42 protein-coding genes and 1 pseudogene (2 of these 43 cut by a window edge) are annotated in these 57671 nt (G+C 58.2%); 29 read left to right on the top strand and 14 right to left on the bottom strand.

The window, feature by feature from the left end:
- Nucleotides 1-1148 carry the 5' portion of a TolC family protein gene (locus AB4Y89_RS12425; protein ID WP_442301248.1) on the bottom strand. The gene continues 349 nt to the left of window position 1, outside the view, so the window shows 1148 of its 1497 coding nt (coding positions 1-1148); its start codon is at nt 1146-1148; the stop codon falls past the left edge of the window.
- Nucleotides 1149-1363: 215 nt separating this feature from the next.
- Between AB4Y89_RS12425 and AB4Y89_RS12420 the strand changes: the two genes are divergently transcribed.
- The 5 genes from AB4Y89_RS12420 to AB4Y89_RS12400 all read left to right on the top strand — a co-directional run bounded on the left by AB4Y89_RS12420 (nt 1364) and on the right by AB4Y89_RS12400 (nt 9215).
- Complete coding sequence (locus tag AB4Y89_RS12420; protein WP_442301247.1) at nt 1364-2449, top strand: Gfo/Idh/MocA family protein; 1086 nt, start codon at nt 1364-1366, stop codon at nt 2447-2449.
- 13 nt (nt 2450-2462) lie between these two features.
- A complete protein-coding gene (argJ, locus tag AB4Y89_RS12415) occupies nt 2463-3680 on the top strand; it encodes a bifunctional glutamate N-acetyltransferase/amino-acid acetyltransferase ArgJ (protein ID WP_442301246.1) in 1218 nt (405 codons plus the stop codon).
- Between the two features lie 184 nt (nt 3681-3864).
- Nucleotides 3865-6543, top strand: a complete 2679-nt coding sequence (aceE, locus tag AB4Y89_RS12410) for a pyruvate dehydrogenase (acetyl-transferring), homodimeric type (protein ID WP_442301245.1) — start codon at nt 3865-3867, stop codon at nt 6541-6543.
- Nucleotides 6544-6655: 112 nt separating this feature from the next.
- Nucleotides 6656-7282: a hypothetical protein gene (locus AB4Y89_RS12405; protein ID WP_442301244.1), complete on the top strand. Its 627-nt coding sequence runs from the start codon at nt 6656-6658 to the stop codon at nt 7280-7282.
- A gap of 22 nt (nt 7283-7304) precedes the next feature.
- Nucleotides 7305-9215 (top strand): capsule assembly Wzi family protein, encoded by a 1911-nt coding sequence (locus AB4Y89_RS12400; protein WP_442301243.1) that lies wholly within the window; start codon nt 7305-7307, stop codon nt 9213-9215.
- A gap of 177 nt (nt 9216-9392) precedes the next feature.
- On the opposite strand, the gene AB4Y89_RS12395 is transcribed toward AB4Y89_RS12400, so the two are convergent.
- Together AB4Y89_RS12395 and AB4Y89_RS12390 are read right to left on the bottom strand one after the other, a co-directional pair.
- Nucleotides 9393-10355: a UDP-glucuronic acid decarboxylase family protein gene (locus tag AB4Y89_RS12395; protein WP_442301242.1), complete on the bottom strand. Its 963-nt coding sequence runs from the start codon at nt 10353-10355 to the stop codon at nt 9393-9395.
- Nucleotides 10356-10393: 38 nt separating this feature from the next.
- On the bottom strand, nt 10394-11782 hold the full coding sequence (locus tag AB4Y89_RS12390; RefSeq protein WP_442301241.1) for a UDP-glucose dehydrogenase family protein: 1389 nt from the start codon (nt 11780-11782) through the stop codon (nt 10394-10396).
- Between the two features lie 131 nt (nt 11783-11913).
- Here AB4Y89_RS12390 and AB4Y89_RS12385 point away from each other — a divergent pair, with 131 nt between their 5' ends.
- Genes AB4Y89_RS12385 through AB4Y89_RS12360 form a run of 6 tightly spaced genes read left to right on the top strand, consistent with a single transcriptional unit; the run spans nt 11914 to nt 19105 of the window.
- Complete coding sequence (locus AB4Y89_RS12385) at nt 11914-14157, top strand: GumC family protein (RefSeq protein WP_442301240.1); 2244 nt, start codon at nt 11914-11916, stop codon at nt 14155-14157.
- A gap of 8 nt (nt 14158-14165) precedes the next feature.
- Nucleotides 14166-15161: a polysaccharide biosynthesis/export family protein gene (locus AB4Y89_RS12380; RefSeq protein ID WP_442301239.1), complete on the top strand. Its 996-nt coding sequence runs from the start codon at nt 14166-14168 to the stop codon at nt 15159-15161.
- 43 nt (nt 15162-15204) lie between these two features.
- Complete coding sequence (locus tag AB4Y89_RS12375) at nt 15205-16431, top strand: glycosyltransferase family 4 protein (RefSeq protein ID WP_442301238.1); 1227 nt, start codon at nt 15205-15207, stop codon at nt 16429-16431.
- 42 nt (nt 16432-16473) lie between these two features.
- The gene (locus AB4Y89_RS12370) at nt 16474-17649 is read left to right on the top strand and encodes a glycosyltransferase (protein ID WP_442301237.1); all 1176 of its coding nucleotides are present in this window, start codon (nt 16474-16476) and stop codon (nt 17647-17649) included.
- 2 nt (nt 17650-17651) lie between these two features.
- The gene (locus AB4Y89_RS12365; RefSeq protein WP_442301236.1) at nt 17652-18275 is read left to right on the top strand and encodes a putative colanic acid biosynthesis acetyltransferase; all 624 of its coding nucleotides are present in this window, start codon (nt 17652-17654) and stop codon (nt 18273-18275) included.
- Nucleotides 18272-19105 (top strand): glycosyltransferase family 2 protein, encoded by an 834-nt coding sequence (locus AB4Y89_RS12360; RefSeq protein WP_442301235.1) that lies wholly within the window; start codon nt 18272-18274, stop codon nt 19103-19105. The genes AB4Y89_RS12365 and AB4Y89_RS12360 overlap by 4 nt, the downstream gene beginning before the upstream one ends.
- Nucleotides 19106-19388: 283 nt before the next feature.
- On the opposite strand, the gene AB4Y89_RS12355 is transcribed toward AB4Y89_RS12360, so the two are convergent.
- Nucleotides 19389-19769 carry a response regulator gene (locus tag AB4Y89_RS12355; RefSeq protein ID WP_147648730.1) on the bottom strand — a complete coding sequence of 127 codons (381 nt, stop codon included), beginning with the start codon at nt 19767-19769 and terminating at the stop codon, nt 19389-19391.
- 188 nt (nt 19770-19957) lie between these two features.
- Between AB4Y89_RS12355 and AB4Y89_RS12350 the strand changes: the two genes are divergently transcribed.
- Both AB4Y89_RS12350 and AB4Y89_RS12345 read left to right on the top strand, forming a co-directional pair.
- Nucleotides 19958-21340: an ABC transporter ATP-binding protein gene (locus AB4Y89_RS12350; RefSeq protein WP_442301234.1), complete on the top strand. Its 1383-nt coding sequence runs from the start codon at nt 19958-19960 to the stop codon at nt 21338-21340.
- On the top strand, nt 21337-23097 hold the full coding sequence (locus AB4Y89_RS12345) for an ABC transporter permease (protein ID WP_442301233.1): 1761 nt from the start codon (nt 21337-21339) through the stop codon (nt 23095-23097). Before AB4Y89_RS12350 ends, AB4Y89_RS12345 begins: the two co-directional genes overlap by 4 nt.
- Nucleotides 23098-23303: 206 nt before the next feature.
- Here AB4Y89_RS12345 and AB4Y89_RS12340 read toward each other — a convergent pair whose 3' ends face one another.
- Nucleotides 23304-23909: a redoxin domain-containing protein gene (locus AB4Y89_RS12340; RefSeq protein WP_442301232.1), complete on the bottom strand. Its 606-nt coding sequence runs from the start codon at nt 23907-23909 to the stop codon at nt 23304-23306.
- Between the two features lie 88 nt (nt 23910-23997).
- Between AB4Y89_RS12340 and AB4Y89_RS12335 the strand changes: the two genes are divergently transcribed.
- Nucleotides 23998-24252, top strand: a complete 255-nt coding sequence (locus tag AB4Y89_RS12335) for a glutaredoxin family protein (protein ID WP_263418531.1) — start codon at nt 23998-24000, stop codon at nt 24250-24252.
- A 109-nt stretch (nt 24253-24361) separates the two neighbouring features.
- Here AB4Y89_RS12335 and AB4Y89_RS12330 read toward each other — a convergent pair whose 3' ends face one another.
- Together AB4Y89_RS12330 and AB4Y89_RS12325 are read right to left on the bottom strand one after the other, a co-directional pair.
- Nucleotides 24362-24793, bottom strand: a complete 432-nt coding sequence (locus AB4Y89_RS12330; protein WP_442301231.1) for a putative signal transducing protein — start codon at nt 24791-24793, stop codon at nt 24362-24364.
- A gap of 57 nt (nt 24794-24850) precedes the next feature.
- Nucleotides 24851-25243, bottom strand: coding sequence for a MarR family winged helix-turn-helix transcriptional regulator (locus AB4Y89_RS12325; protein ID WP_442301230.1), 393 nt, complete (start codon nt 25241-25243; stop codon nt 24851-24853).
- Nucleotides 25244-25419: 176 nt separating this feature from the next.
- Between AB4Y89_RS12325 and purB the strand changes: the two genes are divergently transcribed.
- From purB to AB4Y89_RS12295, 6 genes are all read left to right on the top strand, one after another.
- Nucleotides 25420-26730: an adenylosuccinate lyase gene (gene purB, locus AB4Y89_RS12320; RefSeq protein WP_442301229.1), complete on the top strand. Its 1311-nt coding sequence runs from the start codon at nt 25420-25422 to the stop codon at nt 26728-26730.
- A gap of 105 nt (nt 26731-26835) precedes the next feature.
- The gene (locus tag AB4Y89_RS12315) at nt 26836-28206 is read left to right on the top strand and encodes a phospholipase D-like domain-containing protein (protein WP_442301228.1); all 1371 of its coding nucleotides are present in this window, start codon (nt 26836-26838) and stop codon (nt 28204-28206) included.
- Between the two features lie 188 nt (nt 28207-28394).
- Nucleotides 28395-29654, top strand: coding sequence for a glycoside hydrolase family 28 protein (locus AB4Y89_RS12310; protein WP_442301227.1), 1260 nt, complete (start codon nt 28395-28397; stop codon nt 29652-29654).
- Nucleotides 29655-29726: 72 nt separating this feature from the next.
- A complete protein-coding gene (locus tag AB4Y89_RS12305; RefSeq protein WP_442301226.1) occupies nt 29727-30296 on the top strand; it encodes a YkgJ family cysteine cluster protein in 570 nt (189 codons plus the stop codon).
- 253 nt (nt 30297-30549) lie between these two features.
- Nucleotides 30550-33189: a PD-(D/E)XK nuclease family protein gene (locus AB4Y89_RS12300; RefSeq protein ID WP_442301225.1), complete on the top strand. Its 2640-nt coding sequence runs from the start codon at nt 30550-30552 to the stop codon at nt 33187-33189.
- Nucleotides 33182-36598 carry a UvrD-helicase domain-containing protein gene (locus AB4Y89_RS12295; RefSeq protein ID WP_442301224.1) on the top strand — a complete coding sequence of 1139 codons (3417 nt, stop codon included), beginning with the start codon at nt 33182-33184 and terminating at the stop codon, nt 36596-36598. The genes AB4Y89_RS12300 and AB4Y89_RS12295 overlap by 8 nt, the downstream gene beginning before the upstream one ends.
- A 31-nt stretch (nt 36599-36629) precedes the next feature.
- Here AB4Y89_RS12295 and AB4Y89_RS12290 read toward each other — a convergent pair whose 3' ends face one another.
- Nucleotides 36630-36809: a hypothetical protein gene (locus AB4Y89_RS12290; RefSeq protein WP_442301223.1), complete on the bottom strand. Its 180-nt coding sequence runs from the start codon at nt 36807-36809 to the stop codon at nt 36630-36632.
- A gap of 480 nt (nt 36810-37289) precedes the next feature.
- Between AB4Y89_RS12290 and AB4Y89_RS12285 the strand changes: the two genes are divergently transcribed.
- The 3 genes from AB4Y89_RS12285 to AB4Y89_RS12275 all read left to right on the top strand — a co-directional run bounded on the left by AB4Y89_RS12285 (nt 37290) and on the right by AB4Y89_RS12275 (nt 43267).
- Nucleotides 37290-40685, top strand: a complete 3396-nt coding sequence (locus AB4Y89_RS12285) for a DUF5107 domain-containing protein (RefSeq protein WP_442301222.1) — start codon at nt 37290-37292, stop codon at nt 40683-40685.
- Nucleotides 40670-42100, top strand: a complete 1431-nt coding sequence (locus AB4Y89_RS12280; RefSeq protein ID WP_442301221.1) for a sugar porter family MFS transporter — start codon at nt 40670-40672, stop codon at nt 42098-42100. Before AB4Y89_RS12285 ends, AB4Y89_RS12280 begins: the two co-directional genes overlap by 16 nt.
- A gap of 69 nt (nt 42101-42169) precedes the next feature.
- Entirely contained in the window at nt 42170-43267 is a 1098-nt protein-coding gene (locus AB4Y89_RS12275; protein ID WP_442301220.1) for a LacI family DNA-binding transcriptional regulator, read from the top strand.
- 8 nt (nt 43268-43275) lie between these two features.
- On the opposite strand, the gene AB4Y89_RS12270 is transcribed toward AB4Y89_RS12275, so the two are convergent.
- Nucleotides 43276-44229, bottom strand: a complete 954-nt coding sequence (locus AB4Y89_RS12270) for an aldose epimerase family protein (protein WP_442301219.1) — start codon at nt 44227-44229, stop codon at nt 43276-43278.
- Between the two features lie 596 nt (nt 44230-44825).
- Here AB4Y89_RS12270 and AB4Y89_RS12265 point away from each other — a divergent pair.
- From AB4Y89_RS12265 to AB4Y89_RS12245, 5 genes are all read left to right on the top strand, one after another.
- Nucleotides 44826-45242, top strand: a complete 417-nt coding sequence (locus AB4Y89_RS12265; protein ID WP_442301218.1) for a BlaI/MecI/CopY family transcriptional regulator — start codon at nt 44826-44828, stop codon at nt 45240-45242.
- The gene (locus AB4Y89_RS12260; RefSeq protein ID WP_442301217.1) at nt 45239-46546 is read left to right on the top strand and encodes a M56 family metallopeptidase; all 1308 of its coding nucleotides are present in this window, start codon (nt 45239-45241) and stop codon (nt 46544-46546) included. Before AB4Y89_RS12265 ends, AB4Y89_RS12260 begins: the two co-directional genes overlap by 4 nt.
- A gap of 30 nt (nt 46547-46576) precedes the next feature.
- The gene (locus tag AB4Y89_RS12255; RefSeq protein ID WP_442301216.1) at nt 46577-48139 is read left to right on the top strand and encodes a trypsin-like peptidase domain-containing protein; all 1563 of its coding nucleotides are present in this window, start codon (nt 46577-46579) and stop codon (nt 48137-48139) included.
- A 250-nt stretch (nt 48140-48389) separates the two neighbouring features.
- Nucleotides 48390-48929, top strand: coding sequence for a c-type cytochrome (locus tag AB4Y89_RS12250; protein ID WP_442301215.1), 540 nt, complete (start codon nt 48390-48392; stop codon nt 48927-48929).
- Between the two features lie 740 nt (nt 48930-49669).
- Nucleotides 49670-50776 carry an ATP-dependent DNA ligase gene (locus AB4Y89_RS12245; protein WP_442301214.1) on the top strand — a complete coding sequence of 369 codons (1107 nt, stop codon included), beginning with the start codon at nt 49670-49672 and terminating at the stop codon, nt 50774-50776.
- A gap of 1 nt (nt 50777) precedes the next feature.
- Here AB4Y89_RS12245 and AB4Y89_RS12240 read toward each other — a convergent pair.
- Nucleotides 50778-51916, bottom strand: a pseudogene (locus AB4Y89_RS12240) (DNA polymerase domain-containing protein).
- Nucleotides 51917-52169: 253 nt separating this feature from the next.
- Between AB4Y89_RS12240 and AB4Y89_RS12235 the strand changes: the two are divergent.
- Entirely contained in the window at nt 52170-53867 is a 1698-nt protein-coding gene (locus AB4Y89_RS12235; protein WP_442301213.1) for a multicopper oxidase family protein, read from the top strand.
- Nucleotides 53868-53880: 13 nt separating this feature from the next.
- Here AB4Y89_RS12235 and AB4Y89_RS12230 read toward each other — a convergent pair whose 3' ends face one another.
- From AB4Y89_RS12230 to AB4Y89_RS12215, 4 genes are all read right to left on the bottom strand, one after another.
- A complete protein-coding gene (locus tag AB4Y89_RS12230; protein ID WP_442301212.1) occupies nt 53881-55173 on the bottom strand; it encodes a cation:proton antiporter in 1293 nt (430 codons plus the stop codon).
- Between the two features lie 16 nt (nt 55174-55189).
- The gene (locus tag AB4Y89_RS12225) at nt 55190-56179 is read right to left on the bottom strand and encodes a hypothetical protein (protein ID WP_442301211.1); all 990 of its coding nucleotides are present in this window, start codon (nt 56177-56179) and stop codon (nt 55190-55192) included.
- A gap of 90 nt (nt 56180-56269) precedes the next feature.
- Nucleotides 56270-57064 (bottom strand): energy transducer TonB, encoded by a 795-nt coding sequence (locus tag AB4Y89_RS12220; protein ID WP_442301210.1) that lies wholly within the window; start codon nt 57062-57064, stop codon nt 56270-56272.
- A gap of 451 nt (nt 57065-57515) precedes the next feature.
- Nucleotides 57516-57671: the 3' portion of a dolichyl-phosphate beta-glucosyltransferase gene (locus AB4Y89_RS12215; RefSeq protein ID WP_442301209.1), read on the bottom strand. Its footprint extends 663 nt past the window's final position; the window shows 156 of its 819 coding nt (coding positions 664-819); its start codon lies beyond the right edge, outside the window — the gene reads right to left on this strand; its stop codon occupies nt 57516-57518.

Here is a 57671-nt window from a genome sequence, read left to right as displayed (position 1 = left end):
TCTTCATCGCCATGCGTCTTCGCAATCTGCAGTAGCGGAGCCTTGACATTGCCGCTTGCCGTATAGGTTCCGTGCGAGTGGCCAGGCGTGGGTCCGATATCGCCGTAATCACCGCTCACAGTCACAGCCGGAAGCTGCTGCGCCCATGCCGCCGTCTTCTGGGCATCCGCGCCTTTCAGCGTTTCCTCAGCAGCGGCCAGATCCTTCCGGTTCTTCAGCGCCTGCTGGAAGGCTGCGTCGGCATTCAGCTCCTCCAACGGAGCGAACGGAGCCGTATCTGTCAGGCGGAACTCCTGCTCCAGAGGAAGGCCGATCGTGCGTGCAAGAGCGAGTTTGTCCTTTGCCAGGTCGTTCTTCGCCGAGATCAGTTGCTGCTGCTGGTTCTGATAGTCCACCTGGGCCCTCAGAACATCGAGCTTCGGGCTCGTGCCGGCATCGTGGGCGGCTGTCGCCTGATCCAGGCTCACCTTCGACGAGTCCACCTGGGCCTGCACGCTCTCCACGCGCGAGGCATCCGCGATGCATAGCAGGTACGCATTGCCTACTGTCAGCGTGACCATGTCACGGGCATCTTCCGCGTTCAGCTTCGATGCCGCGAAGTTATGTTTCGCCGCGATGTAGTTCTCCAGCGACTGCACATTGACCACAGACTGTGACAGGTATCCACGGAAATCGAAGACCTGGAACGGTCCGACGATGGGGCTTACTCCGGGGAAACTCAGACCAAATGCCGCAAGGTTAACCTGCTGCACGTTATAGGTAACCTCACCACGTGCTGTCGGCAACAAAGCCTGCAACTCCTGCAGCCGCTTGCCCCCGGATTCTTTCACCGAAGAGGTTTCCAAAATCAGTCCGAGGTTGGTCTTCAGTCCACGTCGGATGGCATCACCGAGACTCAAATCGAGAACTCCGTCCGTGGCTTTCCCCTCCACGACAGAGCCCTTGAAGTTGTCTTGCCCACTCGTCCCTGTCGTGCTCCGCGACTGCTGTTGCAGCACACCTTGTGCTGCCTGCACCGCCGCGGCGCCAGAACCCGGCGAAGTATTACCCGCGCCCGAAGGCGCCACACCGCTGCGCGACTGCTGCTGCGCACCGAGGGCTCCAGCCAGGAGCATTGCCGGTAAAACCAAGATCTTTCTCTGCGCCATTGTCCTCATGCTAATCGCAACCGCACATCACACTTCGCCGGTCTTGATCCGCCGGCCCTTTTCATACGACTGGAGCGGTTGTTCTTCCTTTGGATGCAGGCCCCTGCGCCGAACGCTTCAAAAAAGTTGCATTTCATCTTCCATTTCGCCAAATCCCTCTGACATACCACCCTGGCATCTTGCATACAGAGCTCTTTCACCTGCACCCTATACCCATGATTCGCACCGGACTCATCGGCTTTGGCCTCGGCGGCCGTGTTTTTCACGCGCCCTTTATCTCCGTTACCCCCGGCATGGAATTAACCGCGGTGGTGCAGCGTGGCCCGTGGAAGCAACCCTTCCCCTCGGCCTCAGAACAGTACCCCGGCGTCCGCATCGTCGGCTCTGTCGAAGAACTCCTGGCCATCGAGGAGCTCGACCTTATCGTTATCTCCACGCCGAACGAGTCTCACTTCTCTCTATGCCACGCCGCACTTTCCGCCGGGAAGCACGTCGTCATCGACAAGCCCATCACGACCTCATCCGAGGAAGCCCGTCAGCTCATCGATCTTGCCGAGTCAAAGAACCTCATCTTCGCGCCCTTCCAGAACCGGCGTTTTGACGCGGATTTCCGCACAGTCGAACGCATTCTGGACTCGGGCCGTCTGGGCCGCCTGGTCACCTTCCGCGCTCACTTCGATCGCTTCCGCCCCGGCATTCGTCCGAATACCTGGAAAGAGAGTGGCGCCCCGGTCAACGGCCTGCTCTTCGATCTCGGTCCGCACCTCGCCGACCAGCCGCTTGCACTCTTTGGTAAACCGGACTTCGTCACCGGCTCAGTCCGCACAGACCGCGACAATTCTGCGATCGAAGATGCCTTCGACATTCGCCTCGACTATCCACGCCTGACGGTTCACCTCTCGTCGAGCATGATCGCCGCCTCGGCTTCGCCGCGTTTTCTGCTGCACGGCACGAACGGCAGCTTCGTGAAATACGGTCTTGACCCGCAGGAGCCTGCCCTGCTCGCCGGTCAGCGGCCCACAGTGGACGGAGAATGGCTCTGCGAACCGGAATCGGCCTGGGGCACCCTGATCCTTGCCGACCCTGCATCCGGCGGTACCCATTCAGAAACTGTTCCATCTGAGACCGGTGACTACCGTCTGTTCTTCGCGAATGTGCGCGACGCTATCACCGGTAAGGCTCCGCTGATGATTCCGGCCATTCACGGCCTACGTATTACCCGCACCCTCGAACTGGCCCGTCAGAGCAGCGCGGAAAAACGCTCCATCCCGTTTACCGAAGCTGAATGGAATTACAGGTAAACTCAACCGAGTAATGAACGAATCACAGCCTTCCTCACTTCCTGCCGGCTTTCTGTGGTCTGCCACGAAAGCCGGTATTAAGGCCTCCGGGAATCCCGATCTGGCCCTGGCTCTGGCGCCCGAAGGCGCCACCGCAGCCGCAGCTTTTACCAGCAATCAAATGGTCGCCGCTCCCATCGTCATTGGGCGGCAGCATATCGCCGCCTCCGATGGCCGCGTTACAGCGCTGCTGATCAACGCCGGCAATGCCAACTGCGCTACCGGACAGCATGGGCTGGATGCCTGCGTAACCTCCTGTGATGCTTTGGCGGCTCTGGCCAACTGCGGCCGGGAGAATATCTTCCCTTCCTCCACCGGCATCATCGGAGTTCCCCTTCCGGTCGAGAAGATTACCACCGCTCTCCCCACGGCCTTCGCCGCCCTCGCTGGTACAGAAGAGGCGGCGGACAGCTTCCGCCGCGCCATTATGACGACGGACACCAAACCGAAGTCGGCACGCGCCACTGTCATCTACAAGGGCAGGTCAGCCTCGATTTTCGGTGTTTGCAAGGGAGCAGGCATGATCGGCCCTCAGCTTGGGCCGCCGCACGCCACCATGCTGGTGTATCTGTTTACGGATATCGCGGCTACTCCTGCCCAGCTTCGCGAGGCCCTCGGCCCGACAGTAGAGGCCAGCTTCAACTCCATCTCGATCGACGGCGATACCTCTACGAACGACACGGTGCTCCTGCTTGCCTCCGGAGCCAGTGGTCTGACGCTGGATGCCGATACAGCGGACGCCTTCCGGAGCGCTCTGAACCGGGTTACCCAGGATCTGGCTCACCAGATTGTCGACGACGGCGAAGGCGTCACGCATGTGGTCACGCTGCACGTCACCGGAGCTGCCTCGGTTGCAGACGCCCAGACAATCGCCCGCACGATTGCCAATTCCCCGCTCTGCAAGACCGCCTGGTCCTCCGGCGATCCGAACTGGGGACGTCTTATCGCGGCGGCGGGCCGTTCGGGGGTCGTGTTCGACCCCGCCCTTGCGTCCATCCATATCGGCGATCAGCCAGTCTTTGAAGCAGGTACCCGCTCTCCTCATTTTGATGAGGCGGCGGCGCATACGGTCATGCTGCAACGCGAGTACACCATCCTGTTGAATCTCAACGCCGGCCAGGCCGAGACCCGCTTCCTGACCTGCGATCTCACACACGAGTACGTCACCATCAACGCCGACTACTCCACCTAGCACTTCCGACCTGCTCCTGGGAAACCAGGAGCGGGCCCTTTCTGATTCCCCAGCAAGCCCCCGAAACTTCGCACATCCGTGCGGTGATCGCACGGAAACGGTGACGCGCGTATGGGTAACGGTTTATCGTGGTAGGCGGCAGGCTGATATCCGCCCAAACTTCTACTTATAGGGGTGCCCCGCAATGTCCACGAAGCTCGATAACCCTCCGGCGACCGCCAACCCGGATTTCCTGGCTGAAGTCTCCGAGTGGATTGAAGCATTTGACGAGCTGGTCGTCGCCGAAGGCCATGAGCCCGCCGCTGAGCTGCTGTCCGCGCTGAAGCAGCGCGCTGCCGAAGCCGGCGTGGCCGCTACCGGCGAACTGACGACCCCATATCGCAACACCATCCATGCCCATGACGAGGTGCCCTATCCCGGCGATCGCAATCAGGAGCGGCGTGTCGAGGCCCTGATCCGCTGGAACGCCATGGCCATGGTGCACGGCCAGAACAAGAAGGATGCCGGCATCGGCGGTCATATTTCGACCTACTCGTCGCTGTGCACCCTGCTTGAAGTTGGTTACAACCACTTCTTCCGCGGCAAGTACGGCGACCAGCCCGGCGATTTCATCTACTTCCAGGGCCATGCCTCGCCCGGTGTCTACGCCCGCGCCTTCCTTGAAGGCCGCCTGAGCGAAGACCACCTGAAGAACTTCCGTCACGAGCTCCGCGATAAGCCCGGCCTATCGTCCTATCCCCACCCGTGGCTGATGCCGGAGTTCTGGAACTTCCCCACCGTTTCCATGGGCATTGGCCCGCTGAACGCCATTTACCAGGCACGTTTCATGCGTTACCTGGAGAACCGTAACCTGATCCAGAAGACGGGCCGCAAGGTCTGGGCCTTCGTCGGCGACGGCGAGTCGGACGAAGTGGATACCCTGGGCGCGATCGGTCTCGCTTCCCGCGAGAAGCTCGACAACCTGATCTTCGTCGTCAACTGCAACCTGCAGCGCCTAGATGGTCCGGTCCGCGGCAACAAGCGCATTATCGACGAGCTGGAAGGCGTCTTCCGTGGCGCCGGCTGGAATGTCATCAAAGTGGTCTGGGGCGCAGACTGGGATGAGCTCTTTGCCCGGGACTACAAGGGCCTGTTGCTCAAACGCATGGAAGAGTGTGTCGACGGCGACTTCCAGACCTTCAAGGCCAAAGGCGGCGCCTATCTCCGTCAGCACTTCTTCGGTAAATATCCGGAGCTGCTGGAGATGGTTGCCGACAAGACCGATGAGCAGCTAGCCCGGCTGCACCGCGGCGGCCATGACCCCGCCAAGATCTTCAACGCCTACAAGCGTGCAACTGAGTACACCGGCGGCCCGACCGTCATCCTGGCCAAGACGGTCAAGGGTTATGGCCTGGGAACGACGGAAGCTCGCAACGCCAGCCATCAGGAGAAGAAGCTTACCGACGATGGCCTGGCGGCTTTCGTCAAGCGTTTCGACATTCCCGTATCGGAGCAGACCGCCAAGGACGCCGGTCTGTATCACCCTGGACAGGATGCCCCGGAGATCCAGTATCTGCAGGCCCGCCGTAAGGAACTTGGCGGCTACCTCCCGGTTCGCGAAGTCCCCGCACTGAACTTCAAGGCGCCGGCGCCCGACTTCTTCAAGGAGTGGATGGCCGGCAGCAAGGGTCGCGAAGTCTCCACCACCATGGGCTTCGTCTCCATGCTCCGCTCCCTGCTCAAGGAGCCGAACTTCGGCAAGTACGTTGTCCCCATCGTTCCTGACGAAGGCCGTACCTTCGGCCTTGAATCTGTGATCAAACAGGTTGGCATCTATGCCTGTGAAGGTCAGAAGTACACGCCGCACGATGCCGACATGCTTCTGAGCTATCGCGAAGAGAAGGATGGCCAGATCCTCGAGGAAGGCATCACCGAGGCGGGCTCGATGGCCAGCTTCACCGCCGCGGGAACGGCCTACTCCAACTACGGCATTCCTTCGATCCCGTTCTACATGTACTACTCGATGTTCGGCTTCCAGCGCGTCGGAGACATGGCATGGGCATTTGCGGACTCTCGCGGAAAAGGCTTCCTCATGGGCGGGACAGCTGGACGCACCACCATGCTGGGTGAAGGTCTGCAGCACCAGGACGGCCACTCGCCCGTACTGGCAAGCACCGTTCCAACCTGCCTGAGCTACGATCCTGCCTTCCTCTTCGAAATGGCAGTCGTCATTCAGGATGGCCTGAAGCGGATGTACGAACAGGGTGAGAACGTCTTCTACTACATCACCATGTACAACGAGGACTACGTTCAACCTGAGGCGCCTGCAAATCTGGACGTCAACGGTATCCTCAAGGGCCTGTACCTTTACAAGCCTGCTGCCGGCGAAGCGACGGTACAGCTCTTCGGCTCGGGCACCATCCTGAACGAGGTGGTCAAGGCACAGCAGATTCTGGCCGACGAGTACAAGATCCAGGCAAACGTATGGTCCGTCCCCAGCTACACCGAGCTCCGCCGCGACGCACTTGCGATTGAGCGGTGGAATCGCCTGCACCCCGCAGAGCCGGAGAGGAAGCCGTATCTGCTGGAGGCTCTCGGCAACGCCCAGGGGCCAGTCATCGCGGCCTCGGACTACATGAAGGTCATGCCGGATGCTCTGGCTCCGTGGCTTGGCCAGCGTCTGGTCACGCTCGGTACAGACGGCTTTGGCCGCTCTGACAATCGTGAGTATCTGCGTGCGCACTTCGAGATCGGCGCCAAGGATATCGTCGCAGCCGCGCTCTCCAAGCTGGTTCGCGATGGTAAGGTGAAAGCCAAAACCGCGCTCAAGGCATTTGCCGATCTCGGCATCAACACCGAGAAGAAGGACGCCGCTCGCGCCTGAAGTCCACTATCATCCGTAAAAGCCCGGCTGTCGCCGGGCTTTTGCTTGCCAAGCACAAGCACCATCTTGCTCTTTTGCCGGTGTGTGCTACCTTGCAGAGAAACAGGTCGAAATGTCTGCCGCTACTTTTGAAAACCCACTGATTCCTAATCAGCGTCTCAAACAGCTCTACAACGCCATGCGCGATCTGCGCTCCGGCAGCAAACGTACACGCGGTCTGGAGGCCGGTATCGCGGCTACAGCGAACCACCTGCGGCCGCAGGACACGATCGCTGCCTCCGCCGCCCTGGCGCCGGCTGTCGGCATCGTACAACAAAGCAGCGGTAACCTTTTGCCCGGCACACTGGATGCTGCGCAGCAATTCGCCGCTGTACATGGCGCTGCCTTTGCGAACATGCACTTCACTCCTGGCTTTGTGGCTGTGCTCTATCTGGATAGTGCACTTCCTGCCGGATGTGAAAGGTTCATTGAAATGACTGCGAAGCGCGAGTTACCCGTGCTGTATCTCCAGCTTCCCGGACATACTCCTCATCCCTCCGCCGCTAAACATAAGATCCCGGTCATTCCTGTCGATGTACACGATGCTGTTGCGTGTTATCGCGTGGCACAGGAGGCGTTTACGCGGGCTCGTACGCTCCATCTCCCCACGTGGATCAGCTTCCAGCAGATTGGTGATGAAGACTCTCTCGATGCAATGCGAGGGTATCTTAAGGCCAAGGGACTGCTGGCGCGTTCGTGAGCAAAGGTAAACTGAGAGCAGCATGCGCCGCTTCCCTATAGCACTCTCCCTCGCTTTCGGTTTCGTCGTTTTATATTCCGCCAGTGCGCAGCAGAACGATCCGGCGCAGCAGAACCTTCCTGCGCAACAACCCGGTTATAACCAGCAACAGCAGACCAATCCTCCGGCTCTTCCTCCTTACAATCCGGACCAGAAGCAACCTCCGGCCCTTCCGCCGCCGCAGCCCGTCCCTCCTCCGGTCGTTGCACCCCAGCCGACAGAGCAACATCCATTCACGGCGCGTAACCAGTACGGGCCGCCAGCGACGATCCGCAAAATCGACTTTCTGGGTTCGGTGTACATCCCCGTCGATAGCTGGATCTATCCAGCCATGCTGCGTCTGCACGCCTACGGATATCTCAATACGGCTTTCATCAGCATTCGGCCCTGGACCAGGCGTAGCGCCATCAATATGCTGGTCGACTCAGAGCAGGACATTCGAGCCGGCGATAACGAAGAAGCGAAGGCTATTCTTGATTCGCTGCTTCATGAGTTCGATGCGGAACTAGCTGCGAACTTTGATGGCGTTGGAGCAGTGAACGGCCTTTATTCGGCGTACACCCGCCTCGGTTATATCTCCGGGCCGGTGCTCCGCGATAGTTTTCACCTGGGGCAGACCGTCAGCAACGACTATGGGCGTCCGTATCAGAGCGGCTTCAATAACATCACAGGGTTCTCTACCGTCAATGAGATCGGCCGGCTCTCACTGTCGGTTCGTGGTGAGTACCAGCACGCGCCTTCGGCCGATGGGTACAGTTACGCGCTGGCGCAGCAGCTCGCAGCCGTCGACAGGGTTCCCTACGACGGGTTCAATCGTCACCAAAGCACGATTCCTGAAGGTCCCATTGCAGCAACCAACACCTTTCGGATCCAGGAAGCGAATCTCTCGTTTCACCTTGCCAAGCATGAGTTCTCACTCGGAAAGTCCGATGCCTGGAACGGGCCGGGCCTGGGGGGTGCATTTTCCTGGACCAACAATGCGGAGAATATCTATTCGTTCCGCATCAACCGCGTCGAACCGATGTATATCCCGTTCATCCGCAATGTCCTGGGGCCTCTTCGCTATGACATCTTTGTCGGCAGCCTGAAGGGACACACGTATCCGAATTCTCCGTGGGTACATTCCACTACATTCAGCTTCGCACCCACGAAGAACTTCCAGTTTGGATTTTCCCGTACCGCAATCTGGGGAGGTAAGGGGCATACCCCGATCACCATCCACACGTTCCTTAAGAGCTTCTTCCACTTCCAGGATACGAATGGGACTGAAAAATTCTCCCGCTCCGATCCAGGAGCTCGTTTCAGCATGTTTACGGCGTCGTGGCGCCTTCCCATTCCGAAGCACCTCGCGACCTTCTATCTGGATTCGATGGTGCACGACGATGTCACGCCCATAAGCGCTCCGCATCGTGCCTCGTTTCGTCCGGGGCTTTATCTGGCGCAGCTTCCCTATCTCCCTAAGCTTGACCTCCGTCTCGAAGGCGTCAGCACCGATCCTCCGGTCCCAAACAGCGGAAGGGGCGAGTTCATGTACTACGAAACCGTTCAACGTCAGGGTTACACCAACAAAGGCTTCATCATGGGAGACGCCATCGGCCGCGAAGCCAAAGGGGGCCAGGCATGGCTTACCTGGCACTTCTCTGGCAACGAATCGGTGCAACTGCAGTACCTGAACAAGAAAACCCCTAAGGACTTTGTCCCCGGCGGCACTACGCAGAATCAGTTCTCCGTCAATCTCGTCAAGCGCTTTGCCAAAGAGGTGGAACTCAATGCGACTTTGCAGCATGAGATCTGGAAGGCGCCGGTCTACAAACAAGGCCAGCAGAACAATACACTCGTTCAGTTTCAGCTCACCTGGTACCCGCGCCTGCGTCAAGGACTTGGCACGCATTAGAACAAACGGTTAAACAGAAAAGGCCCACACACTTCAGGTGCGTGGGCCTTCCTACTTTGTACCGTTAGAGCATTCTCCTAATACTGTGGTGTTGGAGAAATCTGCGAATGCCGTTTTCTTCGAAGGAAAACGGCGCAAACTGCAAACGCTTCGCTCTACACCTTTAGGAGAAGTGCTCTAGACCGCGGTTGTGGACTTCTCAGCTGCGACGCAGCTTTTGAAATACGGCAATGAGAGTCCAAGCCCTTCATGCAGCATTACTTTCGGTTCCCAACCCAGCAACGTCCTGGCCTTCGTGATGTCCGGGCGGCGCTGCTTGGGATCGTCCTGAGGAAGTGGCTGGAAACTGATCTCACTCTTCGAGCCCGTAATAGCCAGCACCTCTTTAGCACACTCCAGGATCGTCCACTCCACCGGATTGCCGATATTCGTCGGCAGGTGCTCGTTGCTCCACGCTAATTTGACGATTCCATCGATCAGGTCGGAGACATAGCAGAAGCTGCGCGTCTGGGACCCATCGCCGTAAATGGTGAGGGGGTCGCCGCGAAGCGCCTGCATCATGAAGTTTGAGATGACACGTCCATCATTTGCCTGCAGACGAGGACCATAGGTGTTGAAGATGCGCACCAGGTGCGTATTGACGCCATGGTAGCGCTCATACGCGGCAACGGCAGCCTCGCTGAAGCGCTTGGCTTCGTCGTATACACTGCGAGGGCCAATCGGATTGACATTGCCCCAATACGTCTCCACCTGCGGATGCACGAGGGGGTCCCCATAGCACTCCGATGTAGAAGCGTGCAGATATCCAGCCTTATATTTCTTTGCCAGTTCCAGTGTGTTGAGCGTTCCACTAGAACCTACCTGCAGCGTCTCGATGCCGAGACGCATATAGTCGGCGGGGCTGGCAGGCGATGCCATGTTGAAGATGTAGTCGAACGGGCCAGGATCGAAACTCTGGCAGATGTCCTGCTCGGCAAAAGAAAACCGCGGTTCACTGGCAAGATGGGCCAGGTTGGCCATCTTGCCAGTCGCCAGGTTGTCGATGCCGTGCACGTCATGCCCTTCGCTCAGAAGTACATCGCACAGGTGCGATGCCAGAAATCCTGCGGCTCCAGTGACAACAATGCGGCGTTTGCCCATGCTTTTGGGTCTTCTCCTTGTGCGCGTTACGTTCGAGATTAGTGGGCCGGATGAGCCGAAGGGCGTCCAACGCTGGTGTAGTGGAAGCCAGCTTCCGACATCGCTTCAGGCTCGTACATATTACGGCCGTCTACGATGATGGAATAGCGCATCGACTTATTCAGCCGTGCCAGATCGAGCTGGCCGAACTCCGCCCAGTCAGTAAGGATCAAGAGCGCATCAGCATCGTTTGCCGCCTCATAGGGATCGCCCACATACTTGCAGTTCGGCCCCTCAGGCAATTCGAGCTTCGCGCGACTCATGGCAGCTGGATCGAATGCCGCAACCGAGCAGCCCTCAGCCAGCAGCGTCTGTACCAGAGCAATCGCAGGGCTCTCGCGAATGTCATCCGTGTCACCCTTGAAGGCAAGTCCGAGTACCCCCAGTTTCTTGCCGCGCAGCGTCCAAAGGGTCGAACGAACCTTGGCGATAAAACGCTTCTTCTGTTGCTCGTTAATCCGTTCGACTTCTGCCAGCAGATTGAAGCCAAGGCCCATCTGCTCAGCCACCGAACGGAACGCCGAAACATCCTTTGGGAAGCAGGAGCCGCCATATCCGATGCCAGGCCGCAGGAAGCGGGGTCCGATACGCGCGTCCAGTCCCATGCCTTTTGCCACCTGCTCGACGTTTGCGTCAGCTTCCTCGCAAATGTTGGCTACGGCATTGATAAAGCTGATCTTCAATGCCAGAAAGGCATTGGAGGCATGTTTAATGATCTCTGCGCTCTTGGTAGAAGTCAGAAGAATCGGAGGAAGCTCCTCTGTATTGCAGATACCGGTAATGTGCCCTTCCTGCTTGTAATAGGCACCTTCCGTCAGGGGAGCATAAATAGCTTTGAGAAGCTCGGCCGCACGCGGGCTGTCAGAACCTACGACAATGCGGTCAGGATGGAGGAAGTCCTCAACCGCGGTGCCTTCGCGCAGGAATTCGGGGTTTGATACGACATCAAAAAGATGCTTATCTACGCCATTACGCTCAATGACGCGGCGAATCCACTCATTGGTGTAAACAGGCACAGTGCTTTTCTCGACAATGACCTTATACCCATTGATGGAACGCGCAATCTCGGCCGCAACAGCTTCGACATAGGACAGATCAGCATCGCCTGTCTCGCTTTGCGGTGTACCTACAGCAACAAAAATGACATCAGAGTTCTTAGTGGCTTCGCCCAGGTCGGTCGTAAAGGTGACCCGGCCATTTCGATACTTACCCAGCAGTTCGGGCAAGTGGTTTTCGTGGATCAGCGTGTCACCGCCCTGTAATGCCTTCACCTTGCGCTCGTCGTTGTCGACACATACGACCGAATGCCCGATCTCAGCGAAACAGACCGCCGCCACCAGCCCCACATACCCTGAACCGACTACTGCGATGCGAACGTTTTGCGCCATAGGCTCCCTATCAGAATTTGATCTACTGGTTCCAGTCTAGGGCATAGCAAGGTTTTTTTAATCATTTGCAGCACTTGACGCAGTACTTTTCAAATTCCATGAACCTAGGGTCTCGGTTAGACTGAGTACACATGGGTCCGCAAAATCCTCAGCAACCTCTCCCGCCGACGACGGATTACCGTGCTGCTGCGTCTGCGCCTACGGATGCATCGCTTTCTGAAGCAATCCTCGTACTGCGTAAACGCCGTTGGGTTCTGCTCATTGCCATTGCAGTTGGCTTAGCGTATGGCATGTACCGGTCGGTCTCGCAACCGCGCTTATATATAGCGACCGGCCGTATTGAGGTGCGTTCGGGCTCCTCGAACGAGTACCGACTCACGACTGTAGGCGCAACCGACACGAGCAGTCACCTCAATACCCAATCGACCATCCTGACCAGCGAAACCCTGCTGCTGACGGTTGCTCGCGAGCTGAACCTGAATAACGAACCGGCTTTCCTGGGCGTACGTCCCCCCGTACCTGTAACGTCGCTCGATACGCCAATGATCCGCCAGGCCACATTGGGGCGGTTAAAGGCAAATCTCACAGTATCGATCGTGGCACGTACGAACCTGATCACGATCAACTATCGCAGTCTCGACGCACATCTGTCGGCTAATATCATCAACACGCTGATCAAAGACTATATCCAGCGTAGCTACCAGACCCGGTTCAACTCAGCACAGCACGCCAGTCAATGGCTCACCGGTCAGCTTGATGATCTCAAACAGCAGGTAGAGACTTCGCAGGAACAGCTTCTCGAGTTACAGCGCCGCCTCGGTTCTGTAGGCGTAAGCATTGATCCGACACACAGCCAAAGCGAGATCACTTCCCTCATCGACAGCCTCACGAAGGCAGCGGGCGATGCCCGCATCAACCGCATCATCGCGGAGTCCCGCTATCGCGCGCTGGCCCAGGCGGATCCCGCTTCGATGGAAGGTCTGATCGATGCAACCCCAAGCATCCAACCGGGCGGGCTGAATAGTTTGCGTGGTGAGCTGGCTAACGCCCGCGCGCACTATGCAGAACTGACATCGCAGCTTGGTCCGAACCACCCTCAGGTCAAGGCTGCCAAAGCGCAGATGGATGAGCTCGCGACCGAGATCAATACCGAGCAGGGACGTCTGCTCAATCAGGCAAAACAAACGTATCTCGCCGCCAAGGCCACTGAAGAGCAGACCCAGGCCGCACTCGAGGCACAGAAGGCCGATGCATACAAACTACGCGACGAGCTGGTGGAATATACGTTGCGTCAGCGTGAGTTCGAATCGGGACGCCAGCTTTATGACAGCCTGCTGCAGCGCTTGCGGGCTGCGGGTATTCAGGCGGGTCTGGAGTCTCTGGAAATTGATGTCGTTGACCAGGCGCTGATTCCGGCGGCACCTACGCTGCAGTCAGCCACCACCATCATTGTCGTGACGCTGCTGTTCAGTCTGTTCGGCGGCATCGTCATCGCCTTCCTGCTTGAGAGCCTCGACACTGGCCTGCGTACGATTGCTGAAGTCGAAGGCATCACGGAACTGCCGGCATTGGCCATCATCCCGAAGTCACGCCGCACCGTCAGCGAATTGCCGGCCGGCATGAGTGTCACACAACTCAATATGGGTGTGCTTACCATGCCCAAATCCCAGTTTGCTGAAGCCTTCCGTTCGCTTCGGACCTCCATCCTGCTGTCCGACACGGCTCACCCACCCCGGACGATCCTGTTTACCAGCGCTACACCGTCGGAAGGTAAGACAACCTGCTCCACAAACCTGTCCTGCATCCTGGCTCAACGTGAGACCAGAGTGCTTCTTATCGACGCTGACCTTCGGCGTCCCAGCGTCCATCACCGTTTTGGCTTGAATGGCAAGGTTGGTCTCTCTACGGTGCTGAGTGGGGCCACCAGCCTTGAAGAAGCGGTGCAACAGGTGGCCGATGTACCGAACCTTGACATTCTGGCCAGCGGTCCGGTTCCTCCCTTCCCGACCGAGATGCTCAGCTCAGAAGGCATGCAGCATCTCATCGAGAACGCAAAGACGAAATACACGCATGTCGTCATCGACTCCCCTCCTATTCTTTCTGTTACGGATGGTGTGATCCTTGGTCGCCAGACGGATACCGCTGTGCTTGTCATTCGCCACGGCAAATCCAGCAAACAGGTTGTCCGCCGTGCAAGAGACCTTCTCGTCCGTTCCGGTATCCGTGTGACTGGTTTTGTATTGAACGCGGTCGATATCAACTCGCCTGAATACTATGGCTACTACGGCTACTCGGGTTACTCCTACGCGAACCTCGACTCTGACACGTGGGAGACAGCAGCCACACCCAAGAAGCGTCAGGGGGAAGGAGAGTGAAACTGACTATGCCGTTTCTCAAGGTTAAGATCGGATCTCCGGTTCTGCTGGCTGTCATCATGGCCGCAGCGGTTCCCTCGACTCACGCACAGTTCGCAGGCCCGGCTCCGGGGAATGATAGCGGTGTCAATCATCCGCTGAAGATCACTACGGATCCAGCTCTTCTCTTCCCTCCTGATCGCGAACCGACGGTGGGCGGCGGCGACTTGCTGACGGTTCACATCTACGGTTCCACAGACTACGCTCCGACGGCTCGCGTTTCACTGGATGGCTCGATTGCCCTTCCTCTGGCGGGCGTCGTCCATGTTCAGGGCTTGACATTGACCCAGGCCGAACACGCCATCGCCGAACATCTGGTTGCGGGGGGGATGTACAACGATCCCCAGGTATCCATCCAAGTCATGGAAACCCCCAATCAGATCATTACTGTTACCGGCGAAACGCGGGGCCTTGCAGGCGTAGTACCAGCTTTGGGGCGCCGGCGTCTTTTTGATGTTATTGCCGCCTCCGGAGGGCTTCTGCCGACCGCAAGCCATGTGGTCACTGTCCTCCGCCCCGGCCAGGATGCACCTTTGGTGATCGATCTCGGCAATAACCCGGCTAACGGTTCGATGGCAAACGTGCCACTCTTTGCGGGAGATACTCTGGTCATCCCAAGAACGGGCGTGATCTATGCTCTTGGCGCATTCAAGTTACAAAGTGCGATTCCGCTCGTCAGCAACTCGCCTCTCACGGTATTGCAGGCAATCGCGATTGCAGGCGGCCCGAACTTTGAAGGTAAACGTGAGGAGACCCGCATTATCCGCACCGAGGGAACGCGCCGCGTCGAGGTAAAGGTCAATATGTCTCGTGTGATTGCAGGCAAGGATCCCGATCCCGTCCTGCAACCGGATGACATCCTCTACCTGCCGACAAGCGGTATAAGGGCCGCGATTCGAGCAGGCGGCATCGCCACACTGATGGGTATTGCACAGCTCTCGTCTTACATCACGCTCAATCACTAAACGCCACGACGTCCATCCAGGAAAGGAGTTCAACGTCCGCATCATGGGTGACCATCAAGTGTCCTCCAGGCGCAAGCTCCGGCTCGCATATCTGGTTACGCATCCGATCCAATATCAGGCCCCCCTGCTCCGCCGTATCTCTCGGGAGCCGGACATTGACCTGACTGTTTATTTCGGTTCGGACTTCTCCGTTCGTGGCTACAAAGACCAGGGGTTCGGCGTTGAGGTGAAATGGGACATTCCTCTCCTGGAGGGTTATAAATACGAATTCCTCCCCAGGATTCTGGACAACGTCTCTTCACCAGATCATTTGCGTCCCCTGAACCGAGGTTTTTTCTCCAGAATCGCCCGGCACGACGTGCTTTGGACCCATGGATACTCCAGCGTGAATGCTCTCCATGCCATGGTGGCTGCCAAGGCGCTCGGGGTGCCGGTCCTGCTGCGGGCCGAGYCATGGATGGCGGACCGGCCGAGAGCCGGATGGAAGCTGGCGATGAAGAAGGCCTACTTTGCGGCTCTGTCGCATCTGATCGATGCGACCCTGCCGATCGGAACGCTGAACAGCCAGTATTGGAGCTATTACTTCGGGGAGGATATTCCCCAGTTCCTCTTTCCGTATGCGGTCGATAACAGTTATTTCCAGCAGCGCGCGATTCCCGCCCGGGAGACTCGCGCGCAGTTGCAACAGGAACTCAACCTGGATCCATCTCGCCCGGTGATCCTGTTCGCTTCCAAGCTGCAGCAGCGCAAGCACTGCGACCATCTGCTGGAAGCTTATCTCCGGCTGTCGCCAGCACCTGGAGTCGATCCGCATCCCTACCTCGTCGTCGTCGGGGACGGAGAACAGCGGGCGAAGTTGGAAGCGCGTGTCAAAGAATCCGGATGTACCAGCGTCCGCTTTGCTGGTTTCCGCAACCAGGCAGAACTGCCCCGTTTCTTCGATCTCGCCAGTGTCTTCGTCCTGCCTTCACGGCATGAACCCTGGGGACTGATCGTCAACGAGGTCATGAATGCCGGACGCGCGGTGATTGTCTCAACCGATGTTGGCTCCCAACGTGATCTTGTAACCGACGGCGTCGAAGGATGCGTCTTTCCGGTTGGTAATATCGATGCACTGACTGATGCCCTGCGGCGTGTTTTTGCGACACCGGATACTCCCGCGGCAATGGGTACTGCCGCCCTGGAGCGCGTCAACCACTGGAGTTTTGAAGAAGATGTGCAGGGACTGCGGCAGGCGCTTGCACACGTTACCGGCAACTTTATCGCCTGAACTGTTTTATTAACTGTTGTCCCTGAGAATCTCTGCCAGACCATGCGCATTCTGCACATCATCCGGACGATCAATCCTGAGGCTGGCGGGCCGGCTGAAGCGGTCCGCACCCTGATCAGCTATAAGGACCTCGGCTATGAAGGGGAAGTCCTTACGCAGGACGATCCGAATGCTCCTTATCTCAAAGGACTGCCCTTCCCCGTGCATGCGCTAGGGCCCGTCAATTCGACCTATGGCTACACCTCGAAGCTGATTCCATGGCTCAAGAAAAACCGTTCTCGCTTTGATGGAGCGGTGGTCAACGGACTTTGGAACTATGGAGGACTCGCCGCCTATCGCGCGCTCCTCGGTGAGATTCCGTATATTGTCTTCCCACATGGGATGCTTGATCCTTATTTCAAGTCGGCGTATCCGCTGAAACACCTTAAGAAGCTTGCCTATTGGCTTTCGGCAGAGTACCGGGTCCTAAAAGGAGCCAACTACGTCCTCTTTACCTCTCAGGCAGAGAAAGAGCTTGCGGAAAAGACCTTCCCCATCTACCAGTGGACCCCGCACGTCGTTCCCTACGGGGCCGACACGCCGCGCATTCAGAAGACTGAGGCGCTTCGGGCTTTTTATGAAGCCGCACCCGATCTTGAAGGCAAACGTTTCCTACTTTTTCTGGGACGAATTCATCCTAAAAAGGGTGTCGATCTCATGCTTGAAGCTTTCGCGCAGACTGCAGCTCTCGATCCCGAGTTGCACCTGGTGATTGCTGGCCCGGATCAGGTGGGATGGCGCCAGGAATTGCAAACTATTGTCGACAAGGCAGGCCTGACCAGCCGGGTCCATTGGCCTGGAATGCTCAAAGGCGCACTCAAATGGGGAGCCTTTTACGCCTGTGAGGCATTCATTCTGCCGTCGCACCAGGAGAACTTCGGCATTGCTGTTGCCGAGGCTCTTGCCTGCGGTAAGCCGGTACTGCTCTCTGACCAGGTGAACATCGCGCCGGACATCAAAGCAGACAGCGTCGGCATGGTGGAGGCCGACACCCTGGATGGGACATTGAACCTCTTCCGTCGCTGGCATGCTCTCTCCGCGGACGAACGCGCGCAGATGTATGAGCAGGCTCCGGTTACTTTTCGTAGACGCTACGATATGAAAGAAAACGCCAAGATCATCCTGAGCCTGTTTGGCAAAGAGCTGAAGAAGCATCCCCTCAACAACTCGGAGAACTAGTGATGGCGAGACAGATCGATTACAAGTCGACAGAGGCTCTGTCTTCTGACACCACGGGCGATCCATATCTTCGCCCTGCCTTCTCTGTCGGAAACCGCCTTAAGCGCCTGGTCTGGAATATCACCTGGCTGCTCTTCTACCGCACCTCACCGCGTCCTTTCCATGCGTGGCGCAGCATGCTTCTGCGGCTCTTCGGCGCAACCATGGGAGCGCACTGCCACTTCTATCCCGGCTCGCGCGTCTGGGCGCCATGGAATCTCATCTGCGGTGAACAGGTAACCCTTGGCGACGGCGCAGAGGTCTACAACCCTTCGCCCATGACCTTTGCCTCCCATGCCATCGTCTCGCAGAATGGCTATATCTGTGGCGCAACCCACGACTACGACGATCCGGCCTTCCCTCTGGTCAGCTACCGCATGCGCCTCGGCGAATACTCCTGGATCTGTGCCCACGCCAACGTCGCTCCTGGCGTCAATGTCGGTGACGGAGCCGTCCTCGGCCTCGCTTCTACCGCTACCCGAGACATGGAACCCTGGACCGTTTACGCCGGTTCGCCCGCCGTCAAGATCAAAGACCGCAAGCGTGTCTACACCACCTCCACACCCTCCGGAGACGAACAGGCATGATCTCCATCCTCATCCTGACCAAGGACGAAGAGAAGAACCTCCCCGGATGCATTGAGTCTGTCCGTTGGTCCGACGATATCCACGTCCTCGATTCCGTCTCCCGCGACAACACCCAGGCCGTCGCTCGCAAACTCGGAGCCATCGTCACCGAGCGCCCCTTCGACAACTGGGCCGCACACCAGAACTGGGCGCTCGCCAATATTCCCTTCAAGCACATGTGGGTCTTCTACCTGGACGCCGACGAATACTGCACACCCAGCCTGAAAGACGCCCTTCTTCAAGCCGTCGCCGCTCCAGGTGAGAACGTCGCCTACCGCATCCAGCGCCGCGACTTCTTCCTCGGCACCTGGCTCAAACACGTGCAGACTTCGCCCTTCTACATACGCCTCTTCCGTCCCGAGTGCATGAGGTACGAGCGCCTGGTCAATCCCGTCTCCATTCCTTCGGGCCCGGTTGCACAGCTCACCGGATACCTCGACCACTTTCCTTTCAGCAAGGGCATCGGCCACTGGATCGAACGTCATAATCAGTACAGCCGCTTTGAAGCCGAGCAGATCGTCGCCAACCGCCGCGCCCAGGGCGAAGAAAGCCCCAAAGTCAGCATCCGTTCAGCTCTCTTCGAGAAGGACTTCCACAAACGCCGCTTCCACCAGAAAGAACTCTTCTACAAGACACCCGGGCGCCCGCTCATCAAGTTCCTGGTCCTCTACGTGCTCAAGAAGGGCTTCCTCGACGGTCGCGCCGGCTTCACCTATGCCACGCTACAGGCCATCTACGAATACCTGATCGTCCTCAAAACCCGCGAGATCGAATACATCGGCCGGCTTTAAGCCTTTATCTCCGCTGCCCGATTCTTCGCCGCAGACGAAGAATCGGGTATCGCGACCATGCGCGACCCATTCAATAAACTCCCAGTATCGGGACTTCAAATCGCTCTGCGAACATCGGCGGAGGCGCGCCTCATACCGACCTAAGACATCGCCCCAGGCGTACAGAATCGTACAGACGCCGAAGACCTGAAGACCCCATACGCGTCACACTTCAATCCTCTTAGTAAAAGCAGAAAAGCGCCCCTTCCTCAGGGACGCTTTTCTGCTTTGCTTACTAAAATTTTTAGCCGCGAAGCTTCGCTAACAGATCTGTGGGGTGCACGGGCTTTGCCAGGATCTCGAACTCGTGCCCCTGGCTCCGTGCCTTGTCCAGCAGATCGGCCGTGGCGGCCTGTCCACTGAAGAGAAGAATCTTGCAATGAGGAAGACGCGTACGCGTCTCGATTGCCGCTTCAATACCAGTCATTCCCGTCATGATGACATCGCTGATCAGCATGTCCGGACGGAAGGAGTCCAATGCCTCTACGGCCTTTTCGCCGCTATAAACAGCCTTTGCCTCGAAACCGGCCTGGTTGAGAATGATCGCCAGCGTATTTGCGATCACCTGCTCATCGTCCGCCACCAGCACCTTGGCGCGTGGCTGATTCCCTGTGGTCTCTGTCATGGGGGTGATTCCTTACCTCAAAGTCGAAAAATTTCAACCGGCAGCTTGCACGAACGTACTATCCTGCGCGAAAGCGTCTGACGCGCCCGCTGAAACAATGATACGCTGTCCGCAGCGTCCCCGCTTGCAAGTTGTGAATTTTCAGCAACAAACGGCTTATCAAACCTCAACACTAAAAATCAAGAAGCATGCAGCCAGCCATCATTCGCGCCGAGCGCGTCGAGAAATATTATTCCCAACCGAGCGAGAACCGCATCCAGGTTATCTCGCCGACGGACCTCTCCATCGTTCAGGGAGAGATCATCGCCTTGCTTGGCCCTTCAGGCTCTGGCAAGTCGACCCTGCTGCGCATGCTCACCGGTCTTTCCACGCCTTCGGCAGGGCAAGTCTACTGGCACGAAGCGCCGATCCAGAGCGCGGACGTGAATGTCAGCATCGTCTTTCAGTCGTTCGCACTCTTTCCATGGCTCACGGTTCTCGAAAACATCGAAGCGCCATTGAAAGCACGTGGTGTCGATGCTGCTACACGCCGCAAGCGCTCCCTCAAGATCCTCGACACTGTTGGTCTCGACGGTTTCCAGGCCGCCTATCCCAAGGAGCTCTCGGGAGGTATGCGCCAGCGCGTCGGCTTTGCCCGTGCCCTGGTCGTCGAGCCGGAAGTCCTGTTTATGGATGAACCGTTCTCCGCGCTTGATGTTCTTACGGCAGAGAACCTGCGATCTGAGCTACTAGAGCTGTGGCACAAGAGGACGATTCCGACGAAGTCTATCTTCATCGTGACCCACAACATCGAAGAGGCGGTGCTGCTGGCAGACCGCATCATCGTGCTCGGCCGTAACCCTGGCCACATCCGTACGGACTTCCGCGTCAATCTGGCGCATCCTCGCGATCGTAAGGCGGCTGCCTTTACACAGCTCGTTGACTACATCTACAAGGTGCTTACGCAGCCCGAAGCGCCCGCGCCGGCACTCCCGAATATCAACGGCCGCCGTGTTCGCGATCAGCGCGAGATGAAGTATCAGATGCTGCCCCATGCACGTCCGGGCGGTATTGCAGGTCTGCTTGAGTTTCTGCTCGACCACGGCGGCAAATCAGATATCTATCGCCTGGCCGATGATCTTGCCTTCGAGATCGACGATCTGTTGCCTATCGTGGAAGCTGCATCGATCCTGAAGTTCCTGACAGTCACCGAAGGCGACGCTGCCATCACAGCCCTGGGCACCGAGTATGCCAACGCGGAGATCCTTCGCCAGAAGGAGATCTTCCGTGAAGCCGCGGTAGACAATGTGCTTCTGCTGCGCCAGATCGTTCGCGCACTGCAATCGAAGTCTGATCACACGGTGCCGGAAGACTTCTTCCATGACACGCTCGACGAAGTCTTCTCTGAAGAGGAGACCGTCCGTCAGTTGGAAACCGCAATCACCTGGGGCCGTTATGCGGAGATCTTCGACTTCGACTCGACGCGCCGCCGCTTTATTCTTCCCGAGTCGTCTCTTGCGGAGCCGGAGAGCACCTTCGCCGATGCTCCGGAGGAAGAGGAGGAGAAAGATAAGCAGGAGACCGGTCTATGATTCAGCTTCCTGCCGGCTTCCATCTGCGGCGTGACACTCTCGCTCGCTCTGTTGTTGTTCGCCGCAGCTGGCCGGTCTTCCTTGACCTCTGCGTCGCGGGTCTTCTGCTGGCTTGTTTTTATGCGGTCGTGCAGATTGCCCGTTACTGGAACTCGACTCCGCGTACGGATTTCGCCATCTCCCTCTCGCCGCATGCATTGCCGATGTATGCGTTCTTCTCGATTGTGCGCATCGGCTTTGCCTATCTGCTGTCGCTTGCCTTCGCGCTGACCTACGGCTACATCGCGGCCTATACGCCCCGTCTCGAGGGCCTGATGCTGGCGTGCCTGGATATCCTGCAATCGATCCCGGTACTCAGCTTCCTACCTGGAGTTATGCTGGCGATGGTGGCTCTCGTCCCCGGCCATCAACTCGGTATCGAGATGGGCGCCATCATCCTCATCTTCACGGGACAGGCGTGGAACATTGCCTATAGCTTCTATGCATCGCTTAAGGCCATTCCGCGCGAGCTGACTGAAGCGGCACGTATCTACAACTTCTCTCCGATACAGCGCTTCTTCAATCTGGAGCTTCCGTTTGCCACCATCGGTCTGATCTGGAACTCGATGGTCTCGGTCGCGGGAGGATGGTTCTTCCTGATGGCCTGCGAGATGTTCATCCTCGGCAGCCGCGACTTCCGCCTGCCGGGCCTTGGATCGTACCTGCAGACAGCGGCAGCGAATGGGGATTTCCGCGCCATCACCTATGGCCTGCTAACGATGATCGCCATCATCGTTGCCACGGATCAGCTTCTGTGGAGACCGCTGATTGCGTGGAGCGATAAGTTCAAGTTCGAGCAGACAGAGAGTTCGAACCGAGTCTCCTCGCCGCTACTCCACCTGCTGCAACACTCCACGGCGATTCGTCACCTGCGGCAGCGCACGCTTCGTCCGGTCAGCGAGCTCTTCTACCGCACTTCGTACAAACGCCGCGCAGCACACCACCAGCAGCCTGCTTCGGACTCCACATTGCAGAAGGTGCTCCGCTATGTAGCAGCCGGTTTGGTCATCGGTATCGTGCTATTCGCAGCGACCCACGCCATCGTCTTGTTACGAGAGGTTCAGCCGCGTCAGATTGGCATGATCTTCCTCGGAGCCGGAGCGACCTTTCTGCGCGTCCTTGCTGCGTTGCTGATCGGTTCCGCATGGACCATCCCCGCCGGTGTAGCGATCGGCCTGCACCCGCGCCTGGCCCGCATTGCACAGCCCCTGGCGCAGATTGCGGCATCTGTACCGGCGACCGCTGTCTTCCCTGTGCTGCTGGTTGGGATCGTGAAGGCGGGCGGCGGACTCGGTATCGGATCGATCGCGCTGATGTTGCTTGGAACACAGTGGTACATCCTGTTCAACGTCATAGCTGGAGCGATCGCCATTCCGAGCGATCTGCGTGAAGTGGGCCGCCTCTTCCGCTTCTCGACGGTCGAAAAGTGGAAGGTGATTATTCTGCCGTCGATCTTCCCTTACCTGATCACCGGCCTGGTGACAGCATCCGGCGGCGCATGGAATGCGTCCATCGTGGCCGAGTACTTCCGGCTGAAGAATCAGACCTTGTCCACCTTCGGCCTGGGGGCGCAAATCTCCGCGGCCACGGATGCCGGACAGTTCCCGGTTCTGCTATGGGCAACGATCGTGATGGCGCTGATTGTCGTGACCATCAACCGGCTGCTGTGGCGGCCGATCTACCGGATTGCGGAGACCCGTTACAAGCTCAGCGCGTAAGAAAAGCGGCCATCAGGCCGCTTTTCAGTTGCTGGTTGCTAGTTTCTAGTTGCTAGTGTGCTAAAAGTTCACGCCATTAAATCCGAACGTATCCACCACCCGAAACGCTGAAAAAGCAGCTCCTTCACCGAGCGAACAAGTTTGCTTGAGGACCCCGAACGTTCAGGGGCTCCATCAACTAGCAACCAGGAACCAGCAACTAGGAACTAGTTCGGGTACTTCACGGCACATCCATAGGGCCGCGTTGATGTTACGGCAACCGGCTGACCCGCCATCGCCGCCGTCAGGGCATCGTTGAGATAGTTCTTTGCACCCTTTAGCGTCGCCGGATCAGGCGACGGTTTGTCGTCGATCGCCCCCATATACACGAGCTTTCCCTGAGGATCGATCACGAACATATGCGGTGTCGTCTTCGCGGCGTACAGATGGCCGATAGAGCCCGAGGGATCGAGAACGACTGCTGAGGCAGCGACCTTCATCTTCCTGATGTAGTCATTCTCCTGCGCGGCGGTGACATACCCCTGCTCTCCAGGAGCCGACGAAATAATGCTCAGCCAAACCACACCTTTGTCCGTCCACTGCTTCTGCAGGGATTCCATGTTGCCGCTCTCGTAGTGCTTTCTCTCGAACGGACATCCCTGGTTATGCCACTCCAACACGACCCACTTGCCCTTGTACTGTGAGACCGACTGGGTTTTGCCGTTAGAGTCTGTTCCCTTGAAGTCCGGGGCGGTCTCCCCCGGCCGCACAGCCATCGCAGGCAGCGCCAATCCCGCTGCCAGGCCCAGTACCGCTAGTCGACGAGCTATCATACGCACCTCCGCGTGCCCAATATTCTGCGCCGTGGGCAACGTGTACGGCAACTCCCTCTTGTTGAGCCCGTCCTAGTACACTGGAAGTATGGAGCTTACTGTTTACTCCGCCGGCTGGTGCCGGGACTGCCGCGAAGCCAAGCGCTTCCTCACCAAGCACAATATCCCCTTTACCGAGATCGACATCGAGAGCACGCCCGGAGCGTCCGACGAGGTGATCCGCAATGTCGGCAAACGCGCCATCCCACAGTTCGTACTCAACGGACAGTGGATTCAACCCTATCGCCCGGGCGAAGGCTTCCTGCACGACGAGATGTCAGAACTCTTCGGCGTTACAGGCTGAGTTCGGCCTCTTCAGAGCATTTTCCCTGTTGCTGGGTAGCCCGAAAGAGGAGTGCGGCGGCGTTTTCATTGCGGAAAACGCCCATAGATGCGGAAGCCCTACACCACACCTACAGGGGAAATGCTCCGCCGTCGTCGATCCATTCCACGCGGCAACTCTCGCAGTGCCAGCGGTCGCTGGGGACAGGCACCGGAAAACCGAGCCAGAGGAGAAGGTAGCTCCAACCTTTGCGGATACCCGGGTGGGAGACATCCAGAGAACCGCACTGCGGGCATCGAGGCTGCGGTTCAGGATCTTCCCCATCCGCGACATCCAGTTCTTCCGGAATGGGCGCAGCCAACAGTTCCCTCGCCCGCTCGAGGTCCGCAGGCGCTACCTGCAGACGAATCCATCCAATGAACTGTGAGTAGCCCCAGTCCATCCGGACAAAGTTTTCGTCCTGCAGGAAACACTGGATACCATCGCTCTCCAGCAGACTGCGCGCAATCATGGCGGCGGTCAGATCGCGGAACTTCTCGACATTTACCAGGGCTTCGGCCATGTGCTGCCCAATCTTACCCGAGGATCCCTCGCCTACTGACCCATCTCAGTCCGAAGCTCATTTGCTCATGACCTTTTCCAGCGCCTGCTTGATCTGGGGACCGACGCGATCCAACTCCAGGAGGTGCCGCTCGACAAGGCGCATGAGGATGCGCTCTCCGCGCGGCGTAAGCTTTAACACGACCCTGCGGGCATCAATCAGATCACGCTTGCGAAGCAGCAGGCCTTCTTCGACGGCGCGGCCAACCAGCTCCACCGCGGAGTTATGCTTCAGATACATCCGCTCGGCAACATAGGCGATCGTCGGCTCCGTTGCCGCAAAGATAACCTGCATGAGCTGGTATTGCTGGGCATGAATTCCCTCTTCCGCAGCGGCTTCCTCACTGAAGAAGAGAAAGCCACGCAGAGTGTGGCGGAACTCGACCAGACGTTCAAAGCGGTTTGCGTTCATATTTATATCGTATCACGATATAAATATAGTTAAAAGTTGAAAGTTGAAAGAGTTGAAGCGGTACCGCATGGGCACGGAGAAGCCCATCAACACATCCAGGCTAGGCAACCCGTCGCAGCATCGCTCGTCCAACTGGCTCTCCGGTAAACTAGTGTTTTCAGGGAGAATTTCACGCAATGATCGCGCGCTATACCCGCCCGGAGATGGGCAAGATCTGGTCTGACGAGAGCAAGTTTGGCTCTTGGCTGAAGGTGGAGTTGGCGGCCACAGATGTACTGGCCGAGCATGGCATTGTTCCCAAAGAGGCTGCCGTTGAGCTGCGCGCCAAGGCAAAGTTCGATGTCGACCGCATCCGCGAGATCGAACTGGATACGCGCCATGACGTCATTGCATTTACGACCAACGTCGCCGAGAACGTGGGGCCTGCTTCGCGCTGGCTGCACTATGGCCTGACCTCGACCGATGTGGTCGATACCGCCCAGGCGCTGCAACTGGCAGCTGCCAATGCGATTCTCCGTGAAGGCATCCTGAAGCTGATCCTGGTGCTGAAGCGTCGCGCGCTTGAGTTCAAGCACACGCCGATGATCGGCCGTACGCACGGTGTCCACGCAGAGCCGACTACGTATGGCCTGCGACTGCTGCTGTGGTACGCCGAGATGCATCGCAACCTCAAGCGCTTCGACGCGGCAGCGGAAGATATGCGTGTCGGCAAGCTTTCGGGCGCTGTTGGCAGCTTCGGCCACCTGAAGCCCGAGCATGAAGAGCGCATCTGCGCCTCTCTCGGCCTGCAATCTGCCTCCGTCTCGACCCAGGTGCTGCAGCGTGACCGCCATGCTGCTTATATCGCCACGTTGGCCGTTATCGCCAGCACCCTGGACAAGATCGCTCTCGATATCCGTCACCTGCAGCGCACTGAGGTGCGCGAGGCGGAAGAGTTCTTCTCCGCCAAGCAGAAGGGGTCGAGCGCAATGCCGCACAAGCGCAATCCCATCACCTGCGAGAACATCTGCGGCCTGGCCCGCGTGATCCGCGGCAATGCCCAGGTAGCGCTGGAGAATGTTGCTCTGTGGCACGAGCGGGATATCTCGCACTCGTCGGCCGAACGCGTCATTCTGCCTGATACGACCATCGCCCTCGACTACATCCTGGACAAGACCTCCAACCTGATCGACAAGCTGCTGGTCTACCCGCACCGCATGATGAAGAACCTGGAGCTGACGGGCGGACTGGTCTTCTCTGGCCAACTCCTGCTGGATCTGGCCGAGTCCGGAATGCTGCGTGAAGATGCCTACAAGCTGGTCCAGACGCACGCCATGGCAGCATGGGCGAGCGAAGGCGAAGGACCGACCTTCAAGGAGAGGATCGCCGCTGATCCTGAGGTCGCGAAGCGTCTGTCACCGGAAAAGATTGCATTGGCGTTTACATTCGAGCGGCAACTTGCGAATGTAGACACCATCTTCGAGCGGGTATTGAAGGAATATGCGTAAAGCAGCCAGTTAACAGTTTCCTGTTGACGAGGTGTGGTTGAGCGTACCTGAACAAGGGATCAATCAAAGGCTCAGGTTTTCATGGATATTGTGCCAGATACGAGCATGGCGATTCCCTTTGTGCAATCAGGTTCATATCCGACACGCTCCGGGAATCTGGTACGGCCGTTGATTGACGGTGAACCCGCATTTCGGCGCATTTGCGAAGTGATCGAGACAGCCCGACGGAGCATCTGGGTAACGGTGACTTTCATGTGGCAAGCCTGCGAGATGCCGGACGGCCGCGGAACCCCATTCGATGTCCTTGATCGTGCGGCTGCCCGCGGCATCGACGTGCGGATCATCTTCTGGCGACCGGACGAGGAGACCGCGTGGCTCAGGCAAAACGCGTTCTGGGGGTCCGCGACGCACATCGACTTGCTCTGTCGCCGTCGATCTGGCGTGAAGATCCGCTGGGATCGGGCCAAGCCAGGTTTCTGCCAGCATCAGAAGAGCTGGCTTGTCGATGCCGGCGCCGCGGATGAAACGGCGTTTGTGGGCGGGATCAATCTCAATCCACATTCTATGGTCGCGCCTGGCCATGCCGGTGAAGGGCACAATCATGACGTTTACCTAGAGCTTGCAGGTCCGTCCGTGGTGGACGTCCATCACAATTTTGTACAGCGCTGGAACGAAGCAAGTGAGAGATTGTCAGAGCAAGGCCGCTGGGGGGCCGGTTGCGAAGTGAATTTGCAGTTTCCAAATCGTGTTCCAGCTAAACGCGGCGCGGTGGTTGTGCAGATACAAAGAACGATGCATTCCGGACGTTATGTTGACGGACGAGCAACACCGGAAGGGGCGCCGTATGATATCGCGTCGGGTGAGCGATCAAATTTCGAACAGTATTGTGCCGCTATCCTCGCTGCACGCCGCTCCATCTATATTGAAAATCAGCAGATCGACGTGCCCGAAATTGTGGATTGTCTGCATCGGGCTCTCACGCGAGGCGTCGAAGTGGTTTTACTTGTGCCTTCCGATCCAGAAGTCGCTGTGCAGGCTCAGCGAGAGCTGCCCGCTTTTCTTAAATCTCTGGTAAAGTTCGGGATTTTCGCCAATTTTATCTTGGCCGGTGTTGCGGGAGTAGGCGCTGACGGTAATCGCAAATCGGTCTACGTTCACTCCAAACTGATGTTGGTCGACGACGAATGGGCTACCGTCGGATCGTGCAATCTGCACCGCTTTTCACTCTTCGGAAACGGTGAAATGAATGTCGCCTTCTCAGATCCACGTACCGTTCGCGCGTTCCGCTGCGAGCTCTTGCAGGAGCATCTGGATAAGGACACATCCGGCATGGATGATCGGAGCGCGCTCTGTCTATTCCGAGAGATCGCGAGACAGAACCGTAGAAAATTAGAAGCCGGTGACCATACTTGGCAGGGGCTGGCGTTCGAGCTTGCTACGGGATGCAACCAGGGTCGTGAAGCAGCTCAAGGTTAGCTCCCCGAACTCCATGGAGCACTAAACCCCAATGCACTCAAGGACAAGCAACGAGTGCCGAGGAAAACCCATCCTCGTATCGCAGCTCGATTAGGAAAATTGGTCCGTCCACTTATTGACTCTTCCCTATCCGAAGCGGTAGGATTTCTGCGGAAACATCCCATTCCCCCGAAAGTGGTCTTATCCGCATGTCGAAGTCTCTCTTTGCCCTGGCCCTACCAATTCTGATGACGGGAGCCGCATATGCGACCCCGGTCTGCAATGTGACCCAGTACGGCGCGAAGGCTGATGGGGCGACCAAAAACACTGCCGCGATTCAAAAGGCCATTGATGACTGCTCCGCGAAGAAGGGCACAGTTGTGCTCTCAGGTGGAACCTTTGTCTCGGGCCCGCTGGTACTGAAGAGCAACATCACCTTCCGCGTTGAGAAGGGCACGACGCTGCTGGGATCTGCGGACCACGACGACTATCCGAAGATGGAGGTGCTGCGGGCAGCGGGCCGGCAGTCGCTGATCTCGTCTGACCATGCAGAGAACATCACCATCACTGGCGGCGGCATAATTGACGGCAACGGCGAGAGCTGGTGGAAGGAAGCTCGTGCGACCACGAACGCCGGCTTTGTCGGTGGCGATACCATCTTCCGTCCGCGCCTGGCAGTCTTCAACTATTCGAAGCACATCAAGATGGAAGACATCACCTTCCAGAACTCGCCCTCCTGGCAGGTGGTTCCCTACTACTGCGACGATGTCATCATCCGCAACGTTCGCATCCTGGCTCCGGAGCACTCGCCGAACTCCGACGCGGTCGATCCGTTCTCGACCTCGAATATGATCATCGATCACCTCTACGCCGATGTGGGCGATGACAATATCGCCATCAAGTCCGGCCTGGTGAACTCACCCGGTCCGGATGCTCCTTCGAAGAACATCACCATCACCGATTGCACCTTCATGCATGGCCATGGACTCTCGATTGGAAGTGAGATCGCCGGAGGAGCGCAGAACATCCGTGCTGAACGTATCCACTTCGATGGCACCGATCAGGCGCTGCGCATCAAAGCCAACCGCGATCGCGGAGCCGACGTCTCGAATATCGTCTTCAAAGACATCGATATCAAGAACGTGGGTATGGCCATCCTAATCTCGGAGTATTACCCGAAGGTGCTTCCGCCCGAGGGTGATGCAGCCCAGCCGGTAACGCGCCTGACGCCGCTCTTCCACGACATCACCATTGAAAACGTCACTGCCACGAATGCCAAGACCACCGGCGTCATCATCGGCCTGCCGGAGTCGCCGGTAAAGAATGTGGTGTTGAAGAATGTGCACCTGGAGGGTGGCGTCGGCTTCCGCATCAGCGATGCCACCGTCACGGCGGAGAACTTCACCGTCAAGGCCGAGAAGGGCGAAGCAATTACTGTTCTGCCGTCGGCCAAGCTGACGAAGAAGTAGAACCGTCCCATCCATCCAACAAGGCCCGGCACTGCCGGGCCTTTCGCTTTAAACTGGGAACAGGCAATCCCCGTGACCGATCAGTACCTCATTCAGATCACCACTGCAGCGCTGGCTTCCTCTGCTGAGCGTGCGGGGCATCATCTTGCCTGCCATCCTGGTTGCCATCAGTGCTGCATTGGCGTCTTTCCCATCTCGCAGCTCGATGCCCATCGCCTGCGCGTCGCCTTTGAGGCGTCTCCAAAGCGAGCTGTGATCCATGCTCGCGTACAGGATGCTATTGCCCGCTTGAGCGCGAATTTTCCGGGGGACCCGGCAACCGGCATCCTCGATCCGGATGATCCTGCCTTTGAGGAGTTTGCCAACGACGAACCCTGTCCGGTGCTTGATCCGTTGACTGGCACCTGCGATCTCTACGAGGCTCGCCCAATCCCCTGCCGGACCTTCGGTCCTCCTATGCGTACTGAAGACGATGGTCTCGCCGTGTGTGAGCTGTGCTTTACGACAGCGACGCCGGAGGAGATTGCCGCCGCAGAGGTAGATCCGACGTTCCTGTCTCTGGAAGAAGAAATCAATGAAGAGTATGAAGAGCAGGCAGGCAAGCACGGACCGACGTTGATCGCCTGGGCTTTGCGAGAATAAGTGCCGCTCCTTCCGACGGCTCTATAGCGCGGACCTTCAGCCCGCAATCAGTCGCTTGCACTTAGACCTGGGGCGTTGCCCAGGCTGGTATAGAACGCGCTTTTCCACCCCGGCCTTCAGCGCTTTCATCGCGACTTGCGAACACTGCCGGCAACGCGGGTCTTCGCTACGCTCAGGATGACAAACTCCAGGAGACGTTCTCCACAGACGAGCGCCGGCAACAACGTCATCGGAAACATCTAAGCTAGATCCAGTGCCTTTCACCGCGATCCTGGAAGCGCTGCAGCGCGGCGCCACAATTCTGACCGGCAATCAACGTGCCGCCCGTTCGCTTTCGCGCGAATACGCACGACATCAGCGCGCGCAAGGCCTGCGTGTGTGGCAGGCGCCAGTCATTCTTCCCTGGTCGGCCTGGACGCACACTCTCTGGCAGCAGCTGCTTGTTGATGGTCATGAGCATCGGCTTCTACTCAATCCGTGGCAGGAGTCGGAGCTGTGGAGCGGGATCATCGCTGACGATGAACGGCTCTCCACGCTGCAATCGGCAGGATCTCTGGCTCCGCTGGCGCAACGCGCCCACACGCTGCTGCATCGCCATCGTGCGCGACGCAATCTTGAGGTTCACAACCTGAATGCCGATCAGCAGGCTTTTCTTCGCTGGCTCCATGCCTTCGAACGCACTTGCCGCACCGATGCCTGCCTCTCCTCGGCTGAGCTTGAAAGCGCTCTGCTCGAGAAGGCGAGCGAGCTCCGCCTTGCACCGCAGTATCTGCTGCACGGCTTCGATGGCCTGACGCCCGCGCAGCGGGCATTGCTGGATGTACTGCGTGCACAGACCACCTTCTCTGAGACACCACCAGCCGCGATCACCGCCCGGGCATCGCTCCATGCTGCCAACAGTCCGGACGATGAACTACGTTACCTCGCGCAGCAGGTGCGGGATCTACATACGGCGAAGCCTGCGGCCCGGATCGCCGTCATTGTGCCCGACCTTCAGTCGCAGCGGTCGATCGTCGAACGCGCCTTCCGCAATACGGCCGCTCCCTGGCTTAACCGTATCGGCAACACGGCTCCTGCGCCCTTTGAGTTCACGCTTGGCACACCACTCGCCCACCAGCCCGCAATCATTGCGGCCCTGCGGCTGATCCGCTGGACCAACCGGCCTCTGCCTCTCGACGAAGTTTCAAGTCTCCTGCGCTCTGCTTTCCTCAAGGGAGGCGAAGAGGAGTTGCTGGCGCGTGCTGATTTCGATGCTCGTGTCCTGCACGAACAAGCTCTGGTCGAACCCACGCTCTCGGCGGACCGACTGCTCTCACTGATCCGGATGCGGAATGCTCCGCGGCTCGATCGTCTGGAGGAGGTGCTCCAGAGTATTCGCCGCGCCAGCACCCGCGCGCGCAGCTTCTCCCAGTGGTCCACCAGTCTTCATGCCCTGCTTGAGGCCTGCGGATGGCCAGGAGACCGCACGCTGGACTCTGCCGGTTTCCAGCTTATGGAACGCTGGCAGGAACTGCTCGACGACCTGACAAGCCTCGACTTCATGGGCGGAACATACAGCTTCAGCCACATGTTCGGCGCCCTGGAACAGGCCGCGCACAGCACACTGTTCTCGCTGCGCTCGCTCGATGCGCCGATCCAGATCATGGGTGCTCTTGAGTCCGCCGGCAGCACCTTCGATGCGATCTTCTTCCTGAACGCGACCAACACGGCGTGGCCGGCACCGGTCTCGGCGCATCCTCTTCTGCCCTTCGCGCTGCAACGCATCAACGCTATGCCCGGAGCCGATGCCGCGACCGACATCGCTCAGGCACAGCGCATCACGGCCCGGATCCTTGCCAGTGCTCCTACGGTGGTGGTGACGTATGCCCGCGAATTTGCCGAGGGAGAACAACTACCCTCCCCACTCTTTACTCACCTGCCACAGATCGACGCCGTGCCACAGCCGGTCTCATCCCCTGACGTGAAGCTGGAGCCGGTTGACGACACGGAACCAATCCCCGTTCCACATGGGGCGTTACGCGGCGGCAGCAGTCTTCTGCGCAATCAGGCAGCCTGTGCGTTTCGCGCCTTTGCCGAGGGGCGCCTGCATACCCGTGCCATCAACGATGACTCTCCAGGCCTGACTCCTCGTTCCCGCGGCAATGTGACGCATGCGGTACTTGAGCACTTCTGGAAGGACGCCATCAGTCAGGCAGCCTTGAAGGCTATGCCGGCTGCGGAACTGGGGACGCGTGTGGATGAGGCTATCGACCACGCCTTCGCACAGATCGCCGCCGATGCCTCTTCCTGGAACCTTGCCTACCTGGGCGTGCAGCGGGAGCGACTGCGGAAGCTGATATTGCAGTGGCTGGAGTACGAGAAGAAGCGGAGTGACTTCACCGTCGCCGGCGTCGAAGAGAAGCGCGAAAATGTCGCGTTTGGTCCACTGGAGCTGACCCTTCGCGCAGACCGCATCGATCGCACCACAGAGGGGCTGGTACTCATCGACTACAAAACCGGCCAGGCCAAGCCGAAGTCGTGGCTTGGCGACCGTCCGGATGAGCCGCAGCTTCCCCTTTACGCATCGCTGCCTGCGGAAGAGCCGGTTGCAGCAATTGCGTTTGCCACATTGCGTACCGGTAAGGAGTTACAACTCGCCGGCTTTCAGAGCGCCGTGGGCGTACTGCCGAAGCCTAACAAACATCAGCCAAAGGAACCCTTCGACAAAACCCTTGCCGGATGGAAGGATGTCTTGCTGCGGTTGGCCGAAGAGTTCTACGCCGGCCACGCTGAGGTAAACCCGAAGAACTATCCCACGACCTGCGAATTCTGCGAACAGCGGCTTCTCTGCCGTCTGAATCCTGCAAACCTCGACCGGGACGACGAAGACACCGCGGAGGATGAGGATGAGTAAGCGGCCCGCGGATTTTGCTCAGCGCCAGGCGGCGTTGAATACGCGCGCGTCCGTGCTCGTCGAGGCGCCCGCTGGTTCCGGCAAGACTGGCCTGCTGATTCTGCGTTATCTGAAGCTGCTGGCCGATGCCTCTGTGGAGCAGCCGGAGCAGGTACTCGCCATCACCTTCACGCGGAAAGCAACGGCCGAGATGAAGGCTCGGGTGCTGGGGGCGCTGGCGGTCGCACAATCTGGACCGGAGCCTGAGGCGGAGGAGTGGGACCACAAGGCACAGGTGCATCGCACAGCGATGCAGGTGCTGGAGCGCGATGCACAGTTTGAATGGCATCTGCTCGAACATCCGGGACGACTGAATATCCGCACCATCGATTCCGTCTGCACGGAACTTGCCCGGGCACTGCCCGTGCTGGCCGGAGCCGGCGCGCTGCAACAACCCGTCGATGATGCATCCGCACTCTATCGTGAGGCGGCGTCGCGCACGCTGCGTCTGCTGGGCGGCGAAGATGCCGTACTCAATGAGGACATCCGCCTGTTGCTACTGCACCGCGACGGCAATCTGTCCGACTGCGAGTCGCTGCTGGCGGAGATGCTGGCCCTTCGAGAACAGTGGGGACATATCGTTCCGCTGACAGGCGATCTGACCGATGAAGCTCTGGATACGGAGGTTCGCCCCAGGCTGGAAGAAGCAATCGAACGGCTGATCTGCCAAGAGCTGAGCAAACTGCTGGAGATGCTTGGCAGCGAGCTGGCTCACCGAATCGCTCGACTGGCAGCTGCCTTTGGTGATGAACCGGCGTATGAGTCGATTCCTAATCCGTATGTTCTCTGCATCGGACTCACGGGGCATCCCGAACCGTTACCGCATGCTATCGAGCACTGGAAGACCTTCGCCACCATGTTCACGACAGGCGAGGGTAAGGCGTGGCGCTCGGGCTCGACCTTTAACCGGAAGAACATGAAGGTGGCCGCTTCGAAGCCGCTCCAGCAGCAGTTCCAGTACCTCCTTGCGGATGTCTCGCGGAACGATGCCCTGCTGCCTCAGTTCAAAGCGGTGCTGCGTCTTCCCGACGCGGCCTATCCCGACGATCAGTGGCAGGTGGCAAAGGCTCTCTTCCGCCTGCTGCGGGCGGCGATGGTAGAGCTGAGGCTGCTCTTCGCCGAGCGCGGACAGTGTGACTTTTCCGAGCTCTCGCTGGCGGCGCGCGCCGCGCTGGATCAGGATGCCGAGGCAGCTTCACTGGCTGCCGGGCTTGGCATGCGGCTGCAGCATCTTCTGGTGGACGAGATGCAGGACACCTCCACCTCGCAGTACGACCTGCTGGAGAAGCTGACGGAAGGGTGGGACGGTGTCAGCCAGACGCTCTTTCTCGTCGGAGATCCGAAACAATCCATCTATCTCTTTCGCCAGGCCCGGGTGGAGCGCTTCCTCGAGACGATGCAGACGAAGAAGCTGGGAACCATCCCGTTGGAGGTGGCCCAGCTCACGACAAACTTCCGATCCCAGCATCATCTGGTCAAGGAGTTCAACCGCCACTTCACACCGATCTTCGCGGACGACCCGATTGCCTACACAGAGGCGGCGCCTCATCTGGAGGCCAGCGGCAAGGACCCCTTCCGTTGGCATGCCTGGGTAAGCGCCGCAACCCAGCTCTCGCCGGAGGGCAAGCGCGAGGCCCGGCAACAGACCCGCGCCTTCGCCAGGGAGATTGCAGCCCTGGCAAAGGACGAGGCCGGGTCGAAGGCCGTGCTCGTCCGCGATCGCAAACACCTGCTGGAGATCATCGCGGCCTTCCGTGCCGAAGGTATCCCCTACCGCGCAGTCGAGATCGATTCGCTGGCGGAGCGTATCGAGGTCCTGGATCTGTTGGCCCTGACACGAGCCCTGTTGCACCCGGCGGATCGCCCCGCATGGTTCGCCGTACTGCGGGCTCCGTGGTGCGGGCTGTCGCTGGCCGAGATGCACCTGCTGGCCGGGCAGGACGACCACGCCTGGCGGCATATGCCCGTTCCCCGGCTGCTGGCTGAGCGGATCGCGCTCCTGGCCCCTGACGCAACTGCTCGCGCCCGGCGGACGTGGGAGGTACTGCAGGCCGCCGGCGCGGAACGTGGGACCCAATCCACCGCCTGCTGGGTCGAGAGAGCATGGAGGTCACTGGGCGGAGACGTCGGCCTCACGCCCGAAGCGCTGACCAACGCGGAGGCCTTCTTCCGCCTGCTCGACAACCTGGAATCGACAGGGGCTTCTTTGGCGACGCTCCCCGACCGGTTACAAAAGCTCTACGCCACGCCAGAACACCGGCCTGACGCGGTCGACCTGCTGACGATCCATAAGTCCAAGGGACTGGAGTGGGATGTTGTCTTCGTGCCCGCACTGGAGCGGAGATCGGGCATCACCGGCTCGCGAGCGCTCTCATGGCTGGAGCTCGAATCGAACAGCCACCTGGTACTGCTCTCACCAATTGCGCCTCGGGAGGAGGAAAAGGATGCTCTCACATCCTGGATCAAAAACATTCACAATCAACGAGAAACATCTGAAAGAAAACGACTTTTCTATGTTGCTTCAACCCGGGCAAGGCGTCACCTGCATCTGTTCGCGCTGGCACATACGAGCGCGAAGAATACGGTCGAGCCCCACGCCGGGACCCTGCTTCAGGCTGCCTGGCCGGCGGCGCATGGGCACTTTGCTCCGGTCTTGGCTCCTGAGCTTCCCTTCCCAGTGCCCGAAGAAATAGAACTGGAGATTCCTTATCGCGACGCTGGAGGCGGACTCTTTCGGCTGCCTGCGGCATTGAATCCGATGGAGTGGCTGGCCCGGCCAGATAAGCCGGGGATATCACCGGAGCCGAGCTACCAACGTCCTCAGGGCGGTATTGAAGCAAGGGCCTTCGGCAATGTGGTTCATCTGCTTGTCGAGTCCATGGCAAACGCCATCGCCAGAGGAGAGGAACCGGATGTCACTCAGTGGCATCCGCGGGCCCACGCTCTGCTGCGTACAGAGGGCATTGCACCGGGAGACCTGCCGCATCAGACTCAGCAGGTAGTGAGAGCCCTGGAAAACATGCTGCTGGATCCTGAAGGCCGCTGGCTGCTGGAGCCGCACATTGCAGCGGCAAGCGAGTCTGCCCTGGAAGACGAGACTGGCAGACATCTCCGTACCGACCGCACGTTCTTTGCCGGTAATGCTCCGTTAGTTTCAGGGGAAGGGACGCTCTGGATCGTGGACTTCAAATCCTCTGAAAACTCGGGCGGCGACGTGGCCGCCTTCCTTACTGCCCAGAAAAAGCTGTATGCGCCCAAAATGGTGGAGTATGCCCAGACGAAACGTGCGCAGTTGGGGGCAGAGACGCCGATCATTCTGGCTCTGCACTTCCCGCTACTGCCCGCCCTTATTTATTGGCAGGCAGAGTAGAGTGACGGGCGGAGTAGACACTGGGCTTTCATCAGGCAGCGGCGCTGATACGCACCGACTTTGCGTCCTTGATTTGACGGTGCATGCGCGCCAGATCCCGCAACTGCTCTGCCTCGCGATGGTCCGCAGGAGGCATTTGGCTGGCTTCGGCGTCGAGCAATCGTGCGATGTACTCCCCTACCGTCATGTGAACTTCGTATCTGGCTGCCATATCTTGATCTTTCTTTTGAAACGTTTTTCTACCGGAATCGTTCCAACCCGTAACGTTACCGATTACTTAGAGTATCGGCGGCTTCGCTCCGGGCTTTAGTTTTTTATTTCGTACTATTTTTTGAGGCTCAAGACGGCCGTGGTTCCCGGAGGATAGAAGGTCCTACTAGAGCATTTCTCCTGTTGCTGGGTAGTCCGGAAGGGGAGTACAGCGGCGTTTTCATTGCGGAAAACGCCCATAGATACGGAATCCCTACACTACACCTACAGGAGAAATGCTCTAGTCGGCGATGCCGGCGCTTCGCCTTTTGGGCTCTCCCGGCGGGTCAACTATTAAAAGCAACTGGATTGACAAAACGTTATCGTACACGATTTTATATTGGCAGGCTGTGAACACTTATATCTCCTGCAATACGGTAACGTTCACGGAAACTTTGCGCTCCTACAAAAATATCGGGTAACTTTCCACGGGGTAATTGTTATGGCTCACGAGTCCATCGCAGACCAGAAACTGGCGCCACACTCCCTGTCACATTTGGTTCTGCCAGAAGCGCCCAGCTCTGAGACTGGCCCGGTAAAGGTCTGGAACGAGCCTGTCACCATACTCACGTATAAGCCTGCGGCGCCTGACAAGAATCCCCTCTTCCTGGAGAAGCGTATCTACCAGGGCAGCAGCGGGCGGGTCTATCCACTGCCGGTGATCGACTGTATTGCCACGGAGCCGGGATCAAAAACATGGCAGGCGGTCCATCTCGAAAACGAGTACCTGCGCCTGATGGTGATGCCTGAGATCGGCGGGCGGATCCACGTCGGTCTCGATAAGAGGACGGGATACGACTTCTTCTATCGCCAGAATGTGATCAAGCCGGCGCTGGTGGGACTGGCGGGGCCATGGATCTCAGGCGGAGTGGAATTCAACTGGCCGCAGCATCATCGCCCTGCCACCTTCATGCCCCTGGAAGTCAGCGTGGAGCGTGCGCCAGACGACAGCATTACGGTCTGGTGTTCCGACCATGACCCGATGTCTCACTTGAAGGGCATGCATGGCATCTGCCTGCGGACGGGGTCTGCAGTGGTGGAAGTAAAGGTTCGCTTATATAACCGGACGCAGGATACGCAGACCTTTCTCTGGTGGGCCAACGTCGCCACCAGGGTCCATGAAAAGTACCAGTCGTTCTTCCCGGAGGATGTACGCTTCGTCGCGGACCATGCGAAGCGGGCCGTGACGGAATATCCGCGCAGCCAGGGAACGTACTACGGCGTGGACTACAAGCAGCGCGCGCTTGAGGGTGTTCCTCTGGAGGAGATGCCGCCCTGCTTTGTGCCCGACGGCTCCTACCCTGCAAATGATCTCGGCTGGTATGCCAATATCCCCGTGCCGACGAGCTACATGATCGTTGGCTCGCAGGGCGACTTCTTTGGTGGCTATGACCATGCGCGCAAGGCAGGGACTGTGGCTGTCGCGAACCACCATGTAGCTCCGGGCAAGAAGCAGTGGACCTGGGGCAATCATGAGTTTGGCTATGCCTGGGACCGCAGTTTGACGGACGACGATGGTCCTTATGTTGAGCTCATGTCCGGTGCCTACACGGACAATCAACCTGACTTCTCCTTCCTTGCGCCGGGCGAGACCAAGGCCTTCAGCCAGTTCTGGTATCCCATCGGGGAGATCGGCGTTCCGAACCTGGCGAACGTCGATGGAGCGCTCCGTGTCGAGCGCGATCCTGAAGCGATCACCGTGCACGTTCAGTTGACCTCAGCGAAAGAGGGTTGCACCGTCATCGCACGGACAGCGAAACGCGAGTTCGGCCGTTGGTCAGGTGATCTGACGCCGGAGACGACATGGTCCGGACGATTCGAGCACAGCGGTTCATTGCAGGGCCTTGAGGTCAGTGTGATTGCGGGAGATGTGACGCTGCTGCGCTATGTCCCTGACGAAACGGTTCCGGTTCAGGCTCCCGAGGTGGCGACCGAGCCGCCGCTACCGCAGGATGTCGAGAGTGCGGATGAACTGTTCCTTACCGGTCTTCATCTAGAACAATACCGCCATCCCACGCGCGGTCCTGAGACTTACTGGCTTGAAGCCATCCGCCGCGATGCCGGCGACAGCCGCTGCAACCATATGCTGGGTCGTTGGCATCTGCGGCGGGGCGAATTCGAAAAGGCCGAGCAGTATCTGCGCACCGCTATCGCTCGCCTGACCCGGCGCAACCCCAATCCGTACGATGGAGAGCCGTACTACAACCTGGGACTTACTCTGCGTTACCAGCAGCGGATTGCCGAAGCGTACGATGCCTTCTATAAAAGCACGTGGAACGCAGCCTGGCGTGGACCGGGATATCACCGTCTCGCAGAGATTGATTGCGCACGCGGAGAATGGCCGAAGGCTCTCGATCACCTCGACCGATCGCTCGGCGCAGACGCAGACAATCTCTCTGCACGCAATCTCAAAGCGGTCGTGCTGAAGCGTCTGGGTAGAAGCGAGGAGGCGCAGCGACTTCTGGATCAAACTCAGGCGCTCGATCCTCTCGAGGTCTTCGGCCGTTTCCTGAGGCATGGGGAGATACCCACCAATCCCCAGATGCAGCTTGATCTCGGTTTCGATCTCACGCGCGCCGGACTCTTCGAGGAAGCTCTTCAGGCGCTGCCTGCCGACTCTCCGTCCACAATGGTGAGGTATGCGCGCGCCGATGTCCTGCGGCTGACGGGACGCGTAAGCGAGAGCACTGAAGCATATGGCCGCGCTTCAGAGCGAAACCCAGACTATCTCTTTCCCAATCGCCTGGAAGAGTTGGTCGTTCTTGAGCAGGCTTTGGAGGTCAATCCAAAAGACGCACGCGCGGCATATGCGCTGGGCAATCTTTTATACGATCGCCGGAGGCATCGCGAAGCCATCGCCTGCTGGGAACAGAGCGTAGCCGCGTGTCCTGATTTTCCCGTTGCATGGCGGAATCTCGGCATCGCTTACTTCAATATTCTCTCCGACAGTTCTAAAGCTCTTGAGGCGTTTGGGCGTGCCCGTCAGTGCGCCCCGGCGGATGCTCGGCTTCTCTACGAACTGGATCAGCTTCGCAAGAGAACCGGAGTCGCTCTTGAGGATCGGGCAAAGTCGCTATTGAAGGAACACGGCCTGGTCGAGAGGCGCGACGATCTCTCGGTAGAGTTGGCTTCGCTGCACAACAGTCTCGGCAGACCTGAGCAAGCGCTTCGCATTCTTCGCCAAAGACAGTTCCAGCCCTGGGAGGGTGGGGAGGGGCTGGTGCTCTCAGAGTATGTCCGCGCGAACGTGCTGCTGGCACAGGATGCGCTCCCTGCAGAACCGCAGAGGGCTCTGGAGCTTCTCCACGCCGCCGGTTCCCCTCCCCGCAACCTCAGCGAAGCCAAGCATCTGCTCATGAATCTCAGCATGATCGACTACTGGTACGGAGTTGTCTATGCCGCGATCGGCAACATGGAGAGAGCCCGGGAATCCTGGTCACGCGCGGCACGATACACAGGCGACTTCCAGCAGATGCAGGTACAGCCCGTCTCCGAGATGACGTACTGGAGTGCGATGGCGTTGCGGCAACTCGGACAGGAACAGGAAGCAACCAACCTTTTCCGCAAAATTGAGACATACGCATCCGCGATGGAGCACCAGACACCGAAGATCGACTATTTCGCAACATCATTGCCGGCAATGCTGCTGTTCGAGATCGATCTGAAAGAGCGCCAGACGATCACAGCACTCTTCCTCAAAGCACAAGCGGCATTCGGATTAGGAGAGCGGCAACGCGCGATGGAACTACTTGAACAGGTAGAGTTCATGGACCGCAGTCATAGCGGAGCCATCGATATGCGCAGGCTGCTTATGGGTGAATCATGCACGGTCCGATAGAGGTTGCCACGACAGGAAGTTCTGTCGAAGCAGAGAAGACGACGTATGTGTGGGGTATCGCCATCGTCGCAGCGCTGGGCGGCCTGCTCTTCGGCTATGACTGGGTGGTGATTGGCGGCGCGCGAGAGTTCTATGAGATTTACTTTCATCTCACCTCCGCCAATCTTGTGGGATGGGCGAACAGTTGTGCCCTGGTGGGCTGTCTTGCCGGCTCTTTGATTGCAGGCTCGCTTGCGGATCGCTTTGGAAGAAAGCCCGTCCTTCTGATCGCCGCGCTGCTGTTCGCGGTTTCTTCCATCCTGACAGGCTGGGCATATACGTTTACGAGCTTCATTGTGTGGAGAATTACAGGAGGCATCGCGATTGGGCTCAGCTCCAATGTGTCGCCTCTTTATATTGCCGAGGTGAGCCCTTCCTCGCTCCGCGGGCGACTGGTCAGCCTGAATCAGTTTGCGATCGTCGTAGGAATCCTGCTTGCTCAGCTCATCAATTGGCTCTTGGCGAAGCCCATCCCGGAACATGCCTCCATGGACATGCTTTTCTCGTCATGGAATGTGCAGTACGGATGGCGCTGGATGTTCATCGCGCTCGTGATTCCATCCGCCATCTTCGCGTTCGCCTCGTTATGGCTTCCAGAGAGCCCACGCTGGCTTGCCGCCCGCGGCCGGCAAGACGATGCCCGACATACGCTTCAGCGAGTGGGCGGCAAGGCCTATGCGCAGGCGGAGTTAGCTAATATTGACCGCACACTGCATCTGGAACAAAAGGTTGCGACCAGCCTCTGGCAAGAGCTGGCGGTTCCCGCTGTCCGTCGCATTCTGCTTGTGGGGATCGCCCTGGCCGTCCTGCAGCAATGGACGGGGATCAATGTGCTTTTCAACTATGCGGCGGAGGTCTACCGCAACGCCGGCTACGGCGCCAACGACATCTTCCTCAACATCGTCATCACCGGAACCATCAATCTGATCTTTACTATCGCAGCCGTCTTCCTGATCGACAGGATAGGGAGACGTAAGCTGATGATCTTCGGCTGCGCAGGAATCGCCGTCTCTCATATTCTGTGCGCGATTGCGTATCGAGCCGGTATGGGCGGAATCGCAGTCCTTGTACTTACCCTGAGCGCGATTGGCTGCTACGCGCTGACACTTGCTCCTGTGACCTGGGTTCTGATCTCTGAGATCTTTCCCCAACGCGTTCGAGCTCAAGGTGTCTCCATCGCCGTCAGTGCATTGTGGATCGCTTCTTTTGCCCTGACCTACAGTTTCCCCATCCTCAATCGCCGTTTGGGTACAGCGTGGGTCTTCGCGGGGTACGGCGCAATCTGTATCCTCGGGGGCATTCTGGTTGCGACTTCGGTTACGGAGACCAAGGGCCGCAGTCTTGAGGAGATTGAGGCAGGCGTCTTGCAGGGTTAAACGACGCGGACAGAGACGCCGGTTTTCAGTGAGAATAACCCGTATTTCGAGGAATGGATCAAAGCCCGCATGAACGATGAACCGAAGAGTATCAGCATTAAAGATATTGCCGAGGCTCTGAGCATTTCGATCGGAACCGTGGACCGTGCCCTTCATGGACGTCGCGGTGTAAGTGAAAAGACAAAAGCTCGCGTTCTCAAGATGGCCGAGCAGATGGGGTACAAGCCCAATCTCGCGGCACAGGCATTGAAGCTGAACCGCCGCATCTCGATCGGTGTTGTTCTGCCAAAACACATCTCCTACTTCTTCGATCCGTTGCGCGCAGGCATCCGCGCCGCCGCGAATGCGGCAATGGGTTCCCAGATCTCCCTCGAGTTTCATGAGTACCCCCGCATTGGCAGCGGCGATGTTGAGGCGCTTGAAGCGGCGCATGCCCGGAAGTATGACGGGCTGATCTTTCTTCCGGGAGACATTCAGCGATTCAGTCCACTGATTCGTAAGATCTCACGAGGGGGCACGCCGATGATGTGTGTCGGCAGCGATGCTCCCGATACTGGACGCATCGGGTCCGTCTCCGCACATGCCTATATCAGCGGCTCGATTGCGGCGGAGTTGCTGGCTCATAAGCTGCCGCACAAAGCCAATGTGGCCATTCTTACAGGAGAGCTGTCCACGCTGGATCATGCGGAAAAGCTGAGCGGATTTGCGGCAACGCTGGCCATCCAGGCGCCCCATCTAACACTTATGCCCACGCTCGAAAGTCACGAAAAACCTAAGGAGGCTTACCGGCAGGCGCTCGCGCTGATGCGTCAGAAGGGTCACCCTGAGGGGCTATATCTCAGCACGGCCAACAGCATCGCCGTCATCGAAGCGCTGGAAGAGCTTGGGCTGCTGGGCAAAGTCCAGGTGGTTGCAACCGATCTGTTCCAGGAGCTTGCAACGCTTATTAAATCCAACAAGGTTCTGGCGACGCTTTATCAACGCCCCTTCACGCAGGGCAAGGTGGCCTTTGAGAACCTCGTAACCTACCTCACCCGCGGCAGTCTTGAGTCTCCGGTCGTACAGCTCGCACCTCACATCGTGTTGCGCAGCAATTTACCGCTGTTTGCCGGCCGCATCTCTGAGACAGAGGACGAGAGTGAGCTTGAGTCCGGTAGCCTGAAATAGAAAACCGCCTATCTTTCTTGGATTGATTTCCGGAATGCCTCCCACGTGATTCCTGTGGGCGTCAGATGGATTCCCAAATCCCATGCGAAATCCTCCCCGGGCGCTAGTTGGAAAGCGAGTCCTTGCTCCTGTGCCTGTTTCAAGGTGCCGCATGGAGCTGTGGTCGGTTCCAGAGCAACCGCGTATTGCTGAGGCGCCGATCCACCGGGCCATCCTCCGTAACAGAACCAGAGACCGAGATACGGCATCGCGAGCGGGGAGAACGAAAGGATCAGCCCTTGCTTCCCTTCCGATCGGTACAGGCCGCAGCGGCCTGTGCTCAATGTATCGGTGTAGAGCATCTCTGCTTCTCCTGTTTCTGCAGGAAGAACGGTGTCGATTCCGTTGCCGGGCCAAGTGACCTGATCGCCGGGCTGTCCCATTCTTCCTGCGCGGGAGTAGGTCAACTGCAACGTTTTCGCCTCAGGCGGCAGCACGATCCGGTCGCCAGGCTCGATCGCAAAGAGAGGATGGCAGGCGTACAGGAACGAAGTATCACTCTGGCCGACGTTCTGAACACGATAGTGAATGGAGAGGCCGCTCACCTGCAGCGAGATCGCCTTCTGGAATGACAGAGGGCGGCTGAACCCATTCGCCGCGAGAGCGACATGGTCTGCCGATTGTGCGGTCACCTTCCAGCGGAGCTGCCAGAAATCGCCGTGGTCGGGAACGGGGCCACCTGCGGTTGTGTCGTCACAAATACCTACCGTCGGAAGACACTCTTCGATTCCTGCACAAGCGCCATGCTGGAATTGTGCATCGTAGCCTGGCTTCAGGCGGAGATTCTCATTCGTTGACTGCGTAAGGAACTCAATCCCGCTGCTCTGCGAAACCAGAGATCTGATGCGGCCACCCTCTTCCGGTGCGATACTCACCGAAAGCGAGCTGTTTGTCAGGGCAATTGTTTTGCGATGGAGACCCACGCCGTCAAGTATCCTTCACAGGCGGGAGTGAATCCAATTACCTTTGGATTACTTCTAAATTGCCGATCAACAATCAACACAGCAAAACATACCCAATCGTCGGCTATTCTTAAGATATGGACATTGACTGGATCATTTGCGAAATCGATACAGAATTAGAACGGCTTCGCCATATCCGCGATTTCGTCGAGAATTTGTCCAATACGCTTGACGTAGAACCCAAGACAGCTCGTAAGACATCCTCGAAGAAACGGACCTCCCCTCGGAGTGAACCGCCGGTGATCGTACTGCCTCCAAAAGAAAAGCGGACCTATACTCCCCGGCGCAAGTCCCCCGTCGAGTCACCTCGAGCTTTGGCTTCGGCGATCCCCGATCGCCCGGTCTTCGTCTCAAAACCGTCTCCTGTCTCCGCTCCGAGCGTAAAGATTGAGACCCCTCCGATAGATACGAAGGAACTGGAAGCGGCCGTCAGGCGCAGCCTGTTCGGCCAAACGGCTTAGTCAGAAGCACTTTTGGCTCTCCGATGCCGGCGGCCTGAGAATTTTCTCCCGGTGCTAACTAAAACATTAGTTGCCCGTCCATCTCTCTGAGACGCTATGCCGCCACGCCGCTCCAATACGCTCACCGAGGCCGAACTCCGGCTGATGCGCCTGCTGTGGCGGCTAGGCGAATGCTCCGTTCAGGATCTTGTCTCGGCCATGCCTGCCGATGGGCGGCTGGCCTACAACTCCGTCCTGACGACGATTCGCATCCTCGAATCCAAGGGTTACGTCGAGCACCGTCAAGACGGCCGTGCCTTCCTCTATACAGCGGTGGTCGCCGAACACGATGCCCAGCAGAGCGAAGTGCGCCATGTGATCGGCCGCTTCTTCGAAAACAGCCGCGAAAAGCTGATGCTTGCGGTGCTGGGAGACGGCCAGGTCAGCGCGGAAGAATTGGCCCGGCTCAAGCAGGCCATTGCAGAAGCCGAAGCTGCGGCATGCTCCCCAGAGCAGGAGGAGCCCGGCCAATGACTGCGTCTCTCCTGAAACTGTCGTCGCTACTCGCCACGACCTGGGCAGCCAGCCTGTGGGAAGGCGCCGCCTTCTCCCTCATCGGCTTTGCGCTGTTGCGGCTGATGCCCCGTGCCTCCTCGGCCCTTCGCCATACACTGCTGCTGGCCCTTTTTCTGCTCAGCGCAATACTTCCGTGGCTTCCCTTTCACCACGGTGCAGTGGATGGTGCAGCACCCCATATATTCACGCTCTCCCAGTGGCTGGCGGCCGCAATCGCCGCCGTCTGGCTGGCGGCCACGGCGATTCGCGCCGCCCTACTGGTCATCGCCTGGAAACATCTCCGCGACGTTCGCCGCTCTGCACACCCACTCGCTCTTGACCTCCCGTTCACGACGCACCGCCGTCCAGTCGTATGCACTTCCTCGACGGTCGAGTCGCCGCTCATCGTTGGTTTCTTTCGCCCGGTGCTTCTTCTGCCCGAGTGGCTTGCGCCTCAACTCAGCGATAGCGAACTTCGCCAGATCGTGGTGCATGAATGCGAGCACCTGCGTCGCGGTGATGATTGGACCAATCTGCTGCTGCAGCTCGGCCTGATGTTGTTCCCGTTGAATCCAGCGCTCACATGGCTGAACCGCCACATCGGCGTGCAGCGCGAACTCTCCTGCGATGCCGCCGTCGTTGCGGCAACCGCACAGCCGCTGGCCTACGCCGCGTCATTGACTCGTATTGCGGAACAACACCTTGAGCGCAGCTCACTGCGCCTGGCGCTAGCTGCATGGGGACGCCGCTCCGAACTTACCCAACGTGTTCATGCCCTGCTGAGGCAGTCAAAGAACTGGACGTCGCGGCAGTCCGCGGTTGCCTCTATTGCCAGCTCAGTTCTGCTGCTCGCCATAGCTGCCGGTTTCTCCCGTGCTCCGCAGCTTGTTGCCGTCGCGGCGCCCGTATCGGAAGTGGCCGCTGCAAGCTTGCCCGCGGTCTCAACGTTGCCGAGTGCGGCGCTGGTTCGGTTTGTTCCCGCGTCATTTACAACAGACGCGCCGGAACCAGCCCCTCATAAACCCAGCCGCGAGCACACTCCTTTAAAACAAACCGTCGCACCAGAGCCGGGCAGCAATAACCCCCAAGTCAAGCGCGCTGAGAGACAGCGCGTGGAACGTGCTCCCAGATTCCTCCGCACCGGCGCGGCAAACGACACAACACCTTTGCAGAACTTTGACGGCAGCATCAGCACGCCTGAGCGTGTTGCTCCGGCTGTCGTCCTGACACCCGCGTGGCTCGCCGTGCCTGTATCGGACGGCTGGCTCGTCATTCAACTCTAGTCACACTCAACACAGGAGAAGACTCAAATCATGTCCGCAAAAACTAATTCATTAGTTACCAGCAAACTGACGCGCCGCATTATCCTGCCTGGCATCCTCGCCCTTGGAGCCTCCGGCGCCGTACTCATGGTTCACAAGCATGAGGTGCAAGCTGCGGCAGTCACCGCCTCTGCGCTCGATGACAACAGCGTCCCCTCCCTGATTGCGCTCGACCGCGACATGGAAACTCTCGCGGCTCGCGTAACCCCGGCCGTCGTCAACGTGGCTGTCACCAGCAAAGGCGGCGATGACGAAGATGTGCAGACGCACACACAGGGGGAGCTTGATCCCAACGATCTTCCACCACAGTTCCGTCAGTTCTTCGGTTTCGGAGGCCCCGGCGGCCACCGTACACCACAGCAGGAGCCGCTTCGTCACGGTGTCGGTTCCGGCGTCATCATCTCGTCTGATGGTTACATCGTGACCAATCATCACGTCGTCGATGGCGCTACACAGATCAAGGTAACGCTCCATGATCGCCGTGTGCTCACCGGCAAGGTCATCGGCTCCGACAAGCTGACGGACATTGCCGTCATCAAGGTCGATGCGCATGATTTGCCCGCGATCACCTGGGGCGACTCTGCAAAGCTGCAACCGGGTCAGAGCGTGCTCGCCTTTGGCAGCCCCTTCGGCGTGCTGCAGTTCAGCGTCACGCGCGGCATTGTCAGCGCTGTCAATCGCCCGGCTCCGTTCTCCAGCGATGCACGTACGCCTGGCGGCCTGATCCAGACGGATGCTGCCGTAAACCCTGGCAACAGCGGCGGCCCACTGGTCAACGCGCACGGTGAGCTTGTTGGCATCAACCAGATGATCGCAACCAACAGCGGATCGTTCGCGGGCGCCAGCTTTGCGATTCCGGCAAACACAGCCAAAGCCATCTCTGACCAGATCATCCACACCGGCGCCGTGCATCACGCATACCTTGGCATTGGAATGAACGATGTCACGCCTGAGAACGCGCAGTTCTTCAATCTGAATGATGCTCGCGGTGCGGTCGTCTCTCAGGTCACAGCCGGATCTCCTGCCGCATCGGCCGGTCTGAAGAATGGCGACGTCATCCATACGCTCAACGGACATCCCATCGCGAATGGAGGCGACCTGCAGTTACAGGTTGCACAGATGACTCCTGGAACGAAGGTCGCTCTCGGCATTCTGCGCAACGGTAGCGAGCAGACGATCAACGTCACACTGGGCGAGTACAAGAAGAACGCCGAGATGGCCTCTGAGAATGGCGACAACAAAGGACAAGCGAGCGGAAACAACGGCAAGCTCGGCATTGCGCTCGGCGAACTGACACCGGATCTGCGTCAGCAGCTCAATATCCCATCTGAGGTAAAGGGTGCGGCCATCGAGCAGGTTCGTCCTGGCAGTCCTGCTGAAGATGCGGGCCTTCAGCCCGGAGATGTAGTGCTCGAAGTCAATCGCAAGCCTGTTGCATCGGCTGACCAAGCGGCAAGCAGCCTTCGCGGAACTCCAGACGGCAAGAACGTTCTGCTCCTGGTCTGGTCAAACGGTGGAGCAAGTTATCGAGTCGTCACGCCAAGCCGCGGCTGAGACAGCACGAGAACAATAACCGCCAAGAGGCTCCCCTTTCGTGGGAGCCTCTTGTGTTTCCTATGGCGACATAGCCTGATCTCAAGAATTTTGTCACTTCTTCGTCTTCACAATGCCATTTCTCGGCATACCTCAGTTCGAGAGGGCGCTCTAGGTATCAAATTTTTAAGACACCTAAGGTACAGGCGAGATCGCTGAGAGTGACGATCTCGATGACCAGCTCAAAACCGATTGGAGGTACATATTCACGATGAAGCGCGCACATACCGCACTCCTCTTCCTGATCCTCGGTATTGTTCTTGTTCCGGCAGCCGGATGGCTCTATCTGCACTTCGGCCGTCCTCCTGTCGCAGTAGCCGATCCAATGCTGCCCGGCGAGGAGCAGATCGCGCGTTCCGCGCTACTTGCCCGCGTCGATGAGGAGCGTCCCAGGAACAATCCCGTCCCCATCAACGAAGCCACGCTGCACGAGGGCGCATCCATCTACATGAGTGAATGCGCATTTTGCCACGGGGTTCCCGCGATCGAGTCGCAGGTCGGAGTTAACACGTTTCCGAAGACACCGCAATTCTTTCGCCATCACGCCACGGGCAACCGGCCGCCGGATTCAGCCAACCGGGCGGCGGCGTATCACTGGTTTGTAGAGAACGGAGTCCGGCTGACCGCCATGCCCTCATTCAAGCACGTTCTGACCGACCGGGAGCAGTGGGAGGTAGCCAATCTGCTGGCGGTGAGTGAGACGCCCCTGCCGGAGAGCGTAAAGAAAGTCCTGGCCGGATCTACGGATTAGAGGACGAGGCACAGACCATTCTTCAAAGGAAGTATCGTAGATCCTCTATCACTGGAAGCTAGACCAGATTCCAGAGATCAACAGCATGAGAAGAATCGAAAGCCAGGTTGTCTGGCGGCTATCAGTTACATTGGTCTGCATTTCAATCTCCCCTCTGTGAGACATGCTGTATATCGGAACTAAGATGAAAGAGTTTAACGCGGTTCTGGGCGTCCGCAACAAAAACTATTGAACGTTGAGAACCAAATTGGCACTGCCACGAGCGTTAGAGCATTTTTCCTGGGTATCCCCGGGAGCGGCGTGCAGCGGCGTTTCCATTGCGGAAAACGCCCATAGATGCACAAGCCCTGCAATACACCTACAGGAAAAATGCGATACGGCTGCATCGAGCAGCACGTGTCCTCCTTTCGGGCATTCCTGCGGGCATCGATACTGACGGTTAACAAACCGGGCGTGTAGTCTCTTCCGAAGAGTTCCATTGAGCGCGAGCCTGTTGTCCGGGGAAGTTCCGCTTGAATCAGGCATTCCCGTGAATGCGCGCGAATGCCGACTCCGAAGGCACGCAAAGACATCCTGCACAATGGTGAGTCCGTCACGAGTGTGAGCTTGCCCGCCTACGGAGTTGCCGTACTCAGCAGCAGATAGCGGTCCCGGCCAAGGGCCGCCTTCGTTCGCACAGGAACGTCGTTCTCGTCTGAAGCATCCTACGGTGCATGGAAGACGGCGGGAGGAGGCTCAACGTGAAGGATGAACGTAAACTCGATCTTCCCGTCGATCCGCCAGTCCTCCCCATGCTTGCCAAGCGCGTCGATCAGCTACCCATGGGTTCTGAGTGGATCTACGAGCCGAAGTGGGATGGATTTCGTGCACTGGTCTTTCGCAATGGGAAAGAACTCCTGCTTCAAAGCCGGGATACAAAGCCGTTGAACCGATACTTCCCGGAGCTCGTCGATGCCCTCCTGGAGCAGCTCCCGGAGAAGTGTGTCCTCGATGGCGAGATTGTGATCTCGCGAAACGGAGCCCTCGACTTCGATGCACTGCAGCTTCGCATTCATCCAGCGGCATCACGAGTCAAGCTGCTTAGCCAGCAGACACCCGCCTCAATCGTGTTTTTTGATCTGCTGGCCGAAGACAATCACGATTGGAGAGGAACGGCATTTCATCAACGACGGGCTAAGCTGCAATCGTTGTTGTCCAAGGCGAAGCCACCGATTCATCTCACACCGGCAACAGACGATTTGCACCTAGCGCGTGACTGGTTCCAGCGTTTCGAGGGCGCCGGCTTCGATGGCGTCATCGCCAAAGCAAAGGACAGCACCTACCAGTCCGACAAGCGGACCATGTTTAAGGTGAAACATGAACGCGACTGCGATTGCGTTGTTGCCGGGTTTCGCTGGTATCGCAAAGGCGATCGTCCTGCTGTCGGTTCCCTGCTGCTGGGTCTCTATGACAATTCCGGCTTACTACAACATGTCGGAGTTTGCGGGAGCTTTCCTCTCGAAAAAAGATATGAGCTCGTCGAGTTCCTGAAGCCCTATCAGAAAGATGCTCTCGCGAATCATCCCTGGAAAGGGCGGTTGGACGACGTGACGGAAGATAGCGAGGGCGCACATCGCCGGCCCGGAGGCCAGAGCCGCTGGAGCCAGGGCAAAGATCTTTCCTGGGAGCCTCTCCGACTGGAGCTTGTGGCTGAAGTGGCCTATGAGCATATGCAGAGCGGCCGCTTTCGTCATATGGCGCAGTTTCGCCGCTGGCGTTTTGATAAGAAGCCGGAGGGGTGCACGTACGAACAACTTGAGGTCGTGCCACCGGAAGAGTTGAAGGCAATCTTTTCAGAGAATCAATGAATCAGCTCTTTGCCGCCTGCCGCCGCGATCTGCCGGCCTTGCGAGTCGGGTCGTCATCCGGATCTGGCGTCTCCTGAACCGGTCGCATCGCTTCAGGCACATGACGGAGATTCACCCGAACCCTTGTCCATGTAGACGAGCGCCCGCGCATTGAATCAACGAGTATGTCATCCGGCTCCAGGTGGCTGGCTGCTTCTGCATGCCTGGTCTTCCATCGGTCGAGCCCAGCCAGGGCAGCATCTTTGTCGGGTGAATTGGCAACGATTACAAGCGGCATTTTCACCCGCGGCTTCTTGGCGCGGGAGGGCGCTACACGAGTTCCTTCTCCTTCCGTTTTGTGGAAATGAGGTGGCCAGGGTGCGTCACCCAGACCTGCGGCATCGTCTCGCGCAGCCATCTCTAAAAGCTTTTCCAGAGATCCGGGATGAACATCCATATCGGCGTGCGCATCTCCTCGGGCAGCAAACAGGCTGGGCACGGTCAACACGGTGAAGTCGGCAGGATTACACTCCCGTACTTCATTCCATGAGAGAGGCATCGATACGCGGGCATCCGGAAGTGGACGGACAGAATAGGCCGACGCCGTCGTACGGTCCTTTGCATTCTGGTTGTAGTCGAGAAAGACTCCGTGGCGTTCTTCTTTCCACCATTTCGATGTGGCCAGGGACGGCGCGCGCCGTTCGATCTCGCGAGACAATGCCAGGGCGGCGCGCCGCACCTCCTCGAATGTCCATCTCGGCTCAATCCGAACGTTGACGTGCATGCCTCGGGAACCACTTGTCTTCGGCCATCCACGAAGGCCGAGTTCCTCAAGGAACGCATGGACTTCGAGAGCGACGTTACGAACATCTTCCCATCCCACCCCGGGACCGGGATCGAGATCGATTCGCAGCTCATCGGGACGATCCAGATCGATTCCCGTATCGCATGGGGATGCAGTTCGATACAGCCAAGGTTCACCACCCAGATCAGTCCGGCGGTCTGATTGACGACAAGCTCTTCGGCAGTTCTTCCGGATGGGAATGAAAGTGTGACCGTCTGCAACCACGAGGGATGATCGGCTGGAGCCCGTTTCTGGTAGAAAGCCGGCGCTTCAGCACCATTCACAAAGCGCTTCAATACGAGCGGACGATCTCGAATTCCGGCAAGAGCACCAGGCGCAACGGAAAGGTAATAGCGGACAAGATCAAGCTTGCTAAGGCGGGTCTCCTTCGAGAAATAGAGCTTCTCACCTAGACGGTATAGTCATCTTTTGGCCATCTAGAGCATTTTCCCTGTTGCTGGGTAGCCCGGAAGAGGCGTACAGCGGCGTTTCCATTGCGGAAAACGCCCATCGATGCGGAAGCCCTACACTACACCTACAGGGAAAATGCTCGAACCGTTTTGAGGAGACATGGGGAAGAGACACAGACGTGAGTTCCTGAAGCTATGGGCAGCATCGATGCCTGCGCTTTTTCTGAAACACGAGGCGCACGCCCAGAAAAAAGAACCGAGCTCTCCGAAGACTGGCTACCGGACACCCGCGACCCTTGAACGATACATCGACCCTTTGCCGAGGCTGTCGCAACTGTCGCCCTACGGAAGCACGAGAGGGAAAGACCTGTATCGCATCCGGATGACGGAGTTCGCCCGTCCGTTGCATTCACAGCTTCCTCCGGCACGCCTGTGGGGCTACGAAGGACAGTATCCCGGGCCGGTTATTGATGCGCGACGCAACAAGCCAATTGCAGTGCAATGGGAAAACAGACTTCCAACGCAGCATATCCTGCCGATCGATCCCCACATCCATGGAGCCATGCCTCCAACTCCCGAGGTCAGAACTGTGCCTCACCTCCATGGAGCAAACGTACCATCGTCGAGCGATGGCCTTCCGGAGAAATGGTTCACACCGGGGCACTCTGCGCGGTACGAGTACCCCAATCGACAGCGTGCTGCGACGTTGTGGTATCACGACCATGCCATCGGCATCACGCGGCTGAATGTGTATGCCGGCCTGTCGAGCTTCTACCTGTTGCGGGATGACGAAGAGCTGAGCATGCACTTGCCCTACGGCGAATACGAGATTCCTCTCGTGCTGCAGGACCGTTCGCTGGACGAACACGGTCAGCTTCTCTATGCCCCCACGCTGGACGATGCCGTTCCGCTGCCAAAGGGAGTCTGGGGGCCGATGTTTTTCGGAGAGCTTCCGGTGGTCAATGGGGCAATCTATCCATATGTGGAAGTCCGGCCCCAGCTTTACAGAATTCGCCTGCTGAACTCGTCCAATTCTCGCGTGCTGAACCTGTACCTGAATCTGGCGAAGAGTCCAACCGATATCCCACACCTGATCAGATTTCATCAGATTGGTTCAGATGGTGGGCTTATGCCGCAGCCTGTTGCTCTCGAAAAGCTGGAGCTGGCGCCTGGAGAACGGGCAGATCTCATCGTCGATTTCTCGTCCCTCGCGGGAAAGACGGTGACACTCAGCAACGACGCTCCTGCTCCGTATCCAGGGTGGAATGTGCTGAACGCCACCTGGCCCATTCTGCTGGAATTCATGCAGTTCCGCGTCAGCCTTCCTGCTGAACCGTCACGCTCGTTCAGCCTTCCGCAGGACATAGCTTTTACAAAGCTGGATGAAGGAGAAGCCATACGCACGCGTGACTTCATCCTCACGGAGGAGATGGACGCACAAGGCCGATCGACAGGCCTCCGTATCAATGGACAGGGCTATCACGATCCTGTTACCGAGACCGTAACGCTAGGGACGCTGGAAAAGTGGCGGTTCATCAATACCAGCGATGATGCACATCCCATGCATCTGCACCTGGTTCAGTTTCAGATCTTGCACCGGCAAGGCTTCAATCTAGGCACCTACCGCATGAACGGCAAGATCGAACCGGTCGGCTCGCCGAGGCAGCCACGCGCGAACGAACAGGGATGGAAAGACACCGCCACTGTAAATCCTGGCGATATCCTGACTATCCTTGCACGCTTTGAAGGCTATACCGGAAAATACGTCTTTCACTGCCACATGCTGGAGCATGAAGACAACGACATGATGCGGCCATTCGTTGTTGTCGCTCCCGGCCAGGACGGGAAAACGTCATGAGCGGCTGCTATTCTCAGGTCTCCGATGTAGACACGAGAGATACTTCCGCTGGCTCGGCAGACGGCTTCGGCGCCAGTAGCGGCCAGCCCTTATGGACGACGATATCCAGCCATACACCCGCAATCTGAGATGTAACGACAGCGGCCACAACTAACGTCGTATAGAACTGCGCGCTGATGATGCCGGCATCGAGGGCAACACTGGCGAGGACGATTCCCGGCCCTCCGCGCGCATTCGTGGTGATAGCGAGGTTGACGAGGTCCAGTCCACGGAACCCGGCGAAGCGCCCGGCCAAAGAAACGGACAATACCTTCACCGCTGATGTTCCCACGATAAAGGCAATCAGCATCCAGAAGGATATTCCTCGAATCAGGTCCAGCCGTAAGCCAACGATCGCAAAGTAAACCGGGATGAAGAAGGCAAAGGAGACCTTGCCGATGGCTTCCAGCGCATCCGCGAAGAGCCGACGCTTTTTGTGGACGACCGCAAAACCCGCGAGAAACGCAGCGAAGACCATGCTGATATGCAGAACTCCGGCGACGACACAGTAAGCCAGTAATACGGCAACGGCATAGCCGGTCGGAGAGGACTTTGCCACTACGTTGAAGCTGGCTTTGTTAAATCGCTTGACCAGCCGCGGCACCAGGGTGAGTCCAAGGATAAAGAAGGCTACCGTCACGATCAGGTGATACGACAGCCCCCGAATGTCCAAGGCAGCCTTCCCTGCTGCGGCAGTGGCAACCGCCAGCGCCAGCCACAGAACGATGTCTTCGAGCACGGCCACGCCCAGCACCAAACGCGCAAAACGCGTGTGCAGTATCTTCAGGTCGGCAAAGATCTTCGAGACAACCGGCACTGAAGTAACGGCGACGCCGACAGCCAGGATGATGGTGATCGAGATTCGATTACCGTTCGGACCGAGCAACGACGGCTTGATGACCCAGGGAGCAAAGAATAGTCCCAACAGGAATGGGAGGCCCGTACCGACAATCGTCAGCCAACCGACCTCGCGCCGCTCTTCGTGAGTAAAGAGCTGCTGGGTCTCCGCTCCGGCAAGAAACATGAGTAAGAGCAGGCCAAGCCAATAGACGAAATCCAGCACACTGCCTTGATGTTTTGCGCTGTCGATGAAGTGCGCGACAGCAGGAATGCGGCCGGCCACCGCATTTCCCAGGATGACGCCGGCGAGGATCTCACCAACTGCTTTAGGCTGCCGTAGTTTGACAAAGACCCATCCCAGCAACTGGGCCAGTCCCGCCAATAGCAAAAGAAGAAACAGAACCTGGGTCAGTTCAGAATTACTCATTGCCTGCAAGGTCTCATCAGTGAATCTCGTTCATGGCTGCTACGGTCGTGACCGCCGGCCGATTCGGAGCCTCCGAAAAGACCCACATCCCGCGAAAATTTTCACGCAGCGTAGGATGTAGTTTCAAGAATGCACTCATGGCGTCGCGGTTTCGCTTTTGCGCGACAGCCGGATCCGTGATGGACGGATCCATCTGCATATGAATGGCGATATCCAACTTATCTGCGTGAAGGCCATTGTCCGGAGCGACAGAGAAGAAGCGGAACGCCGTACCGTCAGCACCGTTGACAACCAGGGGTGTATCCGGACCGATTCCATTGGCAATCTCCGGAGGCAGAGCGCTCGCTGACTCGGAGCGAAGGCTTTCCAGATGAGTACTGGATACAAACACGGCGGGCTGAAGTAGCTGTTTGGCCTGCTGGTAGTAGATATAGGCTACCCAAAGCTCTTTACTGGCCGCCATCGTTCGCCCCTGGCGCCAGTACCATAAGCCATCATGACCGGCCGCCGAGCTCTCCTTCGGGAATAACCCTGCGAGCTTCCAGGGGCTACCTGCGCCATCCTGCCGCAACAACATGGAGAGAGTCCAAGGAGAAGACCCTACAAAATCCACCATCGCAAACGCGTAACGCCCCGGCGGCAATCCAGGAATACTGAAATCGGCCTCAGCATTACGACCGTTGAGTGTGCAGAAGAATTCGGCATTCGGAAAAGTGCCATCCGCATTGCGCGCGCTACCGCTCGCATCGAGCATATACACCTGCTCCACTTCAGCGTTCTTCCCTGCAAGCTTCGGAGACGCGGTAGTGATCGCACTGGCGATGCCGCTGAAGTTCGCCGCGAACTCCGGGATAGTCGCAGCTTGCACGCCAGGCCGGTCGTTTGCCTGAACCTTCCGGGCCAGAGCTAATGAGGCATCCGCCAGAGCGTTCCTTTCGGCCGGCTGCATCTTTGATTGTGTCGTGCACGTCTCCGCGGGAACCTGATAAGGAAGAGTCAGCAACATTCCCGTGCAGAATGTTAACCAAAAGCTTCGCTTATTCGAACACTTCATAATGCCGTCCTTCTTACTAAAACCGTTCCAAATACGTAGGCCCTAACTCAAAATCTGGAAGTTCACTTCTACGTTCATCTCAACTGTGACAGGGTGTCCATCCTTCATGGCCGGCTTGAACTTGTACTGACGAACAGCTTCCAAAGCCTTTTCATCCAACCCCATCCCCAAGCCGCGGACAAGGCGAACATGCATGGGGCGCCCATCGGGGCTTACCTGCAGATAGACAATGACTTTTCCGGTGACTTTCGCCTGCCTGGCTTCTTCCGTGAATCCTGGCGCCGGTGCAGAGATTACCTGCGGCTCTGAGACACCGCCACCAACTTTGAAGACGCCGCCGCCGAAATTACCGCCTGAACCCGATCCCAGACCATTTCCGAAACCCGCACCCAATCCGGCACCTGCCCCGTTCCCTGCCGATACCACGACTGATGGGGCACTCGATATTCCCAGGTTGGGCACATCGGCCTTGGCCATCTTCAGATCTGCCTGAACATTGATCGTTGGCTGGACCGCCATCGTAATCTTAGGAGCCGCTGTCGGCTGTACCGCCGGCATGATGGTCGGCTTCGGCTCGAACTTCGGCGGATTGCCACGCGAGACCGGAATTGGAGTGTGTTGCCCTCCACCACCACTCATCGCTACCGCCTTCGGGGGTGCGATAGGTAGTACCGGAGGAGGCGGTAGAGGGTCGACCAAGGTGACATGAGTCGTCACCGGCCTTGGAGTCACAACAGCAACGATCTTCCGGCTGCCGAACCAGATGAGAGCCACAAGTACGAAGCAGTTGATCGCAATGGCAAGGCCAGTCGCCCGAGGATCTCGTTTCACTGCCATACGATCGGGCAGAACAATGGGCCTCGATGTTGTGTACAAGGGAGGCGCCTTCGGTGGGGCTATAGCATCGTGCAGGCTCTCCATGAGAGAAGCAAGCACACTCTTTTCGGTAACCTGGGACAGATCGCCACTCAAGAGCTTGTAGTCTTGAGAATTTTTCGCTTGGGGTTGCGTTCGATCAAAGGCAGGTAACGTTTGCGAGATTCCCATGATAGTTGCATCCTCAGTTCTTCTGCTATCGCAGGATGTCGTTCGGGTAATTGGATGCAATGAAGAGGAGGAGTGTTTCCTGTTGGGTTCGAGTACAGCATTTGCATTTCTCATGAGTGCTCCAGATCCTTACAGCCATAGATACAGTCATCGAGCTGAGGTGCGACCGGATAAAGAAGAACGCCCCTCGCGCATGCCGAGTAGCCATACGTGAGAGGCGATAGGTAGTGACTCATATTCGTTATTGGGCAATTGCAGGTTGTTTCGATCTCTCGATAGGACGAGAAGGCTCAGTCACCAGGTTGCTGGTATCTCTCATCGCCGCGATCGCCTGGCTATAGCGGCCCGCAGCCGCATTGAATCGTATGATCGCCATCTCTTCCAGCATCTTGGCGCC

The sequence above is a fragment of the Terriglobus sp. 2YAB30_2 genome (genome assembly GCF_052114765.1).
GTDB lineage: Bacteria > Acidobacteriota > Terriglobia > Terriglobales > Acidobacteriaceae > Terriglobus.
Note: the sequence above shows the minus strand (reverse complement) of the source record. Positions and strands in the feature narration are given on the sequence as shown.

What these genes read in the sequence shown, in the direction of transcription:
- AB4Y89_RS12295 (WP_442301224.1), top strand. Translation starts at nt 33,182, where the DNA reads ATGAGTAAGCGGCCCGCGGATTTTGCTCAGCGCCAGGCGGCGTTGAAT.
- AB4Y89_RS12260 (WP_442301217.1), top strand. Translation starts at nt 45,239, where the DNA reads ATGACTGCGTCTCTCCTGAAACTGTCGTCGCTACTCGCCACGACCTGG.
- AB4Y89_RS12385 (WP_442301240.1), top strand. Translation starts at nt 11,914, where the DNA reads ATGGGTCCGCAAAATCCTCAGCAACCTCTCCCGCCGACGACGGATTAC.
- AB4Y89_RS12265 (WP_442301218.1), top strand. Translation starts at nt 44,826, where the DNA reads ATGCCGCCACGCCGCTCCAATACGCTCACCGAGGCCGAACTCCGGCTG.
- AB4Y89_RS12350 (WP_442301234.1), top strand. Translation starts at nt 19,958, where the DNA reads ATGCAGCCAGCCATCATTCGCGCCGAGCGCGTCGAGAAATATTATTCC.
- AB4Y89_RS12360 (WP_442301235.1), top strand. Translation starts at nt 18,272, where the DNA reads ATGATCTCCATCCTCATCCTGACCAAGGACGAAGAGAAGAACCTCCCC.
- AB4Y89_RS12285 (WP_442301222.1), top strand. Translation starts at nt 37,290, where the DNA reads ATGGCTCACGAGTCCATCGCAGACCAGAAACTGGCGCCACACTCCCTG.
- AB4Y89_RS12325 (WP_442301230.1), bottom strand. Translation starts at nt 25,243, where the DNA reads ATGAACGCAAACCGCTTTGAACGTCTGGTCGAGTTCCGCCACACTCTG.
- AB4Y89_RS12345 (WP_442301233.1), top strand. Translation starts at nt 21,337, where the DNA reads ATGATTCAGCTTCCTGCCGGCTTCCATCTGCGGCGTGACACTCTCGCT.
- AB4Y89_RS12280 (WP_442301221.1), top strand. Translation starts at nt 40,670, where the DNA reads ATGCACGGTCCGATAGAGGTTGCCACGACAGGAAGTTCTGTCGAAGCA.
- AB4Y89_RS12220 (WP_442301210.1), bottom strand. Translation starts at nt 57,064, where the DNA reads ATGGCAGTGAAACGAGATCCTCGGGCGACTGGCCTTGCCATTGCGATC.
- AB4Y89_RS12290 (WP_442301223.1), bottom strand. Translation starts at nt 36,809, where the DNA reads ATGGCAGCCAGATACGAAGTTCACATGACGGTAGGGGAGTACATCGCA.
- AB4Y89_RS12250 (WP_442301215.1), top strand. Translation starts at nt 48,390, where the DNA reads ATGAAGCGCGCACATACCGCACTCCTCTTCCTGATCCTCGGTATTGTT.
- argJ (WP_442301246.1), top strand. Translation starts at nt 2,463, where the DNA reads ATGAACGAATCACAGCCTTCCTCACTTCCTGCCGGCTTTCTGTGGTCT.
- aceE (WP_442301245.1), top strand. Translation starts at nt 3,865, where the DNA reads ATGTCCACGAAGCTCGATAACCCTCCGGCGACCGCCAACCCGGATTTC.
- AB4Y89_RS12310 (WP_442301227.1), top strand. Translation starts at nt 28,395, where the DNA reads ATGTCGAAGTCTCTCTTTGCCCTGGCCCTACCAATTCTGATGACGGGA.
- purB (WP_442301229.1), top strand. Translation starts at nt 25,420, where the DNA reads ATGATCGCGCGCTATACCCGCCCGGAGATGGGCAAGATCTGGTCTGAC.
- AB4Y89_RS12315 (WP_442301228.1), top strand. Translation starts at nt 26,836, where the DNA reads ATGGCGATTCCCTTTGTGCAATCAGGTTCATATCCGACACGCTCCGGG.
- AB4Y89_RS12370 (WP_442301237.1), top strand. Translation starts at nt 16,474, where the DNA reads ATGCGCATTCTGCACATCATCCGGACGATCAATCCTGAGGCTGGCGGG.
- AB4Y89_RS12355 (WP_147648730.1), bottom strand. Translation starts at nt 19,769, where the DNA reads ATGACAGAGACCACAGGGAATCAGCCACGCGCCAAGGTGCTGGTGGCG.
- AB4Y89_RS12395 (WP_442301242.1), bottom strand. Translation starts at nt 10,355, where the DNA reads ATGGGCAAACGCCGCATTGTTGTCACTGGAGCCGCAGGATTTCTGGCA.
- AB4Y89_RS12420 (WP_442301247.1), top strand. Translation starts at nt 1,364, where the DNA reads ATGATTCGCACCGGACTCATCGGCTTTGGCCTCGGCGGCCGTGTTTTT.
- AB4Y89_RS12225 (WP_442301211.1), bottom strand. Translation starts at nt 56,179, where the DNA reads ATGTTGCTGACTCTTCCTTATCAGGTTCCCGCGGAGACGTGCACGACA.
- AB4Y89_RS12380 (WP_442301239.1), top strand. Translation starts at nt 14,166, where the DNA reads ATGCCGTTTCTCAAGGTTAAGATCGGATCTCCGGTTCTGCTGGCTGTC.
- AB4Y89_RS12275 (WP_442301220.1), top strand. Translation starts at nt 42,170, where the DNA reads ATGAACGATGAACCGAAGAGTATCAGCATTAAAGATATTGCCGAGGCT.
- AB4Y89_RS12340 (WP_442301232.1), bottom strand. Translation starts at nt 23,909, where the DNA reads ATGATAGCTCGTCGACTAGCGGTACTGGGCCTGGCAGCGGGATTGGCG.
- AB4Y89_RS12390 (WP_442301241.1), bottom strand. Translation starts at nt 11,782, where the DNA reads ATGGCGCAAAACGTTCGCATCGCAGTAGTCGGTTCAGGGTATGTGGGG.
- AB4Y89_RS12335 (WP_263418531.1), top strand. Translation starts at nt 23,998, where the DNA reads ATGGAGCTTACTGTTTACTCCGCCGGCTGGTGCCGGGACTGCCGCGAA.
- AB4Y89_RS12330 (WP_442301231.1), bottom strand. Translation starts at nt 24,793, where the DNA reads ATGGCCGAAGCCCTGGTAAATGTCGAGAAGTTCCGCGATCTGACCGCC.
- AB4Y89_RS12400 (WP_442301243.1), top strand. Translation starts at nt 7,305, where the DNA reads ATGCGCCGCTTCCCTATAGCACTCTCCCTCGCTTTCGGTTTCGTCGTT.
- AB4Y89_RS12405 (WP_442301244.1), top strand. Translation starts at nt 6,656, where the DNA reads ATGTCTGCCGCTACTTTTGAAAACCCACTGATTCCTAATCAGCGTCTC.
- AB4Y89_RS12255 (WP_442301216.1), top strand. Translation starts at nt 46,577, where the DNA reads ATGTCCGCAAAAACTAATTCATTAGTTACCAGCAAACTGACGCGCCGC.
- AB4Y89_RS12365 (WP_442301236.1), top strand. Translation starts at nt 17,652, where the DNA reads ATGGCGAGACAGATCGATTACAAGTCGACAGAGGCTCTGTCTTCTGAC.
- AB4Y89_RS12230 (WP_442301212.1), bottom strand. Translation starts at nt 55,173, where the DNA reads ATGAGTAATTCTGAACTGACCCAGGTTCTGTTTCTTCTTTTGCTATTG.
- AB4Y89_RS12235 (WP_442301213.1), top strand. Translation starts at nt 52,170, where the DNA reads ATGGGGAAGAGACACAGACGTGAGTTCCTGAAGCTATGGGCAGCATCG.